This window comes from Streptomyces sp. NPDC025721, assembly GCF_055558595.1.
The window spans coordinates 108,029-162,025 of record NZ_JBVHMF010000012.1; the positions used below are offsets into that span (position 1 = coordinate 108,029).

50 protein-coding genes are annotated in these 53,997 nt (G+C 73.3%); 27 read left to right on the forward strand and 23 right to left on the reverse strand.

Annotation, left to right across the window (positions count from 1 at the left end; translation table 11 throughout):
- Positions 1-137 precede the first annotated feature (137 nt).
- Positions 138-1,532 carry a GntT/GntP/DsdX family permease gene (locus ACZ4EF_RS18930; RefSeq protein ID WP_401725139.1) on the reverse strand — a complete coding sequence of 465 codons (1,395 nt, stop codon included), beginning with the start codon at positions 1,530-1,532 and terminating at the stop codon, positions 138-140.
- Between the two features lie 74 nt (positions 1,533-1,606).
- Positions 1,607-2,125, reverse strand: coding sequence for a gluconokinase (locus ACZ4EF_RS18935; RefSeq protein WP_355333353.1), 519 nt, complete (start codon positions 2,123-2,125; stop codon positions 1,607-1,609).
- Between the two features lie 114 nt (positions 2,126-2,239).
- On the opposite strand from ACZ4EF_RS18935, the gene ACZ4EF_RS18940 reads away from it, so the two are divergent.
- Both ACZ4EF_RS18940 and ACZ4EF_RS18945 read left to right on the forward strand, forming a co-directional pair.
- Complete coding sequence (locus ACZ4EF_RS18940) at positions 2,240-2,959, forward strand: FadR/GntR family transcriptional regulator (protein WP_391048484.1); 720 nt, start codon at positions 2,240-2,242, stop codon at positions 2,957-2,959.
- A 44-nt stretch (positions 2,960-3,003) separates the two neighbouring features.
- Positions 3,004-3,888 (forward strand): hypothetical protein, encoded by an 885-nt coding sequence (locus ACZ4EF_RS18945; protein ID WP_467505478.1) that lies wholly within the window; start codon positions 3,004-3,006, stop codon positions 3,886-3,888.
- Positions 3,889-3,963: 75 nt separating this feature from the next.
- Here the strand turns inward: ACZ4EF_RS18945 and ACZ4EF_RS18950 are convergent, their stop codons facing one another.
- The 4 genes from ACZ4EF_RS18950 to ACZ4EF_RS18965 form a co-directional block, all read right to left on the reverse strand.
- Positions 3,964-4,323: a DUF202 domain-containing protein gene (locus ACZ4EF_RS18950; RefSeq protein ID WP_401313565.1), complete on the reverse strand. Its 360-nt coding sequence runs from the start codon at positions 4,321-4,323 to the stop codon at positions 3,964-3,966.
- Positions 4,320-4,715, reverse strand: coding sequence for a YidH family protein (locus tag ACZ4EF_RS18955; RefSeq protein ID WP_188283850.1), 396 nt, complete (start codon positions 4,713-4,715; stop codon positions 4,320-4,322). Before ACZ4EF_RS18955 ends, ACZ4EF_RS18950 begins: the two co-directional genes overlap by 4 nt.
- 74 nt (positions 4,716-4,789) lie before the next feature.
- Positions 4,790-4,927 (reverse strand): hypothetical protein, encoded by a 138-nt coding sequence (locus tag ACZ4EF_RS18960; RefSeq protein WP_355333343.1) that lies wholly within the window; start codon positions 4,925-4,927, stop codon positions 4,790-4,792.
- Positions 4,914-6,089, reverse strand: coding sequence for a hypothetical protein (locus ACZ4EF_RS18965; RefSeq protein WP_467505481.1), 1,176 nt, complete (start codon positions 6,087-6,089; stop codon positions 4,914-4,916). The genes ACZ4EF_RS18960 and ACZ4EF_RS18965 overlap by 14 nt, the downstream gene beginning before the upstream one ends.
- A gap of 29 nt (positions 6,090-6,118) precedes the next feature.
- On the opposite strand from ACZ4EF_RS18965, the gene ACZ4EF_RS18970 reads away from it, so the two are divergent.
- Positions 6,119-6,451, forward strand: a complete 333-nt coding sequence (locus ACZ4EF_RS18970; protein WP_467505483.1) for a hypothetical protein — start codon at positions 6,119-6,121, stop codon at positions 6,449-6,451.
- 12 nt (positions 6,452-6,463) lie between these two features.
- On the opposite strand, the gene ACZ4EF_RS18975 is transcribed toward ACZ4EF_RS18970, so the two are convergent.
- Positions 6,464-7,006 (reverse strand): NUDIX hydrolase, encoded by a 543-nt coding sequence (locus ACZ4EF_RS18975; protein ID WP_391048478.1) that lies wholly within the window; start codon positions 7,004-7,006, stop codon positions 6,464-6,466.
- 126 nt (positions 7,007-7,132) lie between these two features.
- Here ACZ4EF_RS18975 and ACZ4EF_RS18980 point away from each other — a divergent pair, with 126 nt between their 5' ends.
- The 3 genes from ACZ4EF_RS18980 (at position 7,133) to ACZ4EF_RS18990 (ending at position 10,405) form a co-directional block, all read left to right on the forward strand.
- Entirely contained in the window at positions 7,133-9,055 is a 1,923-nt protein-coding gene (locus ACZ4EF_RS18980) for an acyclic terpene utilization AtuA family protein (protein ID WP_391048475.1), read from the forward strand.
- A 69-nt stretch (positions 9,056-9,124) separates the two neighbouring features.
- The gene (locus tag ACZ4EF_RS18985) at positions 9,125-9,316 is read left to right on the forward strand and encodes a hypothetical protein (RefSeq protein WP_188283824.1); all 192 of its coding nucleotides are present in this window, start codon (positions 9,125-9,127) and stop codon (positions 9,314-9,316) included.
- Between the two features lie 120 nt (positions 9,317-9,436).
- Positions 9,437-10,405 (forward strand): pirin family protein, encoded by a 969-nt coding sequence (locus tag ACZ4EF_RS18990; RefSeq protein ID WP_467505486.1) that lies wholly within the window; start codon positions 9,437-9,439, stop codon positions 10,403-10,405.
- A gap of 85 nt (positions 10,406-10,490) precedes the next feature.
- Here the strand turns inward: ACZ4EF_RS18990 and ACZ4EF_RS18995 are convergent, their stop codons facing one another.
- From ACZ4EF_RS18995 to ACZ4EF_RS19005, 3 genes are all read right to left on the reverse strand, one after another.
- On the reverse strand, positions 10,491-11,552 hold the full coding sequence (locus tag ACZ4EF_RS18995; RefSeq protein WP_401856319.1) for an ABC transporter substrate-binding protein: 1,062 nt from the start codon (positions 11,550-11,552) through the stop codon (positions 10,491-10,493).
- Between the two features lie 172 nt (positions 11,553-11,724).
- Positions 11,725-12,630: an ABC transporter permease gene (locus tag ACZ4EF_RS19000; protein WP_391048469.1), complete on the reverse strand. Its 906-nt coding sequence runs from the start codon at positions 12,628-12,630 to the stop codon at positions 11,725-11,727.
- 28 nt (positions 12,631-12,658) lie between these two features.
- Positions 12,659-13,483 carry an ABC transporter ATP-binding protein gene (locus ACZ4EF_RS19005; protein WP_391048467.1) on the reverse strand — a complete coding sequence of 275 codons (825 nt, stop codon included), beginning with the start codon at positions 13,481-13,483 and terminating at the stop codon, positions 12,659-12,661.
- 271 nt (positions 13,484-13,754) lie between these two features.
- Between ACZ4EF_RS19005 and ACZ4EF_RS19010 the strand changes: the two genes are divergently transcribed.
- From ACZ4EF_RS19010 to ACZ4EF_RS19030, 5 genes are all read left to right on the forward strand, one after another.
- Positions 13,755-14,969 (forward strand): transposase domain-containing protein, encoded by a 1,215-nt coding sequence (locus ACZ4EF_RS19010; protein ID WP_355333325.1) that lies wholly within the window; start codon positions 13,755-13,757, stop codon positions 14,967-14,969.
- 285 nt (positions 14,970-15,254) lie between these two features.
- Complete coding sequence (locus ACZ4EF_RS19015) at positions 15,255-18,119, forward strand: sensor histidine kinase (protein ID WP_467505490.1); 2,865 nt, start codon at positions 15,255-15,257, stop codon at positions 18,117-18,119.
- A gap of 99 nt (positions 18,120-18,218) precedes the next feature.
- Positions 18,219-18,641, forward strand: coding sequence for a roadblock/LC7 domain-containing protein (locus ACZ4EF_RS19020; RefSeq protein WP_355333321.1), 423 nt, complete (start codon positions 18,219-18,221; stop codon positions 18,639-18,641).
- Positions 18,642-18,690: 49 nt separating this feature from the next.
- The gene (locus ACZ4EF_RS19025; protein ID WP_188283832.1) at positions 18,691-19,053 is read left to right on the forward strand and encodes a DUF742 domain-containing protein; all 363 of its coding nucleotides are present in this window, start codon (positions 18,691-18,693) and stop codon (positions 19,051-19,053) included.
- A gap of 95 nt (positions 19,054-19,148) precedes the next feature.
- A complete protein-coding gene (locus ACZ4EF_RS19030; protein ID WP_355333319.1) occupies positions 19,149-19,916 on the forward strand; it encodes a class I SAM-dependent methyltransferase in 768 nt (255 codons plus the stop codon).
- A 49-nt stretch (positions 19,917-19,965) separates the two neighbouring features.
- Here ACZ4EF_RS19030 and ACZ4EF_RS19035 read toward each other — a convergent pair whose 3' ends face one another.
- From ACZ4EF_RS19035 to ACZ4EF_RS19065, 7 genes are read right to left on the reverse strand one after another with little or no spacing between them, the layout of a single operon-like run.
- Positions 19,966-20,421: a carboxymuconolactone decarboxylase family protein gene (locus tag ACZ4EF_RS19035; RefSeq protein WP_467505493.1), complete on the reverse strand. Its 456-nt coding sequence runs from the start codon at positions 20,419-20,421 to the stop codon at positions 19,966-19,968.
- A gap of 11 nt (positions 20,422-20,432) precedes the next feature.
- Positions 20,433-20,912, reverse strand: coding sequence for a DUF6917 domain-containing protein (locus ACZ4EF_RS19040; protein ID WP_467505494.1), 480 nt, complete (start codon positions 20,910-20,912; stop codon positions 20,433-20,435).
- Positions 20,906-21,844 carry a Gfo/Idh/MocA family protein gene (locus tag ACZ4EF_RS19045; RefSeq protein WP_467505496.1) on the reverse strand — a complete coding sequence of 313 codons (939 nt, stop codon included), beginning with the start codon at positions 21,842-21,844 and terminating at the stop codon, positions 20,906-20,908. The genes ACZ4EF_RS19040 and ACZ4EF_RS19045 overlap by 7 nt, the downstream gene beginning before the upstream one ends.
- Entirely contained in the window at positions 21,841-22,947 is a 1,107-nt protein-coding gene (locus ACZ4EF_RS19050) for an Ldh family oxidoreductase (RefSeq protein WP_391161225.1), read from the reverse strand. Before ACZ4EF_RS19050 ends, ACZ4EF_RS19045 begins: the two co-directional genes overlap by 4 nt.
- Positions 22,931-24,397, reverse strand: coding sequence for a M20/M25/M40 family metallo-hydrolase (locus ACZ4EF_RS19055; RefSeq protein WP_467505499.1), 1,467 nt, complete (start codon positions 24,395-24,397; stop codon positions 22,931-22,933). The genes ACZ4EF_RS19050 and ACZ4EF_RS19055 overlap by 17 nt, the downstream gene beginning before the upstream one ends.
- Complete coding sequence (locus tag ACZ4EF_RS19060) at positions 24,394-25,341, reverse strand: sugar phosphate isomerase/epimerase family protein (RefSeq protein ID WP_467505501.1); 948 nt, start codon at positions 25,339-25,341, stop codon at positions 24,394-24,396. Before ACZ4EF_RS19060 ends, ACZ4EF_RS19055 begins: the two co-directional genes overlap by 4 nt.
- The gene (locus tag ACZ4EF_RS19065; protein WP_467505503.1) at positions 25,331-26,377 is read right to left on the reverse strand and encodes a Gfo/Idh/MocA family oxidoreductase; all 1,047 of its coding nucleotides are present in this window, start codon (positions 26,375-26,377) and stop codon (positions 25,331-25,333) included. The genes ACZ4EF_RS19060 and ACZ4EF_RS19065 overlap by 11 nt, the downstream gene beginning before the upstream one ends.
- A 445-nt stretch (positions 26,378-26,822) precedes the next feature.
- Between ACZ4EF_RS19065 and ACZ4EF_RS19070 the strand changes: the two genes are divergently transcribed.
- Positions 26,823-28,025, forward strand: a complete 1,203-nt coding sequence (locus ACZ4EF_RS19070; RefSeq protein ID WP_467505505.1) for a DegT/DnrJ/EryC1/StrS family aminotransferase — start codon at positions 26,823-26,825, stop codon at positions 28,023-28,025.
- On the forward strand, positions 28,022-29,299 hold the full coding sequence (locus tag ACZ4EF_RS19075) for a DegT/DnrJ/EryC1/StrS family aminotransferase (protein ID WP_467505507.1): 1,278 nt from the start codon (positions 28,022-28,024) through the stop codon (positions 29,297-29,299). The genes ACZ4EF_RS19070 and ACZ4EF_RS19075 overlap by 4 nt, the downstream gene beginning before the upstream one ends.
- Before the next feature lie 23 nt (positions 29,300-29,322).
- Here ACZ4EF_RS19075 and ACZ4EF_RS19080 read toward each other — a convergent pair whose 3' ends face one another.
- Entirely contained in the window at positions 29,323-30,573 is a 1,251-nt protein-coding gene (locus ACZ4EF_RS19080) for a nucleotide sugar dehydrogenase (RefSeq protein WP_467505509.1), read from the reverse strand.
- A gap of 364 nt (positions 30,574-30,937) precedes the next feature.
- On the opposite strand from ACZ4EF_RS19080, the gene ACZ4EF_RS19085 reads away from it, so the two are divergent.
- The 8 genes from ACZ4EF_RS19085 to ACZ4EF_RS19120 all read left to right on the forward strand — a co-directional run bounded on the left by ACZ4EF_RS19085 (position 30,938) and on the right by ACZ4EF_RS19120 (position 40,163).
- On the forward strand, positions 30,938-31,444 hold the full coding sequence (locus ACZ4EF_RS19085) for a hypothetical protein (protein WP_355333292.1): 507 nt from the start codon (positions 30,938-30,940) through the stop codon (positions 31,442-31,444).
- Positions 31,445-31,521: 77 nt separating this feature from the next.
- Entirely contained in the window at positions 31,522-32,361 is an 840-nt protein-coding gene (locus tag ACZ4EF_RS19090) for a class I SAM-dependent methyltransferase (protein WP_401313601.1), read from the forward strand.
- Positions 32,358-33,974, forward strand: a complete 1,617-nt coding sequence (locus ACZ4EF_RS19095; protein ID WP_467505512.1) for a CoA transferase — start codon at positions 32,358-32,360, stop codon at positions 33,972-33,974. Before ACZ4EF_RS19090 ends, ACZ4EF_RS19095 begins: the two co-directional genes overlap by 4 nt.
- Positions 33,971-35,722, forward strand: coding sequence for a class I adenylate-forming enzyme family protein (locus ACZ4EF_RS19100; protein ID WP_467505514.1), 1,752 nt, complete (start codon positions 33,971-33,973; stop codon positions 35,720-35,722). The genes ACZ4EF_RS19095 and ACZ4EF_RS19100 overlap by 4 nt, the downstream gene beginning before the upstream one ends.
- Before the next feature lie 43 nt (positions 35,723-35,765).
- Entirely contained in the window at positions 35,766-36,791 is a 1,026-nt protein-coding gene (locus tag ACZ4EF_RS19105; protein ID WP_401313607.1) for a UbiA family prenyltransferase, read from the forward strand.
- Positions 36,788-38,419, forward strand: coding sequence for an AMP-binding protein (locus ACZ4EF_RS19110; protein ID WP_401313608.1), 1,632 nt, complete (start codon positions 36,788-36,790; stop codon positions 38,417-38,419). The genes ACZ4EF_RS19105 and ACZ4EF_RS19110 overlap by 4 nt, the downstream gene beginning before the upstream one ends.
- Positions 38,410-39,795 carry a protoporphyrinogen/coproporphyrinogen oxidase gene (locus tag ACZ4EF_RS19115; protein WP_467505517.1) on the forward strand — a complete coding sequence of 462 codons (1,386 nt, stop codon included), beginning with the start codon at positions 38,410-38,412 and terminating at the stop codon, positions 39,793-39,795. Before ACZ4EF_RS19110 ends, ACZ4EF_RS19115 begins: the two co-directional genes overlap by 10 nt.
- A 50-nt stretch (positions 39,796-39,845) precedes the next feature.
- Positions 39,846-40,163 (forward strand): hypothetical protein, encoded by a 318-nt coding sequence (locus ACZ4EF_RS19120; RefSeq protein WP_401313612.1) that lies wholly within the window; start codon positions 39,846-39,848, stop codon positions 40,161-40,163.
- A gap of 167 nt (positions 40,164-40,330) precedes the next feature.
- On the opposite strand, the gene ACZ4EF_RS19125 is transcribed toward ACZ4EF_RS19120, so the two are convergent.
- On the reverse strand, positions 40,331-41,305 hold the full coding sequence (locus ACZ4EF_RS19125; RefSeq protein ID WP_401313673.1) for an ABC transporter permease: 975 nt from the start codon (positions 41,303-41,305) through the stop codon (positions 40,331-40,333).
- A 398-nt stretch (positions 41,306-41,703) separates the two neighbouring features.
- On the opposite strand from ACZ4EF_RS19125, the gene ACZ4EF_RS19130 reads away from it, so the two are divergent.
- Entirely contained in the window at positions 41,704-42,903 is a 1,200-nt protein-coding gene (locus tag ACZ4EF_RS19130) for a L,D-transpeptidase (RefSeq protein WP_467505591.1), read from the forward strand.
- A 172-nt stretch (positions 42,904-43,075) separates the two neighbouring features.
- Here ACZ4EF_RS19130 and ACZ4EF_RS19135 read toward each other — a convergent pair whose 3' ends face one another.
- Positions 43,076-43,969 (reverse strand): DUF3152 domain-containing protein, encoded by an 894-nt coding sequence (locus ACZ4EF_RS19135; protein ID WP_467505519.1) that lies wholly within the window; start codon positions 43,967-43,969, stop codon positions 43,076-43,078.
- Positions 43,970-44,131: 162 nt separating this feature from the next.
- Here ACZ4EF_RS19135 and ACZ4EF_RS19140 point away from each other — a divergent pair, with 162 nt between their 5' ends.
- The 3 genes from ACZ4EF_RS19140 to ACZ4EF_RS19150 are packed head-to-tail and all read left to right on the forward strand — an operon-like array spanning position 44,132 to position 46,988.
- Positions 44,132-44,851 carry a response regulator transcription factor gene (locus tag ACZ4EF_RS19140; RefSeq protein WP_467505521.1) on the forward strand — a complete coding sequence of 240 codons (720 nt, stop codon included), beginning with the start codon at positions 44,132-44,134 and terminating at the stop codon, positions 44,849-44,851.
- Positions 44,848-46,437 carry a sensor histidine kinase gene (locus ACZ4EF_RS19145; RefSeq protein ID WP_467505523.1) on the forward strand — a complete coding sequence of 530 codons (1,590 nt, stop codon included), beginning with the start codon at positions 44,848-44,850 and terminating at the stop codon, positions 46,435-46,437. The genes ACZ4EF_RS19140 and ACZ4EF_RS19145 overlap by 4 nt, the downstream gene beginning before the upstream one ends.
- Entirely contained in the window at positions 46,434-46,988 is a 555-nt protein-coding gene (locus ACZ4EF_RS19150; protein WP_467505525.1) for a hypothetical protein, read from the forward strand. The genes ACZ4EF_RS19145 and ACZ4EF_RS19150 overlap by 4 nt, the downstream gene beginning before the upstream one ends.
- Positions 46,989-47,122: 134 nt before the next feature.
- On the opposite strand, the gene glpK is transcribed toward ACZ4EF_RS19150, so the two are convergent.
- The 3 genes from glpK to fahA form a co-directional block, all read right to left on the reverse strand.
- Complete coding sequence (gene glpK, locus ACZ4EF_RS19155) at positions 47,123-48,640, reverse strand: glycerol kinase GlpK (protein ID WP_355333263.1); 1,518 nt, start codon at positions 48,638-48,640, stop codon at positions 47,123-47,125.
- Between the two features lie 141 nt (positions 48,641-48,781).
- On the reverse strand, positions 48,782-49,636 hold the full coding sequence (locus ACZ4EF_RS19160) for an MIP/aquaporin family protein (protein ID WP_391048412.1): 855 nt from the start codon (positions 49,634-49,636) through the stop codon (positions 48,782-48,784).
- 255 nt (positions 49,637-49,891) lie between these two features.
- Positions 49,892-51,130 (reverse strand): fumarylacetoacetase, encoded by a 1,239-nt coding sequence (fahA, locus tag ACZ4EF_RS19165; RefSeq protein ID WP_467505528.1) that lies wholly within the window; start codon positions 51,128-51,130, stop codon positions 49,892-49,894.
- 298 nt (positions 51,131-51,428) lie between these two features.
- Here fahA and ACZ4EF_RS19170 point away from each other — a divergent pair, with 298 nt between their 5' ends.
- Both ACZ4EF_RS19170 and ACZ4EF_RS19175 read left to right on the forward strand, forming a co-directional pair.
- On the forward strand, positions 51,429-52,838 hold the full coding sequence (locus ACZ4EF_RS19170; protein ID WP_467505593.1) for an SDR family NAD(P)-dependent oxidoreductase: 1,410 nt from the start codon (positions 51,429-51,431) through the stop codon (positions 52,836-52,838).
- Between the two features lie 844 nt (positions 52,839-53,682).
- The gene (locus ACZ4EF_RS19175) at positions 53,683-53,901 is read left to right on the forward strand and encodes an MbtH family protein (protein WP_188285961.1); all 219 of its coding nucleotides are present in this window, start codon (positions 53,683-53,685) and stop codon (positions 53,899-53,901) included.
- Positions 53,902-53,997 lie beyond the last annotated feature (96 nt).

The window sequence follows — 53,997 nt, forward strand, 5'->3', positions numbered from 1 at the left end:
AGACAGGACGACCCCGGTGGGGGTGAAAAAGGGGGACCGGGGTGGGGGAACACCGCCTGGACGGCGTTGGGGAAAAGGGGGGGGGGGGGGGGGGCCCCCCCCCCCCCCCCCCCCACACGCCTCACGACGTCAGCGCCTCACAGCACCAGCGACAGCAGCATGACGAAGCCCAGCGCCACCACCGAGATCACCGTCTCCATCACCGACCAGGTCTTGAGGGTCTGCGGGACGTCCATCCCGAAGTACTCCTTCACCAGCCAGAATCCGGCGTCGTTGACGTGCGAGAAGAACAGCGAACCGGCGCCCACCGACAGCACCAGCAGCGCGGTGTGCGAGGACGACATGCCCTCGGCGAGCGGCGCGACGAGACCGGCGGCCGAGATGATCGCCACCGTCGCGGAACCGGTCGCGACCCGGATCAGCACCGCGATCAGCCAGGCGAGCAGCAGCGCCGAGATGTGCCAGCTCTTGGACCAGTCGAGGATCATCTGACCGACCCCGCAGTCGATCAGGGTCTGCTTGAAGCCGCCGCCCGCGCCGACGATCAGCAGGATGCCCGCGATCGGGCCGAGCGAGGCGTCCACGGTCGAGGAGACGCGGTCCTTGCTGAAGCCCGCGGCCCGCCCGAGGGTGAACATCGCCACGATCACCGCGGCCAGCAGCGCCACCAGCGGCGTGCCGATGACGTCGAAGATCCGGTACGTCAGGCTGCTCTGGTCGTCCACGATCACGTCGACCAGGGCCTTGGCCAGCATCAGCACCACCGGCAGCAGCATCGTGCAGGTCGTCGCGGCGAAGCTCGGCCGCCGCTCCAGGTCGTCGGAGGCGCGCGCGGGCGTCATCCGCTCCGGCGGCGTCACGTCCACCCAGCCCGCGGCCACCCGGCCGAAGAGCGGACCCGCGATGGCGAGCGTGGGTATCGCGACCAGCACGCCGAGCGCGAGCGTGATGCCCATGTCGGCGTGGATGGCGCCGATCGCGGCCAGCGGGCCGGGGTGCGGCGGCACCAGACCGTGCATCACCGACAGACCGGCCAGCGCCGGGATGCCCAGCCGGATCAGCGACTGGCCGCTGCGCTTGGCGACCAGCAGCACCACCGGGATGAGGATCACGATGCCGATCTCGAAGAAGAGCGGCAGGCCGACCAGACCCGCGATCAGGGCCATCGCCCACGGCAGCCGTTTCTCGCTGGTACGGGCCAGGATCGTGTCGACGATCTGGTCCGCGCCGCCGGAGTCGGCGAGCAGTTTGCCGAGTATCGCGCCGAGCGCGATCAGGGTGCCGACGCTCGCCACGGTCGAGCCGAGGCCGGTCGAGAAACTGGTGATCGTCTTGGCCAGCGGCGCGCCCGCGACGGAGCCGAGCACACCGGAGCCGATGGTCAGGGCGAGGAAGGCGTGCACCTTCCAGCGGGTGATCAGCAGCACGATGACGGCGATACCGGCCAGGGCGGCCAGTGCCAGGCGGGTGTTGCCCGCGTCGGTGATCGGGGACGGATCGGCGGCCAGCAGCTCCACGCTGAGTGCGGACACGGAGGACTCCAGGGGGAAGGACGGGGACAGGGGAGAGGGGGTTCGAACGGGTGGGGCGGGTCAGTCCGGCGACGTCAGCGGGGTACGGCGGCGAGCGCGCGGTCCGCGATCTCCCGCGGCCCGCCCTCGATCGTCACGACCGCGCCCGCCTCGTCCGGCTCCAGCGGCTCCAGCGTCGCGAACTGCGAGCGCAGCAACTCGGACGGCATGAAGTGCTGCATCCGCGCGGCCAGCCGGGAGGCGATCAGCTCCGGGGACCCGTCCAGGTGCAGGAAGAACAGGTCGGGCGCGCTCTGACGCAGGTGGTCGCGGTAGCGGCGGCGCAGGGCGGAACAGCTCACCACCCCGCCCTTGCCCTCGCGTTGCGCGATCCACGCGCCGATGGCGTCCAGCCAGGGCGCCCGGTCGGCGTCGTCCAGCGGGTGACCGGCCGACATCTTGGCGATGTTGGCCGCCGGGTGGAAGTCGTCGGCCTCGGCGTACGGGACGCCCAGCCGATCCGCCAGCAGGCCGCCGACGGTCGACTTGCCCGAACCGGAGACCCCCATCACGACGACGACGGGGGAGTGCGGTGGGCGCGGGGAGCTGGTCATGCGCTCGAACCTCCTTGTGCAAGCGGTCGGGGACACTCAACGCCATAGGTACTACTTATTCAAGAGTCTGTGATGTAAAAGTCACATGACTGTGCTGCCGCATAAGCTGTCCTCATGCCTCAGCAGGAAGCACCGCGGGACGACGCCGGGGGTCTGCACGCCCGTGTTCTGGCCGAACTCGGCCCCGCCATCGCCTCGGGCGACTACCCGCCGGGGACGGTTCTGCGCATCGACGAACTGGAAACGCGCTACGGCGTCTCGCGCACCGTCGTCCGCGAGGCGGTCCGGGTGCTGGAGGCGATGCACCTCGTGGAGTCCCGCCGCCGCGTCGGCGTCACCGTGCTGCGCAGCGAGGAGTGGAACGTCTTCGACCCGGCCGTCATCCGCTGGCGCCTGGCCGGCGCCGACCGCCCCCGCCAACTGCGCTCCCTCACCACCTTGCGCACCGCCGTCGAACCGGTCGCCGCGGGACTCGCCGCGACCGCCGCCGATCCCGCCCAGTGCCGCGAACTCACCGTGCTGGCCGCCGAGATGGCCGCCGCCGCCCGCGCCGCCGACCTCGACGCGTACCTCGTGCACGACGTCGCCTTCCACCGCGTCGTCCTCGACGCCTCGGGCAACGAGATGTTCGCCCGCCTCGGGGACGTCGTCGCCGAAGTCCTCACCGGCCGCACCGAACACCATGTGATGTTCGCCGAGCCCGACCCCGCCGCCGTCACCCTCCACGTCCGCGTCGCCGAGGCGATCCGCTCCCGCGAAGCCGCCGCCGCCGAGGACCTGATGCGCGAGATCTGCGTGGGCGCCCTGCACGAGCTGGACATCCTGGCGCCCTGAAAATCCGTTTACCCGCACGGCCCGGCAGTGCTGCACTAATACGCGTGACCGCTCGTCAACCCGCCCCGCCGCAGCCCTTCCGCTGGGCGCTGTCCTCGTACGAGGGCCGCCCGCCGGACCGCCTCGGCACGCTCGCGGACGGCTCGGAACCCGTACGGCTGTGGCACCTTCCGGCGCTCACACAGTGCACGGGCAAGGTGCTGGCCCGCTCCCGCGCCGCCGACCTCCGCTTCGTCGGCCGCTCGCTGGACAGCATGTACGACCTGCTCACCGGCGCGCTGGAACACGCGGACCGCCCTGGCGGACTCCTGCGGCTCCCCCTGTCGATCCGCCGGTCCGCCCGCCTCGGGCAGCCCCAGCGGGAGCGCTTGCGCGAGCACCTGGCCGCGGCGGGCCTCGAACCGCGCGCCCTGGCCCGCCGCAAGCGCCCGCTGGCCGTGGTCGACGTGGTCCACAGCGGCTCCACCTTCGACGCGCTCCACCGCGAACTGGCCGCGTGGATCGCCGAGAGCCGCGAACCCTGGTCGGTGATCCGCCGCAAGCTGCGCTACGTCGGGGTGACGCCCCGCGGCAAGAGCGGCCCGAACGCCGACCGCTGGCAGCAGTCGCCCGATTCCGCCCGCTGGGTGCGGACGCTGCCCGCGGGACACGTGGTCAACGTGTCGCTGCCCTGGCCCGAATGGGGCTGGTACGGCAATGCGCAGCCCAAGCTCAACGGCACCTTTCCGCCGAGCCGCTGGTTCGACGAGGACGCGGACACACCCTGGTACCACCAGGCGCTCCCGCAGGCGCTGGCCGAGTCGCTGGCGCTGGTGGAGGCCGGCCGAAGCCGTACCGTGCGGGACGGACTCGTGCGGACCGTCGCGGGCGAGCCGGGCTTCGCCGACCGGGAGGTCCGGGCGCTGGTGAGCGTGCTGCGACGACGCTGAGGGGCGCGGCGGGCGCGCCTCACCACAGCAGGGCGCGTCACCACACGAGGGCGCGTCACCACAGCTGGGCGCGCGTCACCACACCAGCGCCGCGCCGAACACCGCGAGCGCCACCGTGCAGCCCACCACCGCGACGGCGGCGCCCGGCGCCATCACCGCCGGGTGCGGCGCGCCGCCGAGCTGCTGAATCCTGCGGTGCGCCAGCCGGAGGAAGGCCAGGAACGCGAGCGCCGTCAGACCGATGGCCACCGCGGGGAGCGCCCCGCCCTCGTGGTGCAGCACCTGCCGCCCGGCCAGCACGGCCGTCACCGCGCAGGACAGCGTCGTACGCCGCCACGCCAGCCGCGTTCGTTCCGGCTGGAGCCCCGGATCCCGGTCGTCACCGGGACGGCCGCCGACTCCCGGCGGCCCGCCGTCCTGGCGGTCGTGGCTCATCCGGCCCAGCCGAAGAGCACCACGCACACCATCGCGACGGCGATCACCGCGATGGCGACCGCGAGCAGCGCGGGGAAGCGGGAGACGGGCAGGTCGGCGCCGCGGCGCATGGCGCGTTCGCAGCGGGCCCAGTGGTTGACCGCGCGCAGCGTGCAGGCGACGCCACCGGCCAGCAGGACAAGCGCCAGCGACACCCGTACCCAGTGCGCGAGGTGGTCGGTGAGGAACTGGTCGACGGCGAAACCGCCGCCGATCAGGGCGAGCGCGGTGCGGATCCAGGCGAGGAAGGTCCGCTCATTGGCCAGCGAGAAGCGGTAGTCGGGGGTCGTGCCCTCGTCCCGCACGCGGGCGGGGGCGAACCACAGACGTACGGAATCCCGCGCGGCACGCAGCCGCGCGGGCAGCTCCTGGGCGAAAGCGCTCACGCGTCCACACTAACGACCAGGTCGGAAGCGGGCGCGGGCGGTCACTTCCGGCGGGAAACCGCCGCGATGATCACGGCGAGCACCGCGGCCAGCAGCACCACGCCGACCACGGCGATCACCACATGGCCTGCGGAGCCGCCGCCACCGTCCTGCGGCGGCGCGACGTCAGCGAGCAGCATCGGAGGACTCCTTCCTTCCGTCGGTCGGACGCGCGTCGGTCGCGCTCTCTTCGGTCGCGCCCATTGCGGGCGGGCTCTTCTCGGGCGGCCTCTTTTCGGTCGCGCTCGTCCCGGTCGCGCTCGTCCCGGTCGGCCTCGTCCCGGTCAGGTCCGCCCCGGCCGCCCGGCCCCGCTCCCCGAGCCCCAGCACCAGCATCAGCAGCACCGGGAACTCCAGATACGCGTGGTAGCTGGCCACCGCCGCGTACAGCGACCTGCCCCGCGTGTAGTCGCTGACGAACAGCACCGACAGGGCCGCCGCCCCGCCGAGCCCCAGCGCCCAGGCCCGGACACCGCGCAGCACGGGCGCGCGGCGCTCGAACGCCTCGGTCGCGTCCGGCGCGTACCGCGGCATGAACCACACCCACACCACGTAATGCATGGTCTGGAGGAAGGCGAAGACCGCGACGAAGCGCAGCCCGGCGTGCGTGTGCTGCCAGGCGGGCGGGGTGTACGACAGCGCCAGCCGGTCCGTCCAGCCCGAGCCCGCGCCGAGCAGACCGTCGAGGGCGCCGGACAGCAGCAGCGCGGGAATCACCAGCACCCACCCGCACTGCACCGCCCGGAAGGCGGCACGGCCGCGCGGCATGGCGCGCGACCACTCCCACAAGAAGAGCAGCGGCACCACATTGTGCAGATGGGCCAGCACCACGAAGTGGTAGGCGGGGAAGGCCAGCGACGCCATGGCGGCGCCCGCCAGCAGCGCGCAGGAGGCGGCCAGCGGTACGGGCCTGGTCCGCAGCGCGTGCACGCAGGCCGCGGCGAGCAGCACGTACGCGAGCAGGATCTCGGCGGTACGGGTGCCCGAGGACGGCGGCAGCAGGCGGCACACGACGATGCCGGTGATGAGCGCGCCCAGCAGCCGCAGGAACGGGCCGTGCAGGACGCCTTCGAACCGGCCGGTCACGTACCGCAGTTCGAGCACATTGTGCAGAATGCCGAAGACCGCGAGGCCCACCACGGCCGTGCCCGCGGGCAGCCGCAGCGAGACGGCGAGCGCCACCGCCGCCGCCAGGACGAAACCGGCGACCGGCAGCGTACGCCCCGCGCGTCCCGTATCGGCCGTGCCCGTATCGCCCGTGCCCGCACCGCCCGCCAGGGGCGCCCCCACCGCGCTGGCCACTCGTCCCCTCCCCGTGGCACGATCCGCCCGTGCCGTATCCGCTGGCCCTCGCCCTCACCCTGCTCGTCGAGGTGCCCTGCTACGTCGCGGCGGTCACCGCGGCGTCCGCCGTCCGACCGACGCGGACCGCTCTCGCGACCGTCATGGTCAACTGTGGGACGCACCCGCCGCTGTGGTGGTTCCTGCGGCAGACGCACGGCGCCGCGTACTGGCCCGCCTTCGCCGTCGCGGAGAGCGCGGTCTGCCTCGTCGAGGGTCTGCTGCTCGGCCGACTGCTGCGGCTGCGGGGCCCGTTGCCGTACGCGGCCTCGGTCGCCGCCAACTGCGCCTCGGTCATGGCCGGTCTCCTGGTGGCCGGTTGAGCCGCCGGGCGGTCAACTCCCGTGCGTCGCACGCCATTCGAGCAGCCTGCGGTAGCCGTCGAGGCCGTCCGGCACCCACTCCCACTCGGTGAGCCTGGCGGCCAGCTCCTCCTCGGTGAGGAAGGTGTGCCAGGCCACCTCCTCGGCCTGCGGGGCGACCGGCAGTGTGCACCGCACCTGGTAGACCGACGACCACCACGTCCGCGGCCCGTCCTCGTAGAGGAATCGGAACAGCGGCTCGGGGCGCGGCAGTCCGCTCACCCCCAGTTCCTCCTCCGCCTCGCGCAGCGCCGCCTCCTCGTAGGACTCGCCCGCGCCGACGACACCGCCGACGAACATGTCGTAGAGGGAGGGGAAGACCAGCTTCTCCGCGGTGCGGCGGTGCACGAAGATCCGGTCCTCGGCGTCCCTGGCCAGGATGAAGACGCAGCGGTGCCGCAGGCCCCTGGCGTACGCCTCGCCGCGCGGCGACCTGCCGACGACCCGGTCGTGCTCGTCCACGATGTCGATGATCTCGTCGGCGGACAGCGGGGGTCGCGGTGTGGGCTCGTTCATGGAGCCGATTCAACCACCGGCCGCCGGACCCGCCCCGGGCGCGCCCCCTGGTGGTCTTGCGCGGCGCGGACACCGGCAAGATGATCGTCCCGGTTCGGTGAGACGGGGGAGTGACGGGAGTGTGGGATGACGGCACACCAGGCGCCCCGGGTACCGCAGGCGCCCCAGACGCGACAGGACCGGCGGGCACCGCGGGCGCAGCGGGAGCGCGGGGCGCCGCTGCGGATCGCGAACTGCTCCGGCTACTACGGTGACCGGCTGTCGGCCGCCCGCGAGATGGTCGAGGGCGGCCCCATCGACGTCCTCACCGGCGACTACCTGGCCGAACTGACCATGCTGCTGCTGTGGAAGGCGCGGCAGCGCGACCCGGACGGCGGCTACGCGGTCTCCTTCCTCGCCCAGATGCGCGAGGTGCTCGGCACCTGCCTGGAGCGCGGCATCAAGATCGTCGTCAACGCGGGCGGCCTCAACCCGGCGGGACTGGCCGCCAAACTCGCCGAGTTGGCCGCGGTCGGCGGCCTGCACCCGTCCGTGGCGTACGTCGAGGGCGACGACCTGCTGGACCGGCTGCCCGAACTCCAGTCCCGCGGCCACGACTTCGCGCACCTGGCCACCGGCCGCCCGCTGGCGGGCTCCGGCGTCGAGCCGGTCACCGCCAACGCGTACCTCGGCGGCTGGGGCATCGCGCAGGCGCTGCGCGGCGGCGCCGACGTGGTGATCTGCGGCCGGGTCACCGACGCCTCGCTGGTCGTCGGGCCCGCCGCCTGGGCCTTCGAGTGGGCGCTCGACGACTGGGACCGGCTGGCGGGCGCCGTCACCGCGGGCCACATCATCGAGTGCGGCACCCAGGCCACCGGCGGCAACTACTCCTTCTTCACCGAGATCCCCGACCCGGTGCACCCCGGCTTCCCGATCGCCGAGATCCACGCCGACGGCTCCAGCGTCATCACCAAGCACCCCGGCACCGGCGGCGCCGTCACCATCGGCACCGTCACCGCCCAACTCCTGTACGAGATCGGCGGACCCGGCTACCTCAACACCGACGTCGTGGCCCGCTTCGACACCGTCCGGCTCATCCAGCAGGGCCCCGACCGGGTCTCCGTCGGCCCGGTCGCGGGCGAGCCCGCGCCCGACACCCTCAAGGTCTGCCTCAACCACCGCGGCGGCTACCGCAATTCCGCGACCTTCGTGCTCACCGGCCTCGACCTCGACGCGAAGGCGGACTTCGCCGAGGCCACCCTGCGCGACGCGACCGGCGGGCCGGGCCGCTTCGCCGGGTACGACCTGCGGCGCGAACACGGCGGCGAAGCCGACCGGTTGACGCTCACCGTCAAGGACCCGGACCTCGACACCGTCGGCCGCGGCTTCTTCACCGACGTCGCGGGCTCCGCGCTGGCCGGCTACCCCGGGCTCTACCTGGAGCACGCCTCGCCGCGCCCCACCGAGTACGGCGTGTACTGGCCCGCGCTGGTGGCCGCCGACGAGGTCACCGCCGTGACCGTGCTCGCCGACGGCACCCGGCTGCCCGTACCGCGCCCGCCGCACGGCGCCACCGACCTCCGCGAGGGACGGCCGGGTCCGGTGCCCGACTCCGGCCCCGTACCGCCGCCGCTGGTGTCGCCGGTCACCGGACCCGCGCCGCGCCAGGCGCGGACCGGGCCGCCCGAGCCCTTCGGCCGGACGGTACGGCTGCCGCTCGGGACCGTCGTCGGGGCGCGCTCGGGGGACAAGGGCGGCGACGCGAACGTCGGGCTGTGGGCACGGGACGACGAGGGGTACGCGTGGCTGCGCGCGTATCTGGACGTACCCCGGCTGCGGGCCCTGCTGCCGGAGACCGCGACGCTGCCGGTGAGCCGCTGGGAACTGCCGAATCTGCGCGCGGTGAACTTCGTCGTGCACGGGCTGCTCGGCGACGGCGTCGCCGCTTCCACCAGGGCCGATCCGCAGGCCAAGGCGCTGGGGGAGCGGCTTCGGGGATGCCTCGCGGACGTGCCGGAAAAGCTGGTGGATCTTTTGCAGAGCCAGTACACGCCGTTGCCCAAGAGGTGACATTCGTGGAGTCATGATGGGAATCGTCCGAGGGCGACGGGCCCGCGGGGGTAGTGAAGGGCGGTCCCCATGGACGGCGACATCCTGCGCAAGGCGATCTTTCTGCTGCGTGAGTGCCACGAGTCGGAGCAGCAGGTCGTGACCAGGCTCAAGGACTACTTCCCCGGCCTGACGCTCGGCGACCGGGAGATGTACGTCAGCGAGGCCCGCGACCTCGTGCACGGCATCCACCCCGCCCACTCCGCGCCGCCCGCCCGGTAACCGCCCGCCCGGCCCCTGGCCTCGGGATTCCCGCCGCCCGGGGCCGACGGACCCCCTGACCCGCGCGACCGCCCGGTCCCCTCCTCGCTTCGGGCGGTCGCGCGCGGCATGATCGGCACCATGAGCAATCTCGACACGACGCCCGCCGCCACCCGCTGCGGCGGGCGCGCCGACGTCTCCGCCGCCCCGGTCCGCGACCTGCTCGCCGGCCGCACCGTCCAGCTCGGTGAGAGCACCGAGGTACGGCGACTGCTCCCCAACCTCGGACGGCGCATGGTCGGCGCTTGGTGCTTTGTTGACCATTACGGGCCCGACGACATCGCCGACGAGCCCGGCATGCAGGTGCCGCCCCATCCGCACATGGGCTTGCAGACCGTCAGCTGGCTGCACGACGGCGAGGTGCTGCACCGCGACAGCCTCGGCAGCCTCCAGACGGTGCGCCCCCGCGAGCTGGGCCTGATGACCTCGGGCCTGGCCATCGCCCACTCCGAGGAATCACCGCGCGACCACGCCCGCTACCTGCACGGCGCCCAGCTCTGGGTCGCCCTGCCCGACGCCACCCGCGACACCGCGCCCTCCTTCGAGCACCACCCCGTACTCCCCGAGGTCACCGGCGGCGGCGGACTCCACGCCACCGTCATCCTCGGCGACCTCGACGGCGCCGCCTCGCCCGGCACGATCCACACCCCGCTCGTCGGCGCCGACCTCACCCTCGCCGCCGGTACCGACGCCCGGCTCCCGCTCGACCCCGACTTCGAGTACGCCGTCCTCACCATGTCCGGCGAATCCCACGTCGACGGTGTCCCCCTCACCCCCGGCTCCCTGCTCTACCTCGGCTGCGGCCGCCGCGAACTCCCCCTGCGCGCCGACACCCCCGCCTCCCTCATGCTGCTGGGCGGCGAGCCCTTCGCCGAACGCATCATCATGTGGTGGAACTTCGTCGCCCGCACCAGCGAGGAGATCACCGAGGCCCGTACCGCCTGGCAGTCCGCCACCCGCTTCGGCGACGTCCACGGCTACGACGGCGAGCGCCTGTCCGCCCCCGACCTCCCGCCGGGCCCGCTGAAGGCGCGCGGCCGGGAGCGCTGACCGGGCCGGGGCCGCGGCGGGGAACGGCGCAGGGCCCCTGGGCGGCGGGGGCGCGCCGGGCAGGGGCCCTGGGGGGGAGCGGGGGTCAGGACGCGGAGTGGTCCTGGGCCGCCTTCTGGACGTACTCGTCGGTGTACGTCTTCGACAGGTCGATCGTCTTGCCCTTCACGGTCGGGTCGACCGCGGTCAGGACGCGGAGCACCGTCTGCGGGGCGTCGGCCGGCATCTGGCCGGTCGGGTTGTACATGCCCATCTCGTTGGCCAGCGCCTGGACGTACTGGTCCTTGCCGCTGCCGGCGTAGAAGTCGGCCGGGACCTGCTCGGTGATCTCCGCGGCCGAGTGGGACTCCATCCACTGGAGCGTCTGGTAGACGGCGTTGACCATCTTCTGGACGGTCTCCTTGTGGCTGTTGGCCCACGCCGTCTGGACGGTCAGCGCGGTGCCGGGGTACGGGCCGCCGAGCGCGGCCTTGGTGCCCGCCGCGGTGCGCATGTCCGCGATGATCGTCCCGAGCTGCTTCTTGAGCAGCGTCGAAATGGTCGGCTCGGTGGTGACACCCGCGTCGATCCGGTTGTGCTCGAAGGCCGCCACGAAGGTGGCACCGGCCGCCACCGCCACCAAGTGGGTGTCGGCCACCGCGATGTTGTTGTGGATCGCGAGGTACGAGGCGATGGTGGAACTGGCGGAACCGAGCGAGGTGACGCCGACGTTCTTGCCCTTGAGGTCCGCGGGCGACTTGATCGACGGCGCGTTCGTACGGGCCATCTCGACCATGCCGGGCGCCTGGAGGAGCTGGACGACCGCCTGGGTGTTCTTGCCCTTGAGCTGGAGCTTGAGGTTCGAGTCGTAGAAGCCGATCATGCCCTGGGCGTCACCCTTGAGCAGCGCGTCCGAGACCTGCGGCGTGCCCTGGAGGTTGGCGATCTTCACGTTCAGGCCCTGCTTCGTGAAGTAGCCCATCCGCTGCGCCAGGATCAGCGGGAGGTAACTCTGGTTCGCCTGGTTCGACAGGGCGATCGTCACCGTCTCCAGCGACCCCGCGCTCGCCGCGTCGGTGGTCTTGTCGGACTTGCTGTCCGAGCAGGCCGTCACGCCTGTCGCCAGGACTACCGTCGCGGCTGCGAGAACGATCTTCTTGTGCCACATGTGCGTTGTCTTCTCCTCGGAAGCGGGTGGGTCGTGCGCCGTCTCGGGTCGTGCCGCGGGCCGCGAGTCGCCGCGGGGCGGTTGACCGTCGGGGGGATGGCGGAATGGGCGGGGATGGCGGGAGTGCCGGAGGCGGCCCCGGTCCCGGCGGTGCTGTCGCCGGTCACGGCGGTCACGCCTGCGCTCCGGACTTCTGCGGACGCGGCTGCCAGCTCAGCAGCCATCGCTCCAGCAGCGAGATCAGTCCCTCGGCCGCCAGCGCGAACGCGGCGGTGATGACGAGTCCCGCGTAGACCCCGTTGGGATCGAAGTTGGCCTGCGCCTGGAAGATGAGCAGCCCGAGGCCCTGCTGCGCCCCGAGCAGTTCGCCCACGATCGCGCCGGTGATGGCGAAACCGAAGGCCACGTGCAGGCTGGTGGTGATCCAGCTCAGCGCGGACGGGACGACCACGTGCAAGGTCACCCGGGTGTTGCTCGCGCCGAGGATGCGGGCGTTGGCGAGGAGATTGCGGTCCACCTCGCGGGCGCCCTGGAAGGCGTTGAAGAACACGCCGAAGAAGACCAGTACGGCGGCCAGCATGACCTTGGAGCTGATGCCGAGACCGAACCAGATCGCGAACACCGAGCCCAGCAGGATGCGCGGGATCGAGTTCAGGGTCTTGATGTAGGGGGCGAAGACATCGGCCAGGAAGCGCAGCCGGCCCAGCACGATGCCGAGGACGACACCCAGGGTGACCCCGATGCCGAAGCCCATCAGGGTCTCCTGCAATGTCACCCACACCTGGTCCCACAGCGGTCCCTGCGACGTACCGTCGCGCACCCAGCCCCACAGCTTCGAGCAGATGCCCGACGGCTTGCCGGAATAGAACGGGTCGACGACCTCCGTCGAGGCGAGCACCTGCCACAGGCCGATGAAGGCGGCGAGGACGGCGGCCCTGACAACGTTGACCCACACGCGGCGCCTGGCCCGTTGTCGCCTGGCCAGCGCGGCGCGGGCCGCTCCGGCGTCACTCTTCGGCGGTTCGGGTCGCGCGAGGATCTCGTCGGTCGCCGACCCGGTCGCGGTGTCGGTCTTCATAGGCTCATGCCTCTTCCGTACGGATGGTTCAGGCCGCCGATTCGGGCGCCACGGTCTCGGCCGACACGGTCTCGGGCCGCGCGGCCGTGCGGGAGTACGCGAGCTGCACCTCGTCCCGCAGCGCCTGCCAGACCCGTTCGTGGAGCTTGACGAATTCGGGAGTGTGCCGGATCTCGCGGGGATTGCGCGGCCGGGGGAGATCGATCTCGAACTCCTCCTTCACGGTGGCCGGTCCCGCCGTCAGCACCACGACCTTGTCGGCGAGCGAGATCGCCTCCTCCAGGTCGTGCGTGACGAACACGACCGAGGGCCGGGTCAGGTCCCAGAGCGAGAGCAGTTCGTCGGACATGATCTGACGGGTCTGCACATCGAGCCCGGAGAAGGGCTCGTCCATCAGCAGCACCCGCGGCTCGTTGATCATCGTCTGCGCGAGCGCCACCCTCTTGCGCATTCCGCCGGAGAGCTGGTGCGGGTGGTACCGCTCGAACCCGGCGAGGCCCACCCGGCGGATCCACTCGGCCGCGGCGGCGTGCGCCTCCTTGCGGGACGCGCCCCGGAAGCGCGGACCCGCCGCGACGTTGCCGATGACGGTCTTCCAGGGGAACACCGCGTCCGTCTGGAAGACGAACCCGACGTCCTTGCCAATGCCCTCCACCGGGCGCCCGTCGACGAGCACCTCACCGCTGTCCGGACGTTCCATGCCGGAGATCAACGAGAGAGTCGTCGATTTCCCGCATCCGGTGGGACCCACGACCGCGGTGAACTCTCCGGGCCTGACGGTGAAATCGATGTTGCGCAGGACGTCATGATTTCCGCCCTGCGGGGTACTGAAGGACTTGCACACGTCGCGCATCGCGATAGGCGATGTCGTCGGTTGCGGCGATTTGACTAGACCATTGCTGTGCCCGTGCTGGGATTCGCTTGCCACGCGAGTGAGGCTGCCAGAACCGACGGGCAGACACCAACCTCGTCGAACAAGGGTGCATTGACTTAAGCGTCCGGAGGCCGCTGACCTCACTCTCCGTCGACGTCGTTGTCCGGAGAAATTCCGTCTAGTGCCTCTTTCTCCCGACTATCCATAGTGGGTTAGACGCGGAGGGTTCTCCGGGGGTAGCTTCTGGCGAATGACGTTTCGCCATCTCGACATATCGCCTGAAACGCATCTTCCCGACCGGCTCGCACTGCGCATGCTCGTGGAGACTTTCCGGCCGGATGTGATGGACCGGCTCGTGGACAAAACCGAGCGCCGAGAGCGCCGCAGGCGTCTCCTGCCCGCACAGCTCATGATGTATTTCGTTCTGGCGATGTGGCTCTTCGGGGCCTCCTCTTATGAGGAGGTGCTCGCCAAACTCACCGGCGGTCTGCCCGAGATGTTCCCGGGCGCAGGCGTCGGCGGATCGGGCGACGTGGCCAGCGCGGCCGCCATCGCGCGGGCCCGCATGCGGCTCGGCGTCGAACCCCTCAAGGCGCTCTGCGGCCACCTCGCCGACGCCGCGGGCCACGGGACCCGGCTGGACGGCGAGCGGGTCTTCGTCTACGAGAGCGTCGCGATGGAAGTGCCGGACACCCCCGCGAACAGGGCAGGTTACGGCTCCCCCGACACCACGGCGCCCCGGTTGGACAAGCACCGGTCGCTCGACGTGTGGGTGTCCTCGCTCACCGACTGCCGGCTGCGCGTCTCGGCGGTCGCGGCCATCACGCCCCGGGCCGAGGAAGGCGCCGAGGGCCTGCTCGCGCAGTGGCCGGAAGACCTTCTCGACAAGCGGGCGCTGGTGGTCGGCGACGAGGAACTGATCCCGGTCGCGCTGTGGTCGGCGCTGGCCGAGACCGGCGCCGACCAGATCTGGCGCTCCGGCGGCCTCGGACCAGCCCCGTACTCACTGCCGGTGATGCGCGAACTCCCCGACGGCTCCTACCTGTCGGAACTGGCGGCGGACGCCGGTCCCGGCGAGGGTCCGGGGCCGGGGACCGCGGTCCGGGTGGTGCCGTGCGGCGACCGCACGGCCGCGCGAGCCGCCGCCGCGGGACCGGTGCTGGGCGCTCCGCTGCTGGTCACCTCGGTACTCGACAGCACGGTGCCGGCCGACGAGATCAGGGCCCGCTACGAACAGGCGGCCGTCGCGAGCGGCGACGGGGTCGCCCACTTCGTCGAGCAGATCACCGGGCCACGGGTGCTATTACGGTCGAAAAGCCCTGAACTCGTGCAGCAGGAAATATATGCCCTCCTGTGCACCTATCATGCCGTCGGACACCTCGTATCGCCGCCGCTTTCGGTGGGTCCGATTTCGACCGATCCGACCACTGGACTGGGGGAGTGGGCGGCGGTGAGGCCGCGTTAAGTCAGTAGCGCAACCCTTTGCTCCTGCGGGCACGCGTGTGCTGCAATAAAGTTCCCGCAGAGGGCGTGGAAGTGAACAGACACAAAGAGCCTCCGACCTGGTACGCAGTGGTATGCGGTCGGAGCCGAACGTCTCATCGCGGTGAACCGGATAATCAAGCGTCGCCGCGCCATGCGGCGGCGTTATGAGGGTTAAGGGTTAGTGAATGGAAGACCAGCGGTCTCACGGAGCCGGCAATCCGTTGACATGCGGGGACCGCTTGACACAGCACGATGCGGCGACGGCATGACGAGCGCGCGGAGACGGGGTCGCGCGCCCGCACCGAAATGGATCTCCCCCCTCACCGGGCTCGGCTCCAGGCTCTGGACCAAACGCAAGCTCGGCGACTGGCGGCTGCGCAATCGCATGCTGCTCCTCGTGCTCGTCCCGCTGATCGCGATCATTCCGCTGGCGGGCGTGCGCGTGTTCTCCGCGGTCGGCAACCTCCGGAGCGCGGCCCATATCCAAGGGCAGGCGCAACTCGCCCGGCAGGTGTCCACGCTGGTCAGCGCGCTCGACGACGAACGCGACCTCACCCAGTTGGCACTCACCGGGTCGGGTACCGCCAAGGACGACAAGCTCGCGGCGGCGCAACGGGCCACCAACGCGCAGGTGAAGGCGTTCGGCCAGAGCCTGGACGAACACCGGAGCAGCGTCGACGCGCTGCCCGCCGCCGTACGCCTGATCGGCGTGCGCGCCGAGGCCCGGCTCGGTGACCTGACCCCGCTGCGCGCCTCGACCAAGGGCCTCGCCCACGGCGCCAACACGCCGACCTTCAGCGCCTACAGCACGATCATCGGCAATCTGCTGGACTTCAGCCAGCAGCTCGCGGCGGTCGGCTCCGACCACACGCTCGGCAGCCTGGTCACCACGCTCGCCTCGATCGAGCAGATCGAGCAGCAGACGTCGAGCGAACGCGGCTTCATCGTCGACGCGCTCGACCGCGGCTTCACACTGGAGCTCAAGGAGAACATCGAGCAGGCGCACTTCGAGACCGCCAACGGCACCTTCACGAACAACGCGTCGACCTCGCTGCTCAACCTGTACCAGTCGACGGTCAGCGGCGACAAAGTCGGCGCGGCCGACGGCACCATCCAGGTGGTCGCCACCGCCGCGCAGGAGGACATCCCGCTCGACAGCCTCGGCATCACCAAGGCCACCGCGTTCCAGCAGATCACCGACAAGCTCGACGCCGTACGCACCGTCGAACGGCAGACCGTGGCGGACCTCAACGACCGGTCCTCGCACCTGCTGTCGGCCGTGCGCACCCAGCTCTACCAGAACATCGCCATCATCGTCGCCGTGGTCGCGCTGTCCTTCCTCGGCGCGCTGATCCTGGCCAGGTCCGTGGTCCGGCCGCTGCGCCAACTGCGGGTGTCCGCACTGGACGTGGCCGACAACCGGCTGCCGGGCGCGGTCCGTCGACTGCGCGACGTGAACCCCTCGGAGACGGACCGGCCGGTACGGGTCGAGCCGATCGAGGTGCAGTCGCAGGACGAGGTCGGCCAGGTCGCGCGCGCCTTCGACCGCGTGCACTTCGAGGCGGTCCGGCTCGCCACCGAGCAGGCGCGGATGCGCTCCAACGTCAACGCGATCTTCACCAACCTCTCGCGGCGCAGTGAGAGCCTGGTGCTGCGCCAACTCCAGCTCATCGACGACCTGGAGAACAGCGAGCAGGACCCCGGTCAGCTCACCGCCCTGTTCCAGCTCGACCACCTCGCCACCCGCATGCGCCGCAACAACGAGAACCTGCTGGTGCTCGCGGGCGAGGAGCAGAGCCGCCGCTGGGACCAGCCGGTGTCGCTGTTCGACCTGGTCCGCGCCGCGACCGCCGAGGTCGAGCAGTACGAGCGCGTGGTGCTCTACGAACTGCCCGACGTGGCGGTGGTCGGACATGCCGCCACCGACGTCGTCCACCTGATGGCCGAGATCATCGAGAACGCCACGACGTTCTCCGGCCCCGAGACCCAGGTGCTGGTGGGCGCCAAGATGCTCACCGCGGGCGATGTGGTCCTGGACATCGCGGACGCGGGCATCGGCATCCGGCCCGAGGAGCTGGAGCGGATCAACCGGCGGCTCGCCGAGCCCCCGGTCCTCGATGTCGCGACCTCCCGCCGCATGGGCCTGTTCGTGGTCGGCCGGCTGGCGGCCAAGTACGGCATCCAGGTGCGGCTGACCAGTACGGGCAGGACCGGCCTGAACGCGCTCATCCGGATCCCACTGACTTTGCTGGTGTCCGCGAGCGAGCTGGAGGTGGACGGCCCGCAGGTCTTCGACCAGTCGGCGCTGCGGCCCGGACCGTACGACACCGGCGAGATGGCCGGGCTGCCGGGCGGCGGGGTCGCGGCCGGACAGGCGGGCGACCCGCGCTTCGACGGCCCCTACGGGCCCGCGGGCACGCCCTCGCGCGGCCGGTCGTACGACGACGTTCCTGCGGGCCGCCACTCCGGTCAGCCCGACGGCGGCTTCCCGTGGTTCCACGACCAGGAGGAGGGCGGCGGCCCCGACGGCGACTTCTCGTGGTTCGCCTCGGAAGAGGAGGAGGCCGAGGCGGTCGCGCGCCTGGAAGGGCACGGGTCCGACCGGTTACCGATCTTCGACGCGATGAGGTCGCAGTGGCCGGCCGGGCAGGGACCGCAGGAGGCGCGGCCCCCACAGGGGCACGTACGTCCGCAGGTCCCGCCGCAGCCGCAGGCGCTGCCCCACCAGCGGGTCCAGCCGCCGGCCCAGCGTCCGCAGCCCCTGCCGCAGGCCCAACCCCAGGCGCAGCTCCGGCCGCAGGCGCAACCCCGCCCGCCGGCCCAGCCGCCGGGCAACCCCGGTCACCCGTCGCCCTCGTGGGCCCGGCCGGGACCCGAGGACGCGGGCGGCCAGGCGACCGGAGGCACGACCGCCCAGGGTCTGCCCCGGCGGGTGCCCCTGAACAACCTCGCGGCCGAGGCGCGCCCGCGCGGCCCGGTGCCGCAGCCGAACGCGGCGCCCACCGCCCCGCGCGCGGCGAACCTGATGAGGGATCGGCTGTCGAACTTCCACCAAGGGGTCAGACAGGGTAAGGATGGGTCCGACCGCGAGGGGCCCGGCCGGACGCCGGGCGGATCGGGTCCGCTATGAGCGGACTCACAGCTCCCACGACCTCCGTGTTTCCCGTGTTTCCCCTGTCCGTAGCGCCGTCGGACGACGTCCTCGGCAGCATAGGAAGCAGCTACACCCATGAGCGATCTGAGCAACGAAGCACAGAACCTGAACTGGCTCATCGCCAACTTCGTGAAGCAGGTGCCGGGAGTCGCGCACGCGGTCGTGATCTCCTCGGACGGCGTTCAACTCCTGGCCTCCGCGTCCCTGCCCAGGGACCGCGGCGAGCAACTCGCCGCGATGGCCTCGGGCCTGGCGAGTCTGACGCAGGGCGCGGCCCTGCTCTTCGAGGCCGGGGTGGTCACGCAGACCGTCGTCGATATGGAGAACGGATTCCTCTTCCTGATGTCGGTCAGCGACGGCTCCGTGCTGGTGGTGCTGGCCTCGCCGACCTGCGACATGAAGGTCGTCGGTTACGAGATGGCGTTGCTGGTCGAGCGGACCGGCGACGTCCTCACGCCCGACGTGCGCAGGGAACTGCAGAACGCGCTGGCCGGCTGAGGGCCGGCGCGATGGGCCGTCCGAATCACACCCGGAAGGATGTGCGTTCGTGAGTGGAGACCGAGACCGAAGGCGCAACTCGCCGTTCGTCCGTCCGTACGCCGTCACCCGCGGCCGGACGACGGCGCGGACCGACTTCGCGCTGGAGGCCCTGGTCGGTACGACCGCTCTCGCCTGGGAGAGCGGTGTGCGGTTCTTCCCCGAGCAGCAGGCGATCTGCCGGCTGTGCATGAACCTCACATCGGTGGCCGAGATCTCCGCGCTGATGAACATCCCGCTCGGCGTGACCCGCGTCCTGGTGGGCGACCTCGCCGAGAGCGGCTTCGTCATCGTCCAGCAGCCCACGTACGCCGAGGGCCGGCCGGACGTCACGCTGCTGGAGCGGGTGCTCACCGGGCTGCGCGGCCTCTGAGGCCGCGCGGTCGCGGTACCCGAGGTCCGGTCCCGCGCCGGTCCTGCCCTGTTCCCGGCCGTACGACGGCCGCGCCCGACGACCTACGGAGTGCCGTGCCCGAACTGTCCAGCCTCGCCCTGTCCTTCGGGGCCGCGGCACGGGACTACGACCGCTACCGAGTGGGTCCCTCGGCCCGGATGCTCGACTGGCTGCTGCCCGCGGACTGCCCCTCGGTGCTCGACCTGGGCGCCGGGACCGGGCTGCTGACCCGGTGGCTCGCCGAACGGGTCGAGGACGTCGTGGCGGTCGAACCCGACGCGCGCATGCGGCGGGTGCTGACCGGCGTCTGCCCGCGGGCGACGGTGCTCCACGGGTTCGGCGAGCGCATTCCGCTGCCGGACGCGCGGGTCGCCGCGGTCACGGTGTCCTCGGCGTGGCACTGGATGGACCCGGCCCTCACGCTCCCCGAGATCGCCCGGGTGCTCACCCCGGGCGGCTCGCTCGGCATCCTCTACACCCGCCGCGACCGGCGGGTGCCCTGGGTGGACGTGCTGGACGCCTACGTCCACGACGAGATGGGCAACGACGACTGGATCGGCGACCTGATCCAGCGCATGTCCGACGGACCGTGGCTCCCCGACGGTGTCCCCTTCGCGCCGCCGCAGGCTCATGTCGTCACCTGGACGGCCGAGTTGACCGTCGAGGAGGTCGTCGCGATGTTCGCCACCTACAGCAGGTACATCGCCCTGCCGGACGGCCAGAAGCGCGAACTCGCGGACCTGATCGGGGCGAAGGTCCGCGAGACGGCCGAGATGCGGGACGGCCTGGTCGTGATGCCCATGATCTGCCACGGCTGGCGCACCCGCCTGACCGCCTCCTGATCCGGCGGTCTGGCGCACCCGCCTGACCGCCTCCTGATCCGGCGGGCGGTCAGTTCGCGCGGGGCTCCTCGGTCTCCGCCGGCCGGGTCGCGGTGGCGATGCCGATCCGGTTCCAGGCGTTGGTCGCCGCGACGGTCCAGATCAGGCGGGCCGTGGCGTCGGGGCCGAGGAGGGTGGTGACCTCGGCGTGGACGGCGGCCGGGACGGCGCCGTCGGCGGGGCGGGTGAGGTGCCGCGCCAGGTCGAGGGCGGCGCGCTCGGCGGGCGTGAAGTCGGGGGAGTCGGGCCACTGGGGGAGAGCGGCGAGCTTGAGCGGAGGGTGGCCCGCCGCGAGGGCGGCGTCGTGGTGCAGGGCGGTGCAGTAGGCGCAGCCGTTCATCTGTGAGACGTGCAGGCGGACCAGTTCGGCGATCTCGGGAGCCAGGCCCTCGGCGGAGATCCGGGTCAGCTCGGTGAGCGCCTGGAGGGCGTCGGGGGCGGCGGCGGTGGGGTTGACCTGCGGCATGGGCGTGGCTCTCAGAGGTGTGGGGACGGGGTCTGTTCGAAGCTGACCGGTGTCTCGGGGGTGAGCTCCAGGTCGGCGCCGGTCACCGGGGCGTCGGCGTGGATGAGGATGTTGTAGTGGTTGGGGAAGTGGCAGGCGTCAAAGCCGAGGACCGTGCCGACGGTCCGTCCGCCGATACGGACGGTGTCGCCGCGGTCGATGACACCGCCGCGGTCCAGTTCGACGAAGCCGAGGAAGCCCACGCGGTCGATCCGCGCCCCCGGCGCGCTGTCGGTGTGGTCGGTGGTGACCAGCTCATGGACCTCGCCCGCGCGCACGCAGCGGCTGGCGTGGGGTTCCAGGGCCATGCCGCGGTCGTCGCGGCGGTGGATCAGGACCTTGACCAGACAGCCGTGGACGGTGCGCTTGAGGCCGTCCTCGCGCGGGGCGGCAGCCCTTTCGGGGGTCGGCTCTTGCACGGTGGGCTCTCGCGCCGCGGGCGGGGTCAGCACGCCGTCACCTCCGTACGCCGGTACGCGGCCTCGACCAGCTCCAGGGCCGCCGTACCGCCGTGGTCGGCGCGGTACGGACCGCGGAGCCGGGCGGCGAAGTCCGCGAGGATCGCCGCGTACTCGTGCCGGAGCGAGGACTTGAAGCCCCGGTGCCCGGCCAGCATGTCGGCGTGGTGCACGGACCCGTCGGCCAGCGTGACCGTCACGTCCTTCAACTCGCCCGGATACGACCAGTCCAGCTCGACCGTGGCACGCGCGGCGCCGGAGACGGAGCGCAGCCCGATCGTCGCGGTGCGGTCGAGCCCCGTCCGGTCGTAGCCGATCCGGGCGGTCTCGACGGTCACCTCGCCCAGCAACAGCCGTACCAGGTCGAACGCGTTGGGCCCGTTGTCGGCGACGCAGCCGCCACCGCACCGGGCCGGGTCCAGATACCAGCGGTCCCGCCCGATGTGCTCCTCGATCCGCTCGAAGTACCTGACCGTGACCCGCTCGACCGGCACGTCCTGCGGCAGCCCGGCGGCCAGCGCCCCGACCGCCGCGTTGTAGCGCCGGTGGAAGGCGGTGAACAGCGGCACCCCGGACGCCTGCGCGAGCGCGGTCAGTCCGGCGCCCTCCGCGCCGGTGAGGGCCAGCGGCTTCTCCACGCACACCGGTACGCCCGCGCGCAGGAAGTCGGCGCAGAGCGCCGCGTGGGCGTCGTTCGGGACGGTGATCACCACGCCGTCGAGCGGCGGCCCGGCGGCGAGGAGTTCGCGGTGGTCGCGGTAGGCGGGTACGGCCCCGGACGCGTCCTGTCCGCCCCTGGCGGCGAGTGCGGCCGGGTCGCGGTCGCAGACGGCGGCGAGGCGGGCCGCCGGGGAGGCGTCGAGGGCGGCCAGGTAGAAGCGGGAGATGACGCCCAGGCCGACGACGGCGATCGAGTGCCGGGTCATCGGCGAAGGCCCCCGTCCAGCGGGACAGGCGCGGTCAGGCCGAACCGCCCTGCCACATCGCCGAGTTCGCGGTACTGCCCGGCGGTGACCGGCACACCGTCCGCACGGTGGGCGTCGGCCGTCGCGCCCTCGGTCCAGCCGGGGTAGCGGACGGGGGAGGCGGGGTCGACCGGCGGGCAGGCGAGCAGGCTGCCGAACAGCGAGTCGGCGTCCGAGGCGACGTCCTCCCGCGGGCGGAGCATGGCGGGGGCGATGGCGGCGACCAGAGTGCCGATGTCGTCGTCGCGGCCCGAGGGGAGCCCGTCCCCGTCCAGCGCCTCGGGGGCCGGGCCGAGGCCGGAGCCGCTGACCAGACCGGCCAGCACCTCCACCGCGAGCCCGAGCCCGTAGCCCTTGTACGCGCCGGTCTCCGGTGCGCCGCCGAGCCAGCCGAGGTACGCCTGGCCGCGGTCGAAGGCCGCCGGGTCGGTGACCGGAAGCCCGGCCTCGTCGGTCAGCCAGCCCTCGGGCACCGCCCGGCCCGCGCGGGCGGCGGCGCGCACGCGTCCGGTGGGGACGACGGTGGTGCTCATGTCGAGCACGAACGGGTGGCGCGGCCCGGCGGGGGCCGCGACGGCGAGCGGGTTCGTGCCGAGCATCGTGACCCGGCCGCCCGGCGGGCGGGCGATGCGCTGACGGCCGCAGTTGGAGGCCACCAGGCCGACCATGCCGCGGTGCGCCGCGCGCGCCGCGTGGTACCCGGCGCAGCCCAGATGGGTGGCGTTGTGGACGCTGACCAGGCCGACGCCGAAGCGCTCCGCGCGCTCGACGGCCAGGTCCATCGCGTCGGCCGCGGCCCACAGGCCGAGCGCGCGCCGGGCGTCCAGGCGGACCGCGGCGCCGAGATCCACGGTACGGTCCGGCTCGGCCGCCGGGTCGGCGCGGCGCTCCTCGAACAGCGGCAGATACAGCCGGGTCAGATTCGTCACGCCATGGGAGCTCATCCCGGCCAGATCGCCGTAACACAGCGCCTCGGCCGCCGTGGCCGCCCGCTCCCCGGCGAGACCGCACCGCGTGAAGACGCCGGTGACGAAGGTCAGCAACTCCTCATACGCGAGGCGCACGGTACTGTCCGGCGCCCGCGCCGGAAGGGTCGACTGCGGCGGGCTCGACAACGGCATGGGGCTCGTTCCTCCTGCTGACGGGCGTGGACGGCGCAAGTGGCGTGGACGGCGCGGGAAGTGACGGCGGCGCGGACGGCGCGAGCGGTACGGCGGGCGCGGGCACGGCAGGCGACACGGCCGCGTCGAAGGCGGCCAGGAGGCGCGGGACCGTGGCCGCGAAGGCGTCCAGGTCGGCCAGATCGGCGAACTCACCCGCGGCGTGGGCGCGGTTGGCGTCCAGGCTGCCGGGGCCCAGGACCACGGTGTGGGCGTCGGGCACGCCGGACATCCAGATCGCGTCGCAGGTGAAGGCGGGTTCGGCGGCGGGCCACCGCGGCACCTCGGCGCGGTCGAGCAGCGGACCGAGCCACGACGGGTCGCCGTCGAGCGCGGGCAGGCCGCGCTTGAGCCAGTCCAGCCGCAGGATGTCCGCCGCGTCGGCCGCGGTGCGGGCGAACCGCCGGCTGTGCCGGAAGGCGGCGCAGAAGGACTCCAGCCCCTCGGCGACGGCGTCGCCCAGCAGCCGCTCCAGCCGCCGTCCGGTGGCGGCCGAGCCGTAGGAGAGGTTGAGCAGCAGGTCGCCGCTGCCGTAGACGTGGTTGTGCAGGTCGCCGGTGCGCAGGCCCGCCACGCACACCTGCCCGTCGGCCGGGTCGAGTCGCGGGTCGAGCGCGGCGGCGAGGTGCTGGGCGAGATGGCCGAGCAGGACGGTGGCGTTGTGCCCCGCCTCGGGCCGGTCGTCGATCGCGTCACGGCCGCGGACGCTCAGCCGCGCGGTCATGGCCGCGGTGCTGCGGGTCAGGGCCCGGCCGCCGGTGGGTTCGCAGAAGACGTTGAGCCGTCCGTGGTGCCCGGCGTCCACGAGCGGACGGGTGCCGAAGGCGCCGAGCGCGCCGCCCTCCTCGCCGGAGACGGCCTGCACCAGAATCCGGGTGTCGCGGGGGAGTTCGGGCCGCTCCCGCAGGGCGCGCCGCAGTCCGGCCAGCAGCGCGACGGCCGGGCCCTTCGCGTCGATCGCGCCCCTGCCGTGGAAGCGGTCACCGTCGAACGAGACCGGTTCGAGGCCCGCGACGGTGTCGAGGTGGACGTTGAACATCACCGTACGCTCGCGCGGTGCCCCGGCCGGGCCGAGGGCGAGCACCAGGCTGGGCTGGCAGGCCAGGAACTCCGGCCGCTCGGCGGCGGCTTGACGTACCAGGAGCGGTACGTCGTCGCGGTCGACGCAGGCGGGCGGCGGGGCCGCGTGGTGCAGGACGGTGAAACCGAGTTCGGCGGCGGCCTCCGCGTAACGGCGCTGCGCCTCCCACAGCGCGGGTGCGGGCGCGTCGGGGCCGCATTCGAGCGGGCCGGCCGTCGGCAGGGCGAGCAGGTCGAGCAGCAGGGTGCGGTCGGCGGAGCTGAGCGGGCTCACCGAGCGGGCTCCCGCAACGCCGCCCCGTCCGGCGGGGTGTGCGCGATGGTGCCGCCGGGCACCCGCGCGCACGCGTCCAGCAGATTCCGCAGCGCCACCCCGCTCCTGACGAAGGCGGCGTGGCACCGCTCCTCCGGATCGCGGTGGTCCTCGTGCGGCCGTACGGCGATGTGCGGTTCGATCGACAGCGCGCCCCGGTAGCCGTGGGCCAGCAGGGCGCGCAGACAGTCGGCGATCCGCAGGTCGCCGGTGCCCGGCTCGCAGTAGGCGGGGCGGCCGTCGGGGGCGATGACGGCATCCTTGACGTGGACGTGCAGGATTCGGTCGGCGTACGGCAGCAGTTCGGTCAGCAGCCGGTGGCCGTCGTAGCCGTACGCGGGGCCGTTGCCGGTGTCGAAGAGCAGGGCGAGCCCCGGGCCCGCGGTCTCCAGGAGGCGGACCGTACGGGTCGCGTCGGCGCCCGCCCAGCCGGAGCAGTTCTCGTGCAGCAGCGTCAGGCCCGACTCGGCGGCGCGGTGGGCGAGTTCGCGGACGCGGCGCAGCGCCTCACGCTCCCAGGCGTCGGCGTCGAGCCCGTCGTTCGGGAAGGACATCACGCGGACGAAGCGGGTGCCGAGCCGGGCGCATCGCTGTTCCAGGACCGCGAGTTCGGCCAGGTCGGCGGCGAAGTCACCGGTCACCGGGCGGGCCCAGCCGCCGATCCTCGCGTCCACCGCGGCGACCGACACCCCGGCGTCCGCGAGCGTCCCCGCGACCCGGTCGAAGGCGGTAGGGGACAGGTCGGCGACCGGCGTGCCGTCCACGGTCCGCAGCTCGACCGACCGCCAGCCCAAGGCGCTGACGGCCGCGATCTGGCCCTCCACGCCGAGCGCGGCCTCGTCGCCGATCCCGGTGAGGCGCAACGGCTCGACCGCCCGTACGGCGGTCTGCTGTTCAGCGGGCACCGGCCAACTCCCTTCGTGGGCCCGAGGCGTCGGGCGGGGCCGCCAGATTCTTGGCGTCGGTGAGCAGGCCGACCACGCGCGCCTGCCGCGCGAAGTCCGTGGGGCAGGGGCCGTCGTCCCCGGCGAAGTCGGCGTAGGCGCGGAGCATGAACGCGGTCAGGGCGTCGTCGCGGAACACCTCGCGGTCCCCGGCCGGGCATTCCGGTGTGGTCAGCCGCAGTTGGGCGTAGTGGTCGCCGGCGTCGGCCGGGTAGTGGCCGACGGCGGTGCCGCCGTCGAATCCGAGCGTGATCCGGCGCTCGCGCACCGGTGAGGTGAGGTCGGAGCGGATGTCGCCGAGCACGCCGTCGCGGTGGGCCAGGCGCACCTCGGCGCCGCCGAGCCGGGGCAGCCGCCGTCCGTCCACGTCCAGGTCGGTGCACGAGGCGCCGACCACCTCGGCGTCCCCGGCCAGCCGCAGCAGGACGCCGAGCGCGTGCGGGATCTCGATGTCGAACGCCGTGGGGTGCCCCGAGGTGGCGAGCGTGCGCTGGAAGCGCGGCTTGTCCTGCACGACCGAGATCTGCCGCAGCGCGCCGAGACCGGGCCGCTCCTCCACGAGGGCGATCAGCCGGTCGGTGAGCGTGCTCGCCAACCAGGGCGCCACGACGGTGGCTTGGACACCGGGCCGCCCCACCAGCTCCACCAGCCGCGCGAGATCGCGCGGCCCCGCCGCGAGCGGCTTCTCCAACAGCAGCCTGCGGAAGCCGAGTCGGAGCAGTTCGGCCACGACCTCGGCGCGGGCGAGCGGCGGGGTGCAGATGTGCACGACCGTGCGCTCCGGGTCCAGCGACTCCCGTGCCCGCGCGAGCGAGTCCACGACGCTCAGACTGGTGTCGCCCGCCGCCCGGGCCCGTTCGGCCGGGTCGCGGTCGAAGGCGATCACCGGCTCCGGCGCGAAGAGCCGGGGCCGCAGGTCCCGCGCCTTGGCGAGGACCGGCAGGTGGAGACCCGCCCCCGCGCGGCCGAGGCCGAGGACCATCGTGCGCAGCGGCATCTCCTGCGTCAGCCTTCCGTCGACTTCGGTGGGGGCGGGGGAAACGAAGCGGAACAGGGCGGTACGGGACAGCGGGGGGAAAGCGCCGGGCGCCGGGGGGAGTTGCGGAAAAAGAGGGCAGGGCGCGACGACGTCGGTCAGCCTGCTCGTCCGAACCGGGCGAAGTCAAACAAACGCGCCGATAGCGCCCTTTTGTGTGAATCCCCCCGTCGGCCGCGCCGCCGACCCCCGTCCGGCCGAGGGCCTGGCATAGCGTCGGCCTCCAGCGCGTCCGGGACGCCCGGTTCGTCCGACACGACCGGGCGAACCGCCGCGTCCGGACGAACGACAGAGTCCGGATGAACGAGAGCGTCCGGACGAGCAACCGTGTCGGGACGAACGACCGCGTCCGGATGGACCAGCGCATTCGGCGTACCCGGCGTATCCGGGCAGCAGAGAGGCGGAGATGGACCTCCAGCACACCGTCGACCCACGCGAACCGGCCCCCGCCGACGTGCCGTTCTTCACCCAGGCCGAGTCCTTCTCCGCCCTCTGGCCGCGGATCGAGCGGCACCTGTCGGAGATGTTCGAGGACGGGAAGTTCTCCCACGGCACCAAGGTGGCGGAGCTGGAACGGGCGCTCGCCGCCTACACCGGCGCCCGGCACGTCATCGGGGTCAACAGCGGCACCGACGCCCTGGTCCTGCTGCTGCGCGCGGCCGGTCTGCGGCCGGGGGACGAGGTCGTCGTCCCGGCCTTCAGCTTCGTGGCCTCCGCCTCCTCGGTCGTCCTGGCGGGCGGGCGGCCGGTGTTCGCGGACATCGACCCGGTCACGTACGCCCTCGACCCCGCCTCGGTGGAGCGCGTGCTCACCCCGCGCTGCCGCTTCCTGATGCCGGTCCACCTCTTCTGCCAGCTCGCGGACGTGGAACGGCTCGGCGAACTGGCCGGGCGGCACGGGCTCACCGTGGTCGAGGACAGCGCCGAGGCGATCGGCATGCGCCGCGAGGGCGTCCACGCGGGGCTGTTCGGCGCCGGAGGGGTGCTGTCGTTCTTCCCGACCAAGACCCTGGGCGCGATCGGGGACGCGGGGGCGGTGCTCACCGACGACGACGAGATCGCCCGTACCGTGGACGCGCTGCGCCACCACGGCCGGTTCGGGCGCACCATCGCGGACTTCACCACCATCAACACCAGCAGTTCGCTGCCGGGCTGCAACAGCAAGATGGACGACGTGCAGGCGTCCGTACTGCTCGCGAAGCTCACCCGGCTGGACGCGGACATCGCCCGCAGGGAAGCGCTCGCCGACGCGTACAGCCGGCGGCTGGCCGGAACGCCGGGCATCCTGCGGCTGCCGACGGTCGTGGCCCGCGGCGGCACGGCCGATCCGGTCTTCTACGTCTATCTGATCGAGGCCGAACGCCGTGACGAGCTGGCAGGGCACCTGGCCGCGCACGGCGTGAGCACCGAGACGTACTACCCGAGCCCGCTGCACCTCCAGCCCTGCTTCGCCGAACTCGGCCACCAGCCGGGCGACTTCCCCGTGGCCGAGGCCGCCTGCGCGCGCACCCTCGCGCTGCCGCTCTACCCCGATCTGACCACCGAGGCCGTGGACCGGGTCTGCGATCTGGTCCAGGACTTCTTCTCCGGAGCCGGAGCCCGCCCATGACGCCCGCGACCACGCCGACGCCCGCGACCACGCCGATGCCCGGGACCACGCCGATGTCCGGGACCACGCCGGTGCCCGCGACCACGCCCGGGCCTCCGACGCCCACCACCGTGCCCCCGCCCCCCGCGCCCGCGACGGCCCGGGGCGACCGCCCGCGGCTGCCGTTCTTCCCCCCCGACCTGTTCGAGGCCGACCGCGAGCACCTGCTGCGCGTCGTGCGCGAGACCGGCACCGGACCGGCCCAGAAGTTCATCCTCGGCGAGCACACGGCCCGCTTCGAGCAGGCCCTGCGCGAACAGCTCGGCGCCGCCGACGTCGTCGCCTGCGGCAGCGGCACCAGCGCGCTGACCCTGGTGCTGGCCGCGATGGACGTCGGCGCGGGCGACGAGGTCGTAGTCCCGGCCTTCGGCTGCGCGCCGCTGGCCGGTTCGGTCGTGGCGCTCGGCGCGACACCGGTCTTCGCCGATATCGACCCCTGGACCATGGTGGTCGACCCCGACGACATGGAACGCCGGATCACCCCGCGCACCAAGGCCCTGATGCCCGCTCACCTGTTCTCGGTGATGGCGGACATGCCGCGCCTGACCGCGCTCGCGCGGGACCGCGGGCTGCGGCTGGTCGAGGACTCCGCCGTCGCGCAGGGCGGCGTCCAGGGCGGGGTTCCCGCGGGGCTGGCGGGCGAGGCGGGGGTCTACTCCTTCGTCCAGGTGAAGACCTTCGGCACGGCGGGGGAGGGCGGCGCGGTCGTCACCCGCGACGCGGAACTCGGCCGTACGGTACGGATGCTGCGCAACCACGGGCAGGACGGCGTCCACCGCTTCGTCCACCACCGGATCGGCTGGAACAGCCGGTTCGACGAGGTGCTCGCCGCCTTCCAGCTCCACCGCCTGCCGGGGCTGGCCGCCCGTCTGGAGCGCCGCGCCCGGATCGCCGGTCACTACACCGAGCGCTTCGCCGACCTCGCCGAGCGCGGTGTCCTCGCCCCGCCGCCCGGCCGCGACGGCCGCTGCTATTACGTCTACACGCTCCAGTGCGACCGGCGCGACGCGCTCAAGGCGCACCTGGCCGAGCGCGGTGTCGACTCGCACGTCTACTACCCGCTGCCGCTGCCCCGCCAGCCCGCCTTCTCCGGCTTCGCCGCCCCCGGCGACAGCTGGCCCGCCGCGGAACGCGCGGGCGAGCGGATCCTCTCCCTGCCCGTCTACCCGCACCTGAGCGACGCGCAGGTGGAGTACATCGCCGACGCCGTCAGGGAGTTCGCCCTGGCCCCCTGACGCCCGCGGTCCGCCGACAGGCGCTAGAGCCGTACGACGCGCTCCCCTGACAGCCGGCCCGTCGTGTCGAAGAGCAGCCGGGCCGTCTTGGTGATCGCGCCCAGGTCGTAGGCGCGGTGGGCCTGGAGCAGGACGACCAGGTCCGCCTCGGCCGCGGCCGACAGCGCGTCGTCGTACCGCCGCAGCCGGGGGTCCGCCAGCGGCAGGTCCGCCGCGTGCGGGTCGTGCCAGCCGACCCCCGCGCCGAGGCCGAGCAGCCCGCTCGCCACCTCGAGCGCGGGCGACTCGCGCAGGTCGTCGGTGTCGGGCTTGTACGCGGCGCCGAGCAGCGCGACGCGGGCGCCCGGCAGCGGCACCCCGCGGTCCTGGAGCAACCGCGAGGCGCGCGCGACGACATGGCCGGGCATGACGCGGTTCGCGCGCAGGGCGGCCCGTACGACCTGGAACGCGTCGGCGGGCGCGCCTTGCAGCAGGTAGACCGGGTCGACCGGGATGCAGTGCCCGCCGACGCCGGGGCCGGGGCGGAACGACTGGAAGCCGAAGGGCTTCGTCGCCGCGCACGCCACCACGTCCCACACGTCCGCGCCCACGTCGTGGCAGTAGCGGGCGAATTCGTTGACCAGGGCGATGTTGACGCTGCGGTAGGTGTTCTCCAGCAGCTTCGCCAGCTCCGCCTCGCGCGTGCCGCGGGCCACGATCACCCGGTCCACGAAACGCTCGTACAGCGCCGCGCACTGCTTGGCGCACACCTGCGTCACCCCGGAGACCACCTTGGGCGTGTTGCCGATGCCGAAGAACTGGTTGGCCGGATCGACGCGTTCGGGGGAGTAGCCGAGGTGGAAGTCCCTCCCCGCGACCAGCCCCGACGCCTCCAGCAGCGGTCTGGCCAACTCCTCGGTGGTGCCGGGGAACGAGGTCGATTCGACGACGACCAGCGTTCCCGGCCGCAGATGCGCGGCGACCGTACGACAGGCGGCGGTGAGCGGGCCGAGGTCGGGGCCTCCTTCGCGGGTCAGGCCGGTGGGGACGCAGATCGCGACGGCCTGGGCCCGCGCGAGCGGCGCGGGGTCGGTGTCGACGGCGAAACCGGCGGCGAGCATCCGGGTCACGTCCGCGTCGGTGACGTCACGGACCGGGGACCGCCCGCCGCGCAGCGCGGCGACGGTCGACGGCGCGATGTCGTATCCGGCCACCGCGAGCCCGGCGTCGGCGGCGGCGCGGGCGAGAGGCAGACCCACGTATCCCAGGCCCACCACGAGCAGATCGAAGGACATGACCGAGACTCCCCGGGGACGGTGGGCGCTGCGCGACGGGCGGTCCGGGAAGGCGCCCCGGGGCCCGCTCACCGCGATCTTGAACCAGTCCCCGCCCGGCCCGTGCGTGTGGCGGCCGGGCGGCGGTCATGAGGGTGAATTCTTCACCCTGTCGGCGCTGGTCCGGCCTTCGCGGGAGCCGGGAGCGGCCGGTGACGACCCGCGTCCGGCGCCGACGAGCAGCGGGCCGGGCCACGATCGGGCCATCGGGCTCCCCGCGACACGGCGACGGCGGCACATCCCGCAGTCATATGCGAACCTTCTTCCGATATGGTCCACTTCGTGCGAACCCGGACATTCGGTCCGGACCGTTCGAGGAGAGTTCATGACCCGTTTTGTCACGGCGAAGCGTGCCGCTGTCGCAGCCACCGCCACCGGCGCCGCAGCCCTCGCCCTGGTGGCCGGTTCCTCCGCCACCGCCACCGCGACCGCCACGCAGGTACGCGCCACCCCGCCGTCGCTGACGCTGGACTTCAGCGGCAACAACAGCGCGGGCGCCGCCGCCAGCACCGTGGGCGCGGGCTTCGGCGGCAGCGCCACGGTCAAGGACTCCTCCGGGAAGCCGGTCGGCACCGCCTACGACATGTGCGACAAGGACGCCATCTCCGCCAAGGAGGTGACCGCGTTCTGCCACGCGAACATCGTCTTCAACGGCGGTGACCAGGTCGCCCTCTCGGTGGTCTTCCCGATCCAGAACCCGCTCACCGCGACCTACCCGAAGTCCTTCGACGGCGTCGTCGTCGGCGGCACGGGCGCCTACAAGGGCCTCACCGGCGCGGCCCACTTCACCAACACCGCGCTCGCGGTCTACACCGTGAGCTGGGACGCCTGAGGGATCTGAAGTCCTTTCCGGTGGGCCGCCGTCCGGACGGCGGCCCACCGCCACCCCGCCCACGCACCGGAGAGTCCATGCCAGCCGCGAGTCCCGGCACGACCACCGCCACGGCGGCGACGGCCGACCGCCCCGAAGGCGACTACGCCTTCGACAACGACAGCCCGTACGCCACCGAGCAGCACCGCTGCCTGGCCGCCGCGCACGACGCGATCACCACCGCGCGGCTGGCGGAGACCGGCGTCGGCCCCGGCTGGGACTGCCTGGAGGCGGGAGCGGGCGGCGGCAGCGTCGCCCTGTGGCTGGCCGACCGCACCGCGCCCGGCGGCAGCGTGCTGGCCACCGACATCAAGCCCGAGCACATCCCCGCCCGCCCCGGTCTCGAACAGCGCCGCCACGACATCGTGCGCGACCCGCTCCCCGACGCGGCCTTCGACCTCGTCCACTCCCGCCTGGTGCTCACCCACCTGCCCCAGCGGCGGGCCGTGCTCGGCCGGCTGCTGCGCGCCCTGCGGCCCGGCGGGCACCTCCAGTTGGAGGAGTTCGACATCGACTACGCGCCGGTGCTCCTCGCCCCCGACGAGCGCACCCGCGCGGGCTACGAGGCGTTCCGGGCGGCCAAGGGCCGCGTGCTGCGGGCCGCGGGAGCCGACCCCGCGTGGGGCCGCACCTGCGCCGCCGACCTGCGGGCCGCCGGATTCACCGGCATCGAACCCGTACCGCACCTCGTGCCCTGGACGGCGGACTCCCCGGGCCTGCGGCTGCAACTGCACCACACCTACCACCTGCGGGACGCGCTCCTGGAGCACGGGATGACGGAGGACGAACTGCTCGCGGCGCGCGACGCGATGCGCCACCCGGACTTCCGCGCCGCCTCCTGCGTCCTGTACTGCGTACAGGCGAGGCGACCGGAGTGACGGCCACCGCGGCCGGCCCCCGTACCACCGCGGCGCCGCGTATCGGCACGGCGCCGGTTTCCGCGCGCGGCGGCGCGCCCGCCACGGCCGTCCGGCTCGCCGTCGCCCACCTGCGGGCGCTCGGCTGCGGCACCGAGCACGGCAGGTCGGGAGCGTTCACCGCCCACTACGGCCCGGTCCGCGCGCGCTGCGAGGTGAGCTGGGCCGGGCCCGTGGACCTCCCGCTGACCAGCGAGGCCGACGTACAGGCCGCGTGCGGTCTGACGCAGGTGCACGGCCGCCGCTACGGTGCACCGACCCCGCTCGGCGTCGACTACGCCTCCTGCGTCGCGGGCGCGCTCGCCGCCACCGGCACCCTCGCCGCGCTGGCCGCCGGGCCCGCCGACGACGGCGGCGAGATCCGCGTCACCACCTCGGTCGCCCAGGCGGCGCTGCTCTCGGTCGGCCAGTACCTGGCCGCCGCGACCGCGGCCGACGACTGGCCGGAACGCCACGCCCCCGGCGGCCCGCCCTTCGCCGCCGCCGACGGCGTCCGGTTCGAACTGGAGACCCTGGACCCCGAGGCGTGGCGCGGCTTCTGGTCCGCGCTCGGCGTGGACCGCGCGGACGCCGCGCGCGGCTGGCTCCCCTTCCAGCAGCGGTACGCCACCGCGGTCTGCCCGCTCCCGCCCGCCCTCCACGAGGCCGTCGCCCGGCTGCCCTTCCCCGAACTCGGCCGCCTCGCCGACGCGATCGGCGTGGATCTGACCCCGGTCGCCGCGGAGCCGCCCCCGTGGGCGGACGGCGACGAGCGGCCCTGGCGGCTGCGCCCCACCGGCCCGCCGGCCGCGCCGCAGGCCGCGCCCGGTACCGGGGCGCCGCTGGACGGGGTGACCGTCGTCGAGGTGTGCCGCCGCGTCCAGGGCCCGCTCGCCGGGCACCTGCTGCGGCTGCTCGGCGCGCGCGTCGTCCGCGTCGAGCCGCCGGGCGGCGACCCGATGCGGGGCGTGCCGCCCATGGCGGGCGGCACATCGGCCCGCTTCACGGCCCTGAACGACGGCAAGGAGACGGTGGAGGCGGATCTCACCACCGCGTCCGGCCGCGCCGCGGTCCGCGAACTCCTCGCGGGGGCCGAGGTGTTCCTGCACAGCCTGGCCCCCGGCAAGGACCGGCGGTTCGGGCTCGACGCCGACACCCTGACCGCCCACCGCCCCGGCCTGGTGCACGCCGCCGCCTCCGGCTGGGGCGACGAGCGCGGCTCCCGGCCTCCGGTCGGCACCGACTTCCCCGTACAGGCGTGGACGGGCCTCGCCGCCCTGGTCACCCCGCCGGGACTGCCGCCGACACCGTCCCTGCTCACCCTCACCGACGTGCTCGGCGGCGTGATCTGCGCGGAAGGCGCCGTCGCGGGGCTGCTCGCGGCCCGGCGGACCGGGCGCGGACAGGCCGTCACCTCCTCGCTGCTGTCCGCCGCCCGGCTGCTGTGCGGGCCGCGGTTCCGCTCGGCTCCCGCGCGGACGACGGTCCCCGACCGCGCCGACCTGACCGACCTCGCGGCGGACCCCCGCCTCGCGCCCGCCCTCGACCGCGACCTGTGCACGCGGGCCGCAAACCCCTGGGAGTTCCACCGATGACCACTCCGGTGGAGACGCCGACCGACGCGACACCTCCCGTACGGGCGGCGGCCGGACGCACATGGCGGTCCCGCAACGGCCTCGTGCTGCGCGACACGGTCCCGGCCCCGCTGCGGCGGCGCTGGGCCCGGCGTGAGGAGTGTCCCGACACGGGGCTGTACGCGGCCTTCGCCGAGCACGTACGCGACCACGGCGACCGGACGGCCGTACGCACTCCCGGCCTCGCGCTGACCTACCGCGAACTCGACGTGCGGGTACGCGGGATGGCGTCGGCGCTGGGCGCGCTCGGCGCGGGCCCCGGCGATGTGGTCGGCATCCGGCTGAACGGCGGCTGGCCCGCGCTGGCCACGGACCTCGCCGTCGCCGCCGTCGGCGCGGTCGCCCTTCCCTGGCCCACGGGGCAGGGCACCCGCGAGAGCCACGCCCTGCTGGAGCTGTCCCGCGCCCGCTACATGGTGAGCGACACCCCACTGGACCACCGGCACGGCCCGCTCCCGTACCTGGAACGCCTCACCACGGTCGGGGAACTCCTCTACGGCGACCCCGACGGATGCGTCCCCGCCGTCGTGGACCCCGAGGACCCGGCCCGCGTCCTGGTCTCCTCGGGCTCCGAGGCCGCGCCCAAGATGACCGCCTACAGCCACAACGCGCTGCTCGGCGGACGCGGCAGTTACGTGGACGCGGTGCTGCGCGGCGGCGGCGCCGGACACGACACGGCCACCCGCACCGGCCAGGACACGCCAGGCGGCGACCCCGGCACCGGCGAAAGCGCCGAGGACGGCGTCCCGGCCGCGCTCGTCCTGGTCCCGCTCGCCTCCTCCTTCGGCTCCTTCGGACTGGTCGCCCTCGCCCGCTGCGGCGCGACCCTCCACCTGCTGGACCGCTTCGACCCCGGCGCCGCCCTGCGCGCCGTCACCGACTGGCGGCCCACCCACGTCGTCGCCGTACCCACCATGCTGGGCCGGATCGCCGACCACCCCACCGTGCCCGGCGAGGACCTGGGCTCGCTGCGGGCCGTCGTCTCCAGCGGCGCCCCGCTCACCTCCACCGTCCTCGCCGCCGCGCTGCGCCGGTTCGGCCGCCCGGTCACCAACGTCTACGGGTCGAGCGACGGCGTGAACTGCCGTATCACCTGGACCGGTTCTGACGGCGACGTCCGCCGCGTCGGACACCCGGACCCGCGCGTCACCGACCTGCGCGTCTGCGGCGCCGACGACCGGCCGCTGCCCGCGGGGCACAGCGGCGAGATCCAGGCCCGCGGCCCGATGAGCCCGCTGGCCTACGTCGGCGCGCCCGACCTCGACCTGCGCTACCGCACCGACGACGGCTGGATCAGGACCGGTGACCTCGGGGTCTTCGACGCCGACGGTTCGCTGCGCGTCCTGGACCGGATCAGGCAGACCGTGATCCGCGGCGGCTGGACGATCAGCCCCGCCGAGGTCGAGGAGGAGCTGCACACCCACCCGCACGTCGCCGAGGCCGCCTGCGTACCCGTCCCCGACCCGGATCTCGGCGAGCGGCTGTGCGCCTTCCTGGTCCAGCGCCCGGGCACGGAGCCGCTGACCGTCGTGGCGCTGTCCGCGTATCTGACCGGCGAGCGCGGTCTGGCCCGGCGCAAGCTGCCCGAACTCGTGCTGCACCTGGACCGGTTGCCGCTCGGGGCCACCGGCAAGGTCTGCCGCCGCACCCTCGCCGCCGCGGCCCTCGCCCGCCCGCCAGAAGACCCGGTACGCGCCCCCCGGCGCTGAGCAGCGCCTGAGCCACACCGCACCGCAGGAGGAGCACCCGCCCATGGAACCCGCGCCCGTACTCGACACCGCGGCCAGGCCCCCCGTCGGCGCCGTTCCCGCCGCCGACACCTCGCCGATCGCGCCCGGCAGTTGGCGCGCCTACGCCAAGCTGGCCAAGCTGGACATCCTCGACTACTACCTGAGTATCCCGCTGGCCGCCGCGATGCTCGTCCCGTTCGGCGTCGTCACCGGGGCCGGGTTGCGGCCCGAGACCACGGGACGCGCCGCGCTCGTGCTGGTCCTGTTCTTCCTGGGCGAACTGACCATGGTGGCCGGGATGGTCGCCTTCGACGACGTGACCGGCTACCGCGACGGCAGCGACGCGGCCAACTACGGCCCGGACGCCGCCGCCCGCCGCCTCGCCCGTAAACCGCTGGTCGCCGGGACGCTCACCGAGCGGCAGGCGATCCGGTTCGGCTGGGCGGCGGTCGCGCTGTGCGCGCTGTTCTGGGGCGCGGCCGTCCTCGCCGCTCCCGCCCGGCCGCTGTGGGCGGTGCTCGGCACGGCGGCCTGCGCGCTCTTCGGGTTCCAGTACTCCTGGTGGCTGAAGTTCAGCTACCGCGGCGGCCAGGAGATCTTCCTGGCCGCGCTCGGCTGGGGCTATGTGCTGCCGCTCTTCGGCCTGCTGAACGGCGGCGCACCCGGCTTCGTCGTCGTGCAGGCGCTGATCTTCGGGCTCGGCCCCGTGCTGTTCGGCGTCTACTCCAACATCAACGACCGGGACGGGGACCACGCGGTCGGGCGGCTGACCGTGGCCGCCGTCGCCTCCGAGCGCGGCAACTCCGCCTTCATCGCCGGGGTTTCCGGGCTGGAGGCCCTGCTGATCGTCGTCCCCGCCGCCGCCGGGATCGCGCCGTGGTGGTTCCCGCCGCTCATGTCGCCCGTCCTCGTGCTGCGTGCCCGCCAGTGGGTACGCGGCAATCGGCGCGGTGACGTCCTGGGGGCCCGCACCCGCGGCATCCGGCTGCACCGCCTCGCCACCGCGCTGATGATCGCGGCCGACCTGCTGCTGGCGGTGACCCGGTGACCAAGCCCCTCGACCCCGGCATCGTCTTCGACGCGCTCGCCCGCCGCGGCTCGCCGACCGTCGTCCACCTCAGCCGCCCCCTCGACCTCGCGCCCGAGGAGGGCACCCGGTGGACGGTGCCCCAACTGGCCGGCCTGGTACGGGACACCGCCGCCCGGCTCGCCGCGGCGGGAGCGGGCCCCGGCGACCACGTGGCCGTCGTCAAGCGCAACCACTGGGACTACGTCCTGCTCGCCTGCGCCGCCGTCCGGATCGGCGCCGTCCCCGCGCTGCTCTCCGACCACCTCGTCCCCGAGGTGCTCGACACCCTGCTCGAACGGCTGCGCCCCGCCGTCCTGGTCACCCAGACGCACCTGCTGCGCAAGGGCGCCCGAGCCGATGTCGAGCTGGCGCGCCACAGCGCGTGCACGCTGACCCTGGACAGCGCGAGCCTGCACGACTCGGTACCGGACGACACCCGGCCGCCCCAGCCGGTCCGCTCCTTCCACGACCTGCCCGCCCGGCCGCTCGCCCCGATCCACCGCCGCGGTGACGGCGAGCCGCTGGCCGTGCACCACACCTCGGGGACCACCGGCGTGCCCAAGCTGGTCGTCCACTCCACCACGACGCTCATCCGGCGGCTCGCCGGATTCGAGGCCAGGCGCTGGCCCGTGGTCACCCCGCGCGCCGGCGACACCGTCGCCAGCGCCATCTCCTTCGCGCACGGCCGCGCGCTCGCCTGGACCGTCAGCGCGCTGTGGCACCAGCCCCGCGAGGCCGTGATCGTCGCCGACTCCGATCCCGACGCGGCCCGCCGCACCCTGACCGCGCACCCGCCCACCGTCCTGGAAGCGCTGCCCTCCACGTATGTGCGCTGGCAGCGCCTGGCCGCCGAGCCCGACAGTCCCTTCCGGGACGTGCGCATGTACATCTCCACCTTCGACGCCGTCCACCCGCCGACCGTGCGGGTCTTCCTCGACGCCAGCCGGCGCGCCCGGCCGCTGTGGATGCAGGGCTGGGGCCAGACCGAGACCGGGCCGCTCACCTTCCGCTTCCTCACCCGAGGGGCGCTGGCCCGGCGCGCGGAGCGCCACCCCACCACCCGCGACCTCGGCCGTCCGGTCCCCGGCTGGGTCGGCCTGCGGGTGGTGGACCCGCGCACCTTCCAACCCGTGCCGCGCGGACAGGTCGGCCTCGTCCTCACCCGGACCAAGGCCCGCTGCCTCGGCTACCTCGGCGAACAGGACCGCTGGGACGAGAAGGCGCACGGGCCCTGGTTCAACACCGGAGACCTCGCGGTCCGTACGCGCGGCGGCTCGCTGATCCTGCTGGACCGGGAGGTCGACATGATCCCGGGGCTGAGCTGCGTGGAACTGGAGGACGTCCTGCACGACCGGCTGCCCGAGGTCGAGGAGGCCGTCGTCCTCGGCGTCGTGGACCGCGACCCGCAGACCGTCCTGGTCGTCAACGCGCCCATCGACCCGGCCCGTTGGCGGCACGCCGTACGCGACCTGCCCGCGCTCGCCGAACCCCTCACGGTGGACTGGGACGCCGTCCCGCGCACCGCCACCGGCAAGGTCCGCCGCCACGAGCTGCGCGACCGCTACCTCGCCGGCACCGCCACCCACGGAACCGGGAGATGGACGTGACGGACCTCGACGTCGCGGTCGTCGGCGGCGGCATCGGCGGCCTCGCCGCCGCCTACCGGCTGCAACGGGCGGGCCGCTCCGTGCGGGTCTTCGAGGCCGCCCCACGCGTCGGCGGACGCATGGCCAGCTCCCTCGTCGACGGCTGCCTCGTCGACGAGGGAGCGGAGACCATCGCCACCCGCGGCTACCAGGCCACCTGGCGCCTCATCGACGAACTCGCCGTGCCGCCCGCACACCTCACCCCGGTGCGGGCCGGATTCGCCCTCTGGCACGAGGGCCGCGCCCACGCCCGGCTCGGCCACCCGGCGGGGCTGCTCACCGGGGCGGGCATGTCCTGGCGCGGGCGGCTGGACTGGCTGCGCTTCACCGCCCGACTGCTGCGCCGCCGCGGGGACTTCGACGCCGACCGGCCCGAACTCGCGCCGCCCGGCACGGCCACCCTCGCCGAGTACGCCCGCGCCTACCACCCCGACGTGCACGACCGCCTGCTCCAGCCGCTGTCGGGCCACTGCTTCGGCTGGCACTCGGAACGCTCGGCCGCCGCCCCCATGCTCGCCACGCTGCTCGCGGTCGGCGGCGCGGGAGCCCGCTGGACCACCTACACCACCGGCATGGACACCCTCCCGCGCGCCCTGGCCGAACGGGTCCCCGTACAACTCGGCAGCTCGGTCACGGCCGTTGAGCGGGCCGGCGCGGACGAGGCACGGCTGCACCTCGCCGACGGCGGGATCTTGACGGCGCGTCAGATCCTGATCGCCGTACCGGCACCGGTCGCGCTGTCCCTGTACGCCGACCCGTCGCCTGACGAACGCGCCTATCTGGCGGCCTGTTCCTTCACCCCCATGCTCAAGGCCGTCTGCCTTCTCGACCGACCGCTGCCCAGCCCGACCCGCGCCCCCAGCTACGCCCTGTCCGTGCCCGCGACCGAGAGCCGGATCTGCGGCGGGCTGCTCCTCGACCACCTCAAGGCCGAGGGGCGCGTCCCGCCGGGCCGCGGGATGGTCAGCCTCTTCGCCTCGCCCGCGATCGGCCCCCGCCTGCTGGACGCCGACGACGCCGAGGTCACCCGTACGCTCGTCGGCGAGGCAGAACGCTTTCTGCCGGGGCTCGGCGAGGCCACCACCCGCACGCTCGTGCACCGCTTCCGGTGCGGCCTGCCCGAAGCCACTCCCGCCGCGCTGGGCCTGCGCGCGGCCTTCGCCGCCCGGCCCGCGGGGCCCGTCGACTACGTCGGCGACTGGACTCTCCTGCGGCCCAGCAGCGAGGGCGCGGTCCGCTCGGCGGAACTGGCCGCGCGACGCGTCGCCGCGCGCACGGCCCACCCCTCTCGTCCGAAGCGCGCGGTGAGCCCGGCACCCACCGGCCGACCCGCGTGATTCGGCGCACATGTCCCACCCGCGAATCACGTGCACTGGAGGCACCTGTCATGCGTCGAAGCACCACCATGATCGCGATGGCCGCGGCGGCCGTCGTCGGCCTCGCGGCCACTCCCGCCCAGGCCGCCACCGGCCAGGTCGTCGTCTTCTCCGTCGAGGGCCAGCCGCTCAAGGTCTACCAGGACCCCACCGGCTGTCAGCGACTCCCGTTGACGGCGCATGTGCTGGACAACCTCACCGACCAGCCGGTCAAGGTCTTCGCCGACCCCTTCTGCACGGTCCCGGCGACCCTTCCCACCACCGGCGTCGGCGTCCTTCCGGCCGGCTACGGCACTCACGTCACCGGAGTCGGCAGCTTCTCCGCCTGACCACCGGTCGCGGCACGCGCGCCCGCCGTACCACCGCCGTCGGGGTGCGGTGGTACGGCGGGGCGGCCGGCCCGGTCAGGGCGTGAGGCGGTTCGGCCCCCGGAACAGGAACATGGCCCCGCGGAGCGAGTCCAGGCCGAGTATCGCCATGAGGACGCGGCCGAGGGTCAGACCGTCGCCGGGAGGGGCATGGGGGTGGGGCGGCGACGGTCGCGCAGGGCGGCGGACAGCACCGACACGACGATGCCGCCGAAGGCCCAGGCGCCCAGGATCCACAGGGACCTGGTGATGTCGTGCCCGTCGAAGTAGACGGTGTTGCGGACCACGGTCGTCCCGGCGCCCGGCGGCAGGATCTGGCCGATGGCCCGCCAGAAGGGCGGCAGGAGAGCGGCCGGATAGACCCCGCCGGAGCTGGGATTGCCCAGGACGGTGAAGATCAGGATGGTCAGGCCGAGGCCGATGGTGCCCGCCACCGACTGGAGGGCGACGCCCACCGCGCCCGAGGCGAACACGATCAGGGTGCCGATGCCGACCAGGTCCCAGAAGGCGCCGGGCAGGCAGTGCAGGACGGGACCGACGATCACCGCGCCGCCGATGCCGGAGACGAAGGCGTAGGGCAGCATCGCGGTCAGCCGCACCAGGACGCGGCGCAGGGTGGGGCGCGCCGACCCGGCCGCCATGTTCAGCGCGGACGCGGCCAGATAGCCGCCGATCGTCCAGCTCAGGACGAGGTAGAAGGACGACAGGCCGCGCGAGTCGCCCTTCACCGGCGGGCGGATGTCGCGTACGACGACCTCACGGTGCTGCGCCTGTCCCGCCAGCCGCACGACCTGGGTCGCCGCGTCCGAGGCGGAGGGGCCGCCCGCGGACGCGACCAGGACCGTGTCCGTCGTCCCGCGCGGGTCGACGACGACGGCGGCGTCGGTGCGCCGGTCCAGCAGCCGGGCCCTGGCCTCGGCGCGGTCGGCGACCGCGACGGCGTGCACCGGCTCACCGGGAAGGGCGTTGAGCCGGGCCACCGCGTCCCGCGCCGCGGCCTGCGGTGCGACCACGACGATCGGCACCCGGTGGGGCTTGGGCGAGTGGAAGGCGCCCATGTAGGACAGCGCGAAGCCCAGTTGCAGCAGGAGCACGCCCAGCATGACCAGGACGGCCCTGAATGTGATCGCGTCCCGCAACTCCTCCACGATGCCGTGCCTGCCCGGCCTGTCGAGTACCACCCGACTGCTCCCCGTGCCCGTCAACGCTGTCCGCCCTTCTGGTACGCCGGGGCCATGAGCCCGGCCGAAGTCGTCAAATCCTCGGCTCCGCGTCGGCGTCCGTCGCCGGGGCGCGCCCACGGCGCCCGTCCCGGCAACCCGTTCGGCGTACGCCCGACCGCCGCCTAAGGGTTGGGTATCAGTCATGCGGCACCTGCAACCGCTGGGGCGGTCGTACTCTCCTATAGTGCGACCGGCGAGATGGGGAGACTCGATTGATCACGGCAACGGCGGTTGACACCGCCGCTCAGGGCTCGCGTAAGCGGCGGGTGGCGAAGGGGATGTTGGCGTTGGCGCTCGGCGCCGTCCTGCTGGGGGCGACCGCCTGCAGCGGGAGCGCGGGCGCGTCGACCGACAAGGGAAAGCAGGACGGCAAGGGTTCGGCGTCGGGCGGTGCCACGACGACGCCTGCCTCGCAGGTGGCGCTGAGCATCGTGCCCAAGGACGGCGCGACCGGGGTGGACACCACGGGCGCGCTCAAGATCACGGCCGCCAAGGGCAAGTTGGTGAAGATCGCGGTGACCGACGCGGCCGGCCACCGGCCGGTCGACGGCGCGATATCGGCGGACGGCACCAGTTGGAAGCCGTCCGGCATTCTGCGCACCGCGACCAAGTACACCGTGAACGCGGAGGCGGTGGACTCGGCCGGGCGCAGCACCGTACAGCGGTCGTCGTTCACCACGCTGAAGCCCCAGGCCGTCAACTACGGCGTGTTCAACGTGGATCCGGGCTCGACGTACGGCGTGGGCATGGAGGTGTCGATCCGCTTCAACAAGCCGGTCGCCGACCAGGCCGCGACGCACAAGGGGATCACCGTCACGGCGGACCCGCAGGTGCCCGTCGAGGGCCACTGGTTCGGCAACCAGCGGATCGACTTCCGGCCGGAGAGGTACTGGGCGCCCGGCACCAATGTCACGCTGCACATGAACCTCAACGGTGTGCAGATGTCGCCCGGTGTCTACGGCCAGCAGTCGAAGGACGTGAGCTTCACCATCGGCCGCTCGCAGACCTCGGTGGCCGACAACACCGCGAAGACGCTGAAGATCTACCGGGGCGGGAAGCTGTACAAGACGTACCCGGCGAGCCTCGGTGACCCCCAGCACACCACGTACAACGGCAAGATGGTGATCGAGGAGAAGGACCCGGTGGTGGACATGGACTCCCGCACCGTGGGCCTCGGCAACTCCTACCACATCAAGGACGTGCCGCACGGCATGCGGCTGTCCGACTCGGGGACCTTCGCGCACGGCAACTACTGGCGCCCGGTGTCGGTGTTCGGACACGAGAACACCAGCCACGGCTGCGTGGGCCTGCACGACGTGAAGGGCGGCGGCGACCCGGACACCCCGGCCGCCTGGTTCTACAGCCACTCGCTCATCGGTGACGTCGTCGAGGTCGTGCACTCGCCCGACAAGGTCATCGACCCGAGCAACGGCATCAACGGCTGGAACATGTCCTGGGCCACCTGGGTGGCCAACTGACCCTCGGACCACGGTCCCCGACCGTCCGGACACGCGTCCCGGGCGGCCCGGGGAACGGGTCCCGGGCGGTTGACGAACGGGTCCCGGGTGGTTGACGAACGGATCGCGGCCCCGGAACGCTCAGGCGTTCCGGGGCCGTTCCGCGCGCGACACACCGGTGCGGACATCGATGTCAGGGCATCGGCGGTCCCGCCAGATACGTGCCGTGCGCGTCGTACGGCCACGCGTTCGCCACACAGCCGTGCAGTCCGTCGATCTGCTGCATCATCGCGGGCGCCGGACGCCCGGGGCCGGGACACCCCTCGTGGCCGTGCCCGATGCGGTGGCCCACCTCGTGGTTGACGATCAGGGCGCGGTACTCGTGGAGCGGCCCGGGGAACTGCGGCGAACCGGTCCGCCAGCGCTTGAGGTTCACCACCACCTGGTCGCCGACATCGCAGTTGACCTCGCCGCGGGTGTGCAGCCCGGCCGCCCCGCAGATCCGGTCCACGGTGTCCGGGCTGGCGATCTTCACCTCGAAGTCGTATTGGCCGCCGGAGACGAGCTGGAAGGCGTCGTGGCCGTCGGCGATCCAGCTCCGCCGGTCGCCGAGGATGCTCTCGATCTCGCGCGCCGCGTCGGCGGCTCTGACGCCCGTGCCCTGCTCGACCTGCACCTTGTAGCGGCGCAGCGTGCCGGTGCCGACCGACGTCCCCGACGCCTGGGCGGTGTCGAAGACGCCGTTGCCTCCGGTGCCGGACGACGGCGCGGACGACGGCGCGGACGCGGGCGCCCGCCCGGCGGGTGACGTGGAAGGCGCCGCCGGCGTCCTCGCCGGTTCGGTGGCGGCGGGCGGCGAACCCGCCGTAGCCCCGTCCGCCGCGTGGCCGCCCTTCCCGTCCTTCCCGTCCTTCCCGCCGTGCGCGGCGACCAGCAGCGCCCCGGCCACCCCGACCGCCGCCAGCGTGCCGAGGGTGTACGTCGTCCGCCGTCGCCTGCGCCGCCGTAGGGTCGCCAGGGAACGCCGCGTACGGGCGCCGCCGCCCCCCGCCCGCCCCGCCGATTTCCGTTTCTTCTCCCGGTGCATGGCTGTTCACACTGCGGTCCGCGTGTGATGGCCCCTGGCCCAGAAGATCACGAAAGCGTAACCACGGCGGCGGACGGCCGCTGTATGACCCCTTCGTAACAGCTGCCCGGCCGAGCCCCTCTCACGGCCCTGCCCGCCCGGACCTCACGCATACTGACCTGCATGCCCCGCGTTCTGCTCGTCGAAGACGACCCCGCGGTCCGCAAGGGCGTGCAGCTGGCCCTGCGCCACCAGGGACACGACGTCCTCGCCGCCGCGACCGGTGAGGAGGGCCTGAGCCACCTGCGCCCCTTCCGGCCCGACGTCGTCGTGCTCGACCTCATGCTCCCCGGCATCGCCGGACTCGACGTCTGCCGTCGCATACGCGAGCACGACCAGGTCCCGATCATCATCGTGACCGCGCGCGGCGACGACGTGGACGTGGTGGTCGGCCTGGAGGCCGGAGCGGACGACTACGTGGTCAAGCCGGTACAGGCCCGCGTGCTCGAAGCCCGCATACGCGCGGTGCTGCGCCGGATCGCCGCACCCGGCGCCGACGGCACCAGGCCCCGGCAGGAGTCGCACGGCGACCTGTCCATCGACCGCGCCGGGCTGCGGGTCTCCCTGCGCGGCGAGCACGTACCGCTGGCCCCCTCGGAACTGCGGCTGCTGCTGACCCTGTCGGCCTCGCCGGGACAGGTGCTCAGCCGCCAGCAACTCCTGGAAGCGGTCTGGGAGCACAGCTACCACGGCGACATCCGGCTGGTCGACGCCTGCGTGAAGCGGCTGCGCGGCAAGCTCGGCGGCGGACCGGGCGCCGGGTCCGGCTACATCGAGACCGTACGGGGCTTCGGCTACCGCTTCCGCGCGCCGTACGCGCGGCCGCTCCAGCCGACCCCATGAGGTCCGCCGTCTCCAGGGCCCTGCTCGCGCTGCGCGGGCTGCGCACCCGGCTGGTGGTCGCCTTCGTGCTGGTCGCGGTCGTCAGCGCGCTGAGCACCGGGGCCCTCGCCTTCAGGGAGGCGCGGACCGGCGTGCTCCAGCAGAGCCAGGACGCGGTCATCCGGCAGTTCCGCGACAGCGTCGACGCGCTGGCCCCCGCGATCCCCGCGGAGCCCGACCAGGCGGCGATGGACTCGCTGGTCATCCAGGTCGCGAGGGCCCACCAGTCGCAGCGCTGGCAGGTCCTTGCCACGTACGGGGAGCGCCGCGCCGGATCCGCGCCGGAGAACGCCTTCGAGCGGCTGACCCCCGAACTCCTCGGGTCGGTGCGCGACCAGGCCGCCGCGGTCTTCCAACGGGTGAGCACCGACGACGGCCCGGTCCTCGTCGTCGGCCTGCCGGTCGCGTACCGCGCCGCCGAGAACCAGTCGCTGACGCTCTCCGGCCTCGTCATGTACCTGATCGTGCCGCAGGACACCGAGCAGGCGTACGTCCAGGCCATGATCACCGCCATCAAGGACGCCGCGCTGTGGGCCGTGGTCCTCGCGGTCGTCCTGGCGCTCTTCGCCGCGCGCGGCGTGCTGCGCCCGGTACGCGCCCTGCGCCGCGCGACCCGGCGGATGGCGGAGGGCCACCTCGACGTACGGCTGGCCGTCAACGGCTCCGACGAACTCGCCGACCTCTCCCGGTCCTTCAACGACACGGCCGCCGCCCTGGAGCGCTCGGTGACCGAACTGCGGCGGCTGGAGGCGCAGGCCCGGCGGTTCGTCGCCGACGTCTCGCACGAACTGCGCACACCGCTGGCCGCGATGTCCTCGGTCACCGACGTGCTGGACGAGGGAGCGGGCCGCCTCGACCCCGAGACGGCCACCGCGGTCGGCCTGATCAGCGAGGAGACGGTACGGCTCGCCCGGCTCGTGGAGGACCTGATGGAGGTGTCGCGCTTCGACGCGGGCGCCGCGCGGCTCAACCTGGACGAGATCGACCTGGCCGAGTCGGTGCGCCGCACCCTCGTCTCGCGCGGCTGGCTGGCGGAGGTCGACACCCGGCTGCCCGCGCCCGGCGCCCTGCGCGCCCGCGTCGACCCGCGCCGCCTGGACGTGGTGGTGGCCAACCTCGTCGGCAACGCGCTGCGGCACGGCGCGCCGCCCGTGGTGCTGTCCCTGAACGCGGTCGGCGGGCGGTCCGCCGGGGGAGCGTGGGCGGTGATCGAGGTACGGGACGCCGGTCCCGGCATCCCGGAGGCGGCCCTGCCGCACATCTTCGAGCGCTTCTACAAGGCGGACACCTCGCGCACCCGCAGTGAGAGCAGCGGCCTCGGCCTGGCCATCACGGCCGAGAACGTACGGCTGCACGGCGGCCGGATCACCGCCCGCAACGCGGACGGCGGCGGCTCCGTCCTCACCGTCGAACTGCCGCTGCGCCGCGACTCGGCCGCGGGCACCGCCGACGCCGGGGACCGCGCCGGTTCCGTCGGTTCCGTCGGTTCTGCTGATTCCGCTGGTTCCGCTGAATCCGCCGCCTTCGGAAGCGAGGACGTCCGGTGAGGCGCGCCGCCGGTCCGCTGGCCTGCCTGGCGTCCGCCGCCGCGCTCACGGCCTGCGGCGTCCCGCCGACCAGCGTCATCCAGGCCGGGGAGCCCGCGGTGGGCATGACCCCCGGCGTCAGCGTCTACTTCCTCTCCGACGACACCTTGCGGGCGGTTCCCCGCCGCGCGCCCGACGGCGCCGGTCCGGTCGTCGCGCTGCGGCTGCTGTTCGCGGGTCCCGGCGACGCCGACCCGACGACGCTCACCACGCGACTGCCGTCCCTGCCGCGCCCGCCCGTGATCGCCTTCGACGGCGTCACCACCGTCGTGCGCCTGCCCGCGGGCGTCGACCGCCTCTCGCCGCTGGCCATGGACCAGGTGGTGTGCACGGTGGCGGCCAATCCGGGGGGCCCGCAGCGCACCGCGCCGCCCGGCGGGGCCGGCGTCGTCCCGACCGCCGTCCCCGACGTCCCGACCGCCGGGACCCCGCGGTCGGCGTCGCCCAGCCCCGACGTCCGCGTCATCGGCGCGGGCTGGGCGCTGTCCCGGCTCGTGGAGAGCTGCCCGTAGCGACCGGCGGGCGACCGTACCGCCCGCTGGGCCGGTACGTCGGGGCCGCGGACACGCGGACGCCCCGCCGGTCGTGGGACCGGCGGGGCGTACGGGGACGGCTGCGGAGAGCCGGGGGCCGCCCGGGCGCCGGACTACTCGACGTCGACCCAGTCCAGGGTCCGGTCCACGGCCTTCTTCCAGCCCTTGTAGCCCGTGGCGCGCTGCTCCTCGCTCCACTGGGGCTCCCAGCGGCGCGACTCGTGCCAGTGCTCGCGCAGCTCGTCGGTGTCGCGCCAGAAGCCGGTGGCGAGACCGGCCGCGTAGGCCGCGCCCAGCGCGGTGGTCTCGGCGACCACCGGACGGCTGACCGGGACGCCCAGGACGTCGGCCTGGGTCTGCATGCACAGGTCGTTGGCCGTGACACCGCCGTCGACCTTGAGCACGTCCAGGTGCACACCGGAGTCCTGCTCCATCGCCTCGACCACGTCGCGGCTCTGGTAGCACATGGACTCCAGCGTGGCCCGTGCCAGGTGGCCGTTGGTGTGGAAGCGGGCGAGGCCGACGATGGCGCCGCGCGCGTCGGACCGCCAGTACGGCGCGAACAGCCCGGAGAAGGCGGGCACGAAGTAGATCCCGTCGCTGCTCTCGACGGTCTTCGCCAGCCGCTCGCTCTCCGCGGCCTCGCTGATCAGGTGCATCTGGTCGCGCAGCCACTGCACCGCGGAACCGGTCACCGCGATGGAGCCCTCCAGCGCGTACACCGCCGGGGCGTCACCGAACTTGTACGCCACGGTCGTCAGCAGACCGTGCTCGGAGCGGACCGCCTCCGTACCGGTGTTGAGCAGCAGGAAGTTACCGGTGCCGTAGGTGTTCTTCGCCTCGCCCGGCGCGAAGCAGACCTGGCCGACGGTGGCCGCCTGCTGGTCGCCGAGCACACCCGTGATGGGGATCGGCGCGCTCAGCGGGCGCGAGGTGCGGGTGGTGCCGAACGCCTCGGGGTGCGACGACGCGTGGATCGTCGGCAGCATCGCGCGCGGGATGTTGAAGATGCCGAGCAGCTCCTCGTCCCAGTCCAGCGTCTCCAGGTCCATCAGCATCGTGCGGCTGGCGTTGGTGACGTCGGTGGCGTGGATGCCGCCGTTCGGACCGCCGGTGAGGTTCCACAGGATCCAGGAGTCCGTGGTGCCGAACAGCGCGTGCCCCTGCTCGGCGGCCTGGCGGACCCCGTCGACGTTCTCCAGGATCCACTTGATCTTGCCGCCGGAGAAGTACGTCGCGGGCGGCAGGCCCGCCCGGCGCCGGATCAGGTCGCCGTGGCCGTCGCGCTCCAGCGCCTTGGCGATCGAGTCGGTCCTGGTGTCCTGCCAGACGATCGCGTTGCCGTACGGGCGACCGGTGCGCGGGTCCCAGACGACGGTGGTCTCACGCTGGTTGGTGATGCCGATCGCCGCGAGGTCGGAGGCCGAGATACCGGCCGACCGCACCGCGTTCTGGATCGCGACGTTGGTCCGCTCCCAGATCTCCACCGGGTCGTGCTCCACCCAGCCCGGCTTCGGCAGGTACTGGGTGTGCTCCAACTGGTGCTTGGCCACTTCGTTTCCGTCGTGGTCGAAGATCATGAAGCGGCTGCTGGTGGTTCCCTGATCCACCGCGCCGACGAAGTCCGCCATGGGTGCTTCCTGCCTTTCGTGGGTGTACCGGACCGCGGTGTACGTGACCGCGGTGTGCGTGACCGCCGTCCGCACGGCCGCCGTGTACGTGACCCCCGCGTACGGACCGCGGGGGTGTACGGACCTCGTGGACCCGCGGGCTCAGACCTCGGCGGCGGCCTCGGAGGCGGGGGCGCGTCCCGGGGGCTCCGGCGGGGCCTCGGGCAGGAAGCGGCCGACGAAGATCTTGTAGATCGCGCCGCCGAGGACGCCGCCGATCAGCGGTCCGACGATCGGCACCCAGAAGTAGAGATTCCCCCACTGGTCGCGCCACGCCGTGCTGTAGCCCGTGATGTAGCTGGCCAGCCGCGGGCCGAGGTCACGCGCCGGGTTGATCGCGTAACCGGCGTTGGCGCCGTACGCCATGCCGATCGCGACCACGATCAGGCCGACGATGAACGGGCCGAGATTCGCGCGGGGCGCGGTGTTGAGCACATCGGTGACCGCGAGGATCAGGATCAGCAGGATCGCCGTGCCGATCACCTGGTCGCGGAAGGCGCCCCACTCGTGGACACCGGCCGTCAGCGAGCCGTTGCCCGGCAGGGTGGCGAAGACCGTCTGCGTCTTGATGGTGTGGCCCGGGTCGGCGTGGCCCAGGATCTCGGAGTAGTTCCAGCGCACCAGCAGCGCGGCGACGAAGGCGCCCGCGGTCTGCGCCAGCGCGTAGGGCGCGACCTTCTTCCAGTCGAAGCCCTTGAACACCGCCAGGGTCAGCGTCACCGCCGGGTTGAGGTGCGCGCCGCTGAGTCGCGCGGCGACGTAGACACCGAGGGTGACGCCGAGCCCCCAGGCCCAGGCGATGCTGTCATGGTCGCCGAGACCGCCCTTCGGATCGGTCAGCGCGCCGCCGCCGACGACTTGGGCCACGACGCCGACACCGATCAGAATGAGGATCATCGTCCCGACGAACTCCGCCGACAGTTCGCCCAGAAGTCCTGAGCGTGCACGTGTCGCCATGGATTCCCGCTTCCCGCCGGCCGCCGTATGGACCGGCTGTAGCTCGTCCCGCTCTTGGCCATGCGTCTTCTGCTCTCCGCATGCTCCTTCACACGGAAGCACGTGTGAACCGGCTGTGCCGGATGGGATTGCGCCGTACGGGGGAGAGTGGTGGGAGAGGTGAGGCGGACACGGGAGTGGCGGCACCGGAAGCGGCGACCGGTCTGTTAGAGGCGCGGCCGTCCGGGGGCGCGGTCCGCTGAAGGCGGGTGTGTGTCAGGGGCGGGCGGGCTCGACGCGGCCGACGACCTCGCCGAGGCCGATCCGCGCACCGCCGGGGCCGGGCGCGGTGGCGCTGATCACCACCTCGTCGCCGTCCTCCAGGAACGACCGGCGCGTCCCGTCCGGCAGCTCCAGCGGCTCCTCGCCGTTCCAGGCAAGCTCCATCAGCGCGCCCCTGGTCTCCCTGTCGGGACCGCTGACCGTGCCCGAGGCGAAGAAGTCCCCGGTCCGCAGGCTCGCGCCGTTCACCGTCATGTGCGCCAGCATCTGCGCGTACGTCCAGTACATGGCGGCGAACGGCGGCCGGGACACCAGATGCCCGTTGAGCCGTACCTCCAGGGCGATGTCGAGGCCGTACGGCGGTCGCGCCGCGCGGTCGTCGAGATACGGCAGCGGCTCGGTGTCGCGGACCGGCGGGTCGGTACGGGCCTGCGCGAGCGCGGCCAGCGGCACCACCCACGGCGACACCGACGTGGCGAAGGACTTGCCGAGGAAGGGGCCGAGCGGGACGTACTCCCACGCCTGGAGGTCGCGCGCCGACCAGTCGTTGACCAGGCACACCCCGAAGACGTGCGCGTCCGCGTCGGCCAGCGCCACCCGGCCGCCGAGCGGCGAGGGCGCGCCCACCACGAAGCCCAGCTCCGCCTCGATGTCCAGCTTCCGCGAGGGGCCGAAGTCCGGCGCCGGATCGGCCGCCGCCTTGCGCTGCCCGCACGGCCTGACCACCGGCGTGCCGGAGACCACGACGGTGCCCGCCCGTCCGTGGTAACCGATCGGCAGATGCTTCCAGTTCGGGGTCAGCGGCTCGGACCCCGGCCGGAAGATCCGGCCGATGTTCGCGGCGTGGTGTTCCGAGGCGTAGAAGTCCACGTAGTCCGCCACCTCGAACGGCAGGTGCATCGTCAGCTCCGCGCGCGGCAGCAGGCACGGCTCGACGGCGTCGGCGTAGGTGTCCTCGGTCAGCCACGCGGTCAGCGCCGCCCTGACCCGCGTCCACAGCGGACGGCCCGCGGCCAGCAGCGGGTTGAGCGAGTCCGCGCCGAGCGCGGCGGCCAGATCGGCGGGAGCCCCGGCCGCCCGCGCGGCGGCCCCCGCGTCCAGGACGTGATCGCCGTACGCCACCCCGATCCGCCGCGCGGCGGGCTCGTCGGCGGTGCTGAACACCCCGTACGGCAGATTGCGCACCCCGAAGGGCGCGTCGTACGGGACGGCGAGCGGGCTGCTGGCGCTCAACGGACCTCCAGGTGCGGCTCCTGCGCGGCGGAAACGACCCGAGGGTACCGCCGGGTCCTGCGGCCGGGTTTGGAGCTGCTACCGGTGCAAACGTAAAGTTCGGCCGGGGCGGGGCACGCGGGGGCATCGCATGGGCACATACGGAGAGAGCAGCGGCGGGATGACGGCGACAACGCAGGACCTTCACGGCCACGGGGCCTACGAGGAACCGATCGGTGATGCCGAGGACACGGACGGCGCGGAGGCCGTGGAGGGCGCCGAGAGCTTCGCCGACGTGCCCGGCATCGATCCCGCGCGGATGGCGGTCTGCCTCGCCGTACTCGGCGAGCTCGACACGCTGCCCGTCGACCACCCCGACGCCATCGCCGTACGCCGGGCCACCGCGGGCATCTACCGGTCGGTGAAGCAGCGCCGCCGCCAGGAGCGCCGGGCGGCCAAGACCGCCAACGACAAGGCCGTCACCGAGGCCACCGCGACCGGCGCCGCCGACCGGATCGACGACGAGACCCTCGGCATCCAGCTCACCACCTCCGTCAGCACGGAGATCGCGGGCATCCTGGAGCGGCCCCGCTCCTGCTACGTCTGCAAGACCCGCTACGTCGAGGTCGACGCCTTCTACCACCAGCTCTGCCCGTCGTGCGCCGCCGAGAACCGGGCCCGCCGCGACGCGCGCACCGACCTCACCGGGCGCCGCGCGCTGCTCACCGGCGGACGCGCCAAGATCGGCATGTACATCGCGCTGCGGCTGCTCCGCGACGGCGCGCACACGACGATCACCACCCGCTTCCCCAACGACGCCGTCCGCCGCTTCAAGGCCATGCCCGACAGCGACGAGTGGATCCACCGGCTCAAGATCGTCGGCATCGACCTGCGCGACCCCGCCCAGGTCGTCGCCCTCGCCGACTCGGTCGCGGCGGCGGGCCCGCTCGACATCCTGATCAACAACGCCGCCCAGACCGTACGCCGTTCCCCGGACGCCTACCGCGAGCTGGTCGCCGCCGAGTCCGCGCCGCTGCCCGCGGGCGAACTGCCCGCCTCCCAGGTCTTCGGCGCCTTCGGCAGCGGCGCGCAGACCGCGGCCGCCCTCCCGGCCCCGCGCCGCGAGGACGCCCTCACCGCGCAGGACGTCACCGGCCTCGCGCTCGTCAGCGGCTCCGCCTCGCTCGCCAGGATCGAAGCGGGCACCGCCATCGACGCGGGCGGGCTCGTGCCCGACCTCGACCCCACCAACACCTGGGTGCAGACCGTCGGCGAGGTCGACCCCGTCGAACTCCTCGAAGTCCAGCTCTGCAATGTCACCGCGCCGTTCGTCCTCGTCAGCCGGCTCAGGCCCGCCATGGCCGCCGCCGCGGCGCGCCGCAAGTACGTCGTCAACGTCTCCGCCATGGAGGGGCAGTTCAGCCGCGGCTACAAGGGCCCCGGCCACCCCCACACCAACATGGCCAAGGCCGCGCTCAACATGCTCACCCGCACCAGCGCCCAGGAGATGCTCGACACCGACGGCATCCTCATGACCGCCGTCGACACCGGCTGGATCACCGACGAACGGCCCCACCCCGACAAGGTCCGGCTCGCCGCCGAGGGCTTCCACGCCCCCCTCGACCTCGTCGACGGCGCCGCCCGCGTCTACGACCCCGTCGTCCGGGGCGAACGCGGCGAGGATCTCTACGGCTGCTTCCTGAAGGACTACGCCCCCTCCGCCTGGTGACACCGCACGGGCGGTGACGCTCATCCGCTGCCGCTGCCGCTGCCGCTGCCGCTGCCGCTGCCGCCGCTGCTGCCGTTGCCGCCGACGACCCATCGGACCGGACCGGGCCGCACCGGGCCGTCCGGCCGGTCCGGCGGTCACGCGTCGCCGCGCGTACCAGGAATGCTGAGCAGTCCGCCTACGCGCGTCCGCGTCGCCGTACGCGCAAGGTCGTAGATCTCAGCTCCCACGCCCCTCACGCGCCCCTCCCGTGCCCCGAGTGCAACCGGCGCGCGGGGGGCGCGCGGCACCCGGCGCCCGCACGGCGCATTTCCTGGCGCGCACCTGTGACGTGCGAATTCCCCGCGGAGCGGAATCACCGAATCCGGTGGCCTATGCCAGCCGCTCTTGCCGAATAATCCGTGATGCCGCCCGGTCGATTACCGATGTACGGATTTGGCCATTAACGAGCGCCGCCGATTCCGCGCCGTCGTTTCGGGCGCCAAGGCGGCGAGCTTTACGTGATGCGATGCCCTGGCATTTATCTACGGCCTGGCCGGTCCGCTCCGCCGCCGTCGAAGAAGGTGCAGTTCGGGGCGGGGTGCACCCGGTAATCGAAAATATGTCCGTCGCCGCCGGGGCCTATATACCCCGGTTCTTCGATCTGAATCAGGTCAGGAGGAAGTTCGTACCCCCAACAGGTGAAACCGGCCAATCGTCGGCCTCCCGGCAGTCTTTCCGTCCGAAGAAGTCGGCTGTTGTACTCTGACGATGATGCGAATAGGGACAGGGCTGTGCCGCCCCGCGCTTTACCGGGGCCCGTACGGCGAGAAGAAACGGAAAACTGAGGGAAGGTGGAGCGGCCATGGTTAATCCTTTCGACGACGACTCGGCTCGGTTCGTCGTATTGGTGAACGACGAGGGACAGCACTCCCTGTGGCCCGCACATCTCGACCAACCCGGCGGCTGGCACGCGGACGGCCCGGAGAGATCCCGTCAGGAGTGCCTGGACGCGATCGAGAAGTCCTGGATCGACATGCGGCCCACGAGCCTGGTGCGCGCGATGGAGGCGGACGTCCGGTAGGCGGAGTCCCGGGGGGGGGGGGGGGGGGGGGGGGGGGGGGGGGGGGGGGGAGGGGGGGGGGGGGGGGCGGGCGGGGGGGGGGGGGGGGGGGTGGGG

Coding starts and splice junctions, on each gene's coding strand:
- ACZ4EF_RS18935 (WP_355333353.1), bottom strand. CDS start 2,125: ATGACCAGCTCCCCGCGCCCACCGCACTCCCCCGTCGTCGTCGTGATG.
- ACZ4EF_RS18940 (WP_391048484.1), top strand. CDS start 2,240: ATGCCTCAGCAGGAAGCACCGCGGGACGACGCCGGGGGTCTGCACGCC.
- ACZ4EF_RS18950 (WP_401313565.1), bottom strand. CDS start 4,323: ATGAGCCACGACCGCCAGGACGGCGGGCCGCCGGGAGTCGGCGGCCGT.
- ACZ4EF_RS18960 (WP_355333343.1), bottom strand. CDS start 4,927: ATGCTGCTCGCTGACGTCGCGCCGCCGCAGGACGGTGGCGGCGGCTCC.
- ACZ4EF_RS18975 (WP_391048478.1), bottom strand. CDS start 7,006: ATGAACGAGCCCACACCGCGACCCCCGCTGTCCGCCGACGAGATCATC.
- ACZ4EF_RS18980 (WP_391048475.1), top strand. CDS start 7,133: ATGACGGCACACCAGGCGCCCCGGGTACCGCAGGCGCCCCAGACGCGA.
- ACZ4EF_RS18985 (WP_188283824.1), top strand. CDS start 9,125: ATGGACGGCGACATCCTGCGCAAGGCGATCTTTCTGCTGCGTGAGTGC.
- ACZ4EF_RS18990 (WP_467505486.1), top strand. CDS start 9,437: ATGAGCAATCTCGACACGACGCCCGCCGCCACCCGCTGCGGCGGGCGC.
- ACZ4EF_RS18995 (WP_401856319.1), bottom strand. CDS start 11,552: ATGTGGCACAAGAAGATCGTTCTCGCAGCCGCGACGGTAGTCCTGGCG.
- ACZ4EF_RS19000 (WP_391048469.1), bottom strand. CDS start 12,630: ATGAAGACCGACACCGCGACCGGGTCGGCGACCGACGAGATCCTCGCG.
- ACZ4EF_RS19005 (WP_391048467.1), bottom strand. CDS start 13,483: ATGCGCGACGTGTGCAAGTCCTTCAGTACCCCGCAGGGCGGAAATCAT.
- ACZ4EF_RS19010 (WP_355333325.1), top strand. CDS start 13,755: ATGACGTTTCGCCATCTCGACATATCGCCTGAAACGCATCTTCCCGAC.
- ACZ4EF_RS19015 (WP_467505490.1), top strand. CDS start 15,255: ATGACGAGCGCGCGGAGACGGGGTCGCGCGCCCGCACCGAAATGGATC.
- ACZ4EF_RS19020 (WP_355333321.1), top strand. CDS start 18,219: ATGAGCGATCTGAGCAACGAAGCACAGAACCTGAACTGGCTCATCGCC.
- ACZ4EF_RS19035 (WP_467505493.1), bottom strand. CDS start 20,421: ATGCCGCAGGTCAACCCCACCGCCGCCGCCCCCGACGCCCTCCAGGCG.
- ACZ4EF_RS19045 (WP_467505496.1), bottom strand. CDS start 21,844: ATGACCCGGCACTCGATCGCCGTCGTCGGCCTGGGCGTCATCTCCCGC.
- ACZ4EF_RS19065 (WP_467505503.1), bottom strand. CDS start 26,377: ATGCCGCTGCGCACGATGGTCCTCGGCCTCGGCCGCGCGGGGGCGGGT.
- ACZ4EF_RS19070 (WP_467505505.1), top strand. CDS start 26,823: ATGGACCTCCAGCACACCGTCGACCCACGCGAACCGGCCCCCGCCGAC.
- ACZ4EF_RS19075 (WP_467505507.1), top strand. CDS start 28,022: ATGACGCCCGCGACCACGCCGACGCCCGCGACCACGCCGATGCCCGGG.
- ACZ4EF_RS19080 (WP_467505509.1), bottom strand. CDS start 30,573: ATGTCCTTCGATCTGCTCGTGGTGGGCCTGGGATACGTGGGTCTGCCT.
- ACZ4EF_RS19085 (WP_355333292.1), top strand. CDS start 30,938: ATGACCCGTTTTGTCACGGCGAAGCGTGCCGCTGTCGCAGCCACCGCC.
- ACZ4EF_RS19090 (WP_401313601.1), top strand. CDS start 31,522: ATGCCAGCCGCGAGTCCCGGCACGACCACCGCCACGGCGGCGACGGCC.
- ACZ4EF_RS19100 (WP_467505514.1), top strand. CDS start 33,971: ATGACCACTCCGGTGGAGACGCCGACCGACGCGACACCTCCCGTACGG.
- ACZ4EF_RS19105 (WP_401313607.1), top strand. CDS start 35,766: ATGGAACCCGCGCCCGTACTCGACACCGCGGCCAGGCCCCCCGTCGGC.
- ACZ4EF_RS19115 (WP_467505517.1), top strand. CDS start 38,410: ATGGACGTGACGGACCTCGACGTCGCGGTCGTCGGCGGCGGCATCGGC.
- ACZ4EF_RS19120 (WP_401313612.1), top strand. CDS start 39,846: ATGCGTCGAAGCACCACCATGATCGCGATGGCCGCGGCGGCCGTCGTC.
- ACZ4EF_RS19125 (WP_401313673.1), bottom strand. CDS start 41,305: ATGCTGGGCGTGCTCCTGCTGCAACTGGGCTTCGCGCTGTCCTACATG.
- ACZ4EF_RS19130 (WP_467505591.1), top strand. CDS start 41,704: ATGTTGGCGTTGGCGCTCGGCGCCGTCCTGCTGGGGGCGACCGCCTGC.
- ACZ4EF_RS19135 (WP_467505519.1), bottom strand. CDS start 43,969: ATGCACCGGGAGAAGAAACGGAAATCGGCGGGGCGGGCGGGGGGCGGC.
- ACZ4EF_RS19140 (WP_467505521.1), top strand. CDS start 44,132: ATGCCCCGCGTTCTGCTCGTCGAAGACGACCCCGCGGTCCGCAAGGGC.
- ACZ4EF_RS19145 (WP_467505523.1), top strand. CDS start 44,848: ATGAGGTCCGCCGTCTCCAGGGCCCTGCTCGCGCTGCGCGGGCTGCGC.
- glpK (WP_355333263.1), bottom strand. CDS start 48,640: ATGGCGGACTTCGTCGGCGCGGTGGATCAGGGAACCACCAGCAGCCGC.
- ACZ4EF_RS19160 (WP_391048412.1), bottom strand. CDS start 49,636: ATGGCGACACGTGCACGCTCAGGACTTCTGGGCGAACTGTCGGCGGAG.
- ACZ4EF_RS19170 (WP_467505593.1), top strand. CDS start 51,429: ATGGCGGTCTGCCTCGCCGTACTCGGCGAGCTCGACACGCTGCCCGTC.
- ACZ4EF_RS19175 (WP_188285961.1), top strand. CDS start 53,683: ATGGTTAATCCTTTCGACGACGACTCGGCTCGGTTCGTCGTATTGGTG.